This window comes from Methanosarcina sp. DH1 (assembly GCF_020804205.1).
In the GTDB taxonomy this organism is placed as follows: domain Archaea; phylum Halobacteriota; class Methanosarcinia; order Methanosarcinales; family Methanosarcinaceae; genus Methanosarcina; species Methanosarcina vacuolata.
In genome coordinates, this window is sequence record NZ_WJBJ01000005.1 from 377,127 (window position 1) to 417,670 (window position 40,544).

Genomic DNA, 40,544 nt, shown 5'->3' on the forward strand with positions numbered 1-40,544 from the left:
TGCTTCGAATTCTTTCAGATAACAATCAAGGAAGTAAAGCGCCTCTGTCATTGCCAAACCTCTTTTCTTAAACTTAATTAAAGGAGATAAAAACTGTTAGAGTACATAAACTATGCAGTTTTGAGTAAAAATCCAGCCATACCAACCTGATTCTCCAGGAGTGCATAAGTCAGTAACAATGGAAAAACCTGTTTCAACCACTTATAATTATTGAAAACTCAACTCAAGCGAAACGGACTCGTCCTTCCGATACGGAACTCTGGCTTGTCAACGTGATAATACAGTTTGAGATAAATACTTTATAACTGTATAGATAATTGAATTATTAAACAATTAAGAAAATAGAACATAAAAAGAGATGAGAGTTTGGGACGCTATTCAATAGAGGATTTCATTCAAAGTACAGAAGAAAAGGACCTTAATCAGGGAATTTTTGAATTGGAACGAGACCGACTTCTTGAAGTTAACCTTGAAGGAATTGTCTGGACAAAAAGAGGTTCAATGGTCGCATACACAGGAGATATCGTTTTTACGAGGGAAGGAGTTTTCGAACACGGAATCGGCACCTTTGTGAAGAAGGCGCTTACCGGTGAGGGAGTCAGCCTCACAAAAGCCGAAGGCAAAGGAAAGCTCTACCTCGCAGATGAAGGAAAAAAGGTATCAGTCCTGAAACTTGATAACGATTCCATTTTTGTAAATGGCAACGATCTACTTGCCTTTGAGACCTCGCTAAACTGGAACATAAAAATGATGAAAAGTGTGTCAGGAATGATGGCAGGAGGGCTTTTCAACATAAAACTGGAAGGAACCGGTATGGCTGCCATTACAACTCACCAGGATCCCCTGACTCTCCAGGTAAGCCCAGGTCACCCGGTCTTTACCGACCCCAATGCTACAGTTGCCTGGTCAGGAAACCTGGAACCTGAAATAAAAACTGACATTTCCCTGAAAACCCTGGTTGGAAGAAGCAGTGGGGAGTCATTCCAGATGGCTTTCAAAGGAGAGGGATTTGTAGTGGTCCAGCCTTACGAGGAAGTTTATTTCCAGACGCAGACCTGAAAACGCAGTTTTGGATGTAAATGTCTGCATTTACCCAATTACTATCCGACAATCCAGGACAGGACAACAGCCATGGGAAAGTTGTAGTTCATAAAATTGTCCCTGTGGGCTCAGTAACTTCACCCTATGCGCCTTCGGTTATATTTCCCGATGGTGAGACTACGGGATGAACGACGATTGGTGGATTCAGTAACTTCACCCTATGCGTCTTCGGTTAGGTGAGAAATCATGAAAAAGTGAGTTAATTTCCTCAACACCTATCAAATATTTTAATAAATTAAAAGCTGGAAAAAGGTATCTTTCATGTAAATAGTCCAAATTTAAGGCCGGTTTCTAGTGAAAAAGATAGCTTTCAGGCAAGAAAATTCCTTAACCGATGCCAAATGAACTTCAATCTAATTCCTCCTATACGCTCACGATCGTCATTATAATTCAGCCTTCCTGAGCGCAACCGTTGACCCGAAATGCGCCGGCTGATCACAAACCGTTGCGCCGGTTGATCACGCCGATAGGGTTTGGGGATAAGATTCTCAAACTCAAACTTTTATCGGGTTTTCGGTCAAGCCTTTATTAAAGAGAGTTGTGATAACGCCTATATGATTTGGGGCTAAGTTCATCAAATTCAAACGTTTGCTGGGTTTTCGGTCAAGCCTTTTTTGAAAAGGGTTGTGATCATCCCATTTGAGAACCAAAACTGAAATAAGGAAATCAGCCGCCCGAGTGAGTTGAAAATATGGCCTTTCCTACCCCTAATTCAGCCCTCTTGAGCGAGCGAAGTGAGCGAAAAGGGCACCGTCCTCCCGAGACGGAACTCGGGAGTTGCAACCTTGCCTTAACTGAGTTCATGCCGTTATCCCGAAACAGGACTCGGGAAGGTCACATGCAAATCGCTATTGATTAAACTGAGACTGGAAAGAAGGTTTTTCTTTTGGTGTTCCAGCTCTTCCTTTAAAGCAGCCAGCTTCTTTTCAGAATCCACAATGTCCTCTTCAAGCGAGCGAGTCCTGCTCAGAAGTTCAGCTTCCTTATGTTCGAGTTCAACCAGCTTTCCGGTATCCGAGCTTTCGAGTTCAGCTTTCTTTGCCTCAAACTCTTTCAGGGCTTCAAGATACTCTTTTTTCCGCTCTGGAAAGTTTGAGATTGCAGCTTTGACCTGTAACAGAGCTTTTTCTTTTTTCTGGGCCTGCATATCCAGTGCATTATCCTCGAATATTTTTTGGAGTTCCGGGAAAAAAGAAGGATTTACGTGTACAGGAGCTTCAAGGCAAATATCGAGCTGTTTCTTTACTTCTGGCTTTAAGGTATACCTGCCACTTTCATGAAGTTTCTTAATCCTTGAGAAATGTCCTGAAAGCGGGAGAACAAGAGAACTCAAGCCTGTTTCGGCTTTCCTGAGTTTTTCCCTGGCGGCAATGGATTCTGCCTGAAGGTTCTGTAAACTCTGCCAGACGGAGCCATTTCTGAAGTCTTCGAGAGCCTGGCTGGCTTCGGAAGTTTCAGCCTTTAAAGCCTGAATTTTTTGGTTTCTGGATTCAAATTCCAGCTCTTCGGCAGATATTGAAGCAAAAAGTTCCTGTATTTTATTGATGTCCGAGTGAGCTGCTTCTATAGTGTCCATTTCCTTCTTATTTACCTGAATTACCTCTCCGAGCTCGTTGAAAATCTTACCCAGACTGGCAAGGTTGTCACTAACTTCTTTAGATTCTTCAGGAAAAACGCCTCTTGTATACCTGAAACTCTGATTCATATGCTCCAGACAGGTATTGATGCTCTGCGTAGCTGCCCCATAGAAACTTTCAAGAGCCCTGAAATCCTTATTTTCCTTCACTCTGATTTTATCTATCAACATTGTGACCTGCTTTGTCACATTTTCTCTGTTGCTCTTCGCTCGCTTTACAGCCCTAATATCAAAGTCTCCTTCAACTTTAGCCTCCGCAAGCATTGAGTTACTTTCCTTGAGTGCCAGAAGCGAAGCTTCAAGTTCTCTCAAAAGGTTGGATACATCCTTTTCCACCCTGGAAGAGATTTTTTGAGATCTTGTATCCAGCCATGCTGGAAGGTCTTCAAAATTAATCTCCTTGAGATCAGTCTCCACACTGGAACCTTCTTTTTTTCCAAAGAGCTTTTTAATCCACTTCAACCTTGACATTCCCTGAGTTTGATAAAATTATTTAACTTATTTCTTTAGTTCTGTATATTTTTGAAACTTGTTATGTGAAATAATTATTCTGTAAAAGACGTTTTTGGACTAAAAAGACAGAATAAAAGAAAGATAGAATCTATGACATATAGAGATTAAATGCTTTTTAAACTGATAGCCAGAGGATTAGTATAATCCTGCACTTTACTTCAGAAGTTTACTCTTTATAAGTCCTACTTTTCATAAATTACTTTTCATAAGTTCTACTTTTCATAGATCCTACTTTTCATAAGTTCTACTTTTCATAAGTCCTACTTATCATAAGTCCTACTTTTTAGAAGTCCTACTCTTCATAAGTTCTATTCTTTATAAGTTCTACTTTTCATAAGTCCTACTTTTTAGAAGTCCTACTCTTCATAAGTTCTATTCTTTATAAGTTATACTTTTCATAAGTCCTATTTTTCGTAAGTTCTACTTTTAATAGAGAATATTTTTAATAAGTTGTACTGTTAATAAGTTATACCGGATAAGCTACATGAAAATCTTTTGCTTCTCCACGAAGAGAAGAAAGAAGGCAGGTAAAAATGAGCTTTGAGACAGTAATGAAGCAGGTAATTCCATATACGGACATCACGATATCCAGGCTGATTTTTGCAGCAATGGTGCTGGTTATGGGATTCATTTTATCAAAGTATATTATTCGTGTTTTCAGAAGAGGAATACAGAAAACAAAGATTCCGGACCTTACCGTTCAATTTCTCACTCGTTTTTTAAGTATCCTCCTTTATGTAATTATTATTCTTATTTTCTTGAAGAGTCTCAATTTTGACGTGGATAGTTATATAGTAGGAGTTTCTGCAGCAATAGGCATTGTTCTCGGACTTGGCCTGCAGGATACCTTTACAAACCTGACTGCCGGAGTATGTGTTGCCGCAATCAGGCCTATTGACACGGGAGAAATTGTAACCGTGAACGAACAGACCGGAAAAGTGAAATCTGTAGGGATTATGTCAACCGAACTCCTGACTCTTGACAACCAGCTCATAACAATCCCGAATAAGCTTGTCTGGGGAAGCTCTATTGTTAATATGACACGGATGCCTACAAGAAGAGTGTCGGTTGATGTAGGAATAAGTTACTCCTCAAACCTCGAAAAAGCTACAGAGATAGCACTCAATCTAATGAAAACACACCCTCTTGTCCTTAAAGAACCCGAACCCGCAGTAGTAACCACTGAGCTTGCCAATTCCTCAATAAATTTGCAGCTACGGGCCTGGGCAAAAACCGGAGAAATGGGAATCGTAAAGAATGACCTTGTTGCAGGAATATTTGACGCTTATACGAAAGAAGGAATTGAGATTCCGTTCCCCCAGATGGATATAAATATAAAAAAAATGGAACCAAAAGAAGGTGGAAAACACACCACAGGACAGAATATAACGGTACAGGAAGAAAGAATTATACTTGAAGAGGGACACAACGTGGAAGGACTATATTAAGCAAAACCAGTCTTTCTTTTGAAAACCGGTCTATACTTCCCTGGCCTTCATATCTCTTGGCATGAAAATTCTTTCAAGTACTTTCATTTCTTTGTGCCTGTAATTAGAAGAATTTCATGCGCGTTTTTTACACTTGACAAGTTATATGGACTTAACATAGTACATGGACTTATAGTCACGAAGCTAAATAATGCAACTGCCCAATAAGGTACAATGAAGTTTTTTGTTGCAACAATTACAGGCGTGACTATAGTTTATGGACTTAATTTATGGACTTAACATGTTATATGGAACATGGCAGTGATCTTTCCTTCAAGCTCGTTCCAGCGTTCAATTGCCCACGGTGTCGGAAAAAGTTCTACTCCACACTTTTTTTCTGTGAAAAAATATTCAGCTTCCTCAGACAGTTTAACGAAACCTGTCTGCCCGGTTCCGATAAGGATTTTTTCTGTCCCTTCCTCATAAATGTGCTTTGCTTCCTCAAGCGAGATTTTATGGGAAGTTCCGTAGAGTTCCTTTGACAATCCTTTTTCTCTTTTTTCGACCTGTCCATTAAGGCGAATAAGTATGTCATATTTAAAGGTCTCTCCGTTTACAGTAATAGAACCAAAACTCGTGGACTCAATCTTTGGCTTCATGGTTCACCTCTTAAATTGAAACTGAAAACAAGATTTTCTATTTTATAATAGTTGTACATGCTTCATATAATTAACAGATATGCCCTGAATATTAAATTTTCAAGCCATAAGCATATCTGAATATAACCATTCATATGCTTCTGACTCTTAAAGGGCGATCTGATAAAATAATATACCTGAGAAGGGCTCTACGGATTTGAAGAATGAAATCAGGTACATTAGGCACTATGATCAAAATCTGCCATAAGCAGTTAAAGATTATCCTGCCAACTTTTAAGTTCAATGGTAAGCAGGTAGACGAGTTATCAGATAACAAAAATGTAACCCTATATGCATCATTTTGTAAGGACGAATAAGTGCGGAATTTTGGAATTCAAAAAAGTTCCGGATAGAAAAGTGAGACAGTACGAACAAATAACATATCTTAATTACGAATAACAGGCCTGATTTTAAATAAATAGAATAAATCCGCTATTTTAGAAGCATAAAAGACTCCAATATCCTGTTTTTAAAGAAAAAAAATTGTATTCATTAGTATTTTTCCACATGAAGACTTAACAATAGAAATTATATGACACAAACTCATCAAGAGCTTTATATTTTTATTCTAATCTTTAATAAGTGCAGTTACAGACATTAATAGTATGATGATCTTCTGATCTTTAAGATAAAGTATTATCAAGTTTTAAATTCATTTTTCTATTTTTATTCACAGATAAAAAAATAAGTATGTTTATATGATAATATTTCCCAGTGGGTTTCGATAATAGGTGTTCTCGGATCAAAGGAGATCGCCTCCGAGAAAATAAAATATAATAGGATAATACGGAGGAAAAGTAATGCGAAAAATTATGCTTAAAACAATCTGTATTTTCACATTAGTCTTTTTTGTCCTGTCAATGACAGGAGCAGCAGCATGCAATAACAATTGTAAAACAGATGCAATAAATGATTCTTATAGTATTACCCTTAAATCATGTCCAAATACTGTTTATTGCTTTAAATATACTACTTTACTTAATAATGATAAAGGGTGCAACCTGAAAGTTACAACCACCGGTACTTACAAGACCACACTGGGCGGAAAAGTGACAGTTTATAGTGATGGCAAATTCTGCTATAAAGCATCAGCAGCATGTTGCTCCAAAAAATGTTGTACTTGCACTGACACCTTCACATACAAGATAAAAGGTAAGGATGGAAAAACCGATTGTGCAAAGGTTACCCTGAATCTCAAATGCCCCACCTGCTAAAGTACTTTTTAGGTACTTGCTCCAGTAGGTGCATTTATTTGAACTAAACGCATAAAGGGATAAGGAAGTTTTAACTTCCAGGGATTTAACCCCAAATCCCTTAATGCTTGTCAGTTTTTTGTTTCGGCCTTAATTTTGCCAAAACACGAAGTTTATGCTTATTTTTTTGTTAGGTTCAGATTAATGAATTTTGGTTTTTAAATATTAGGTTTTTTAAATTTTGGTTTTTTAAATTTTGGTTTTTTGAATTTTAGGTTTTTAATTATTGGTATTTAATAAAAATATTATTAGGAAGCTTTTCAGATAGCACTTTTCAGAAGCTCGAACTTGAGATTTCATCCCCACAAACTGCGGACAATCGGGCTTTTTCCTTTTTTGCACATTCCATTGCGTCTTCAACAGCCTCCCTGATGATATACCCGGCCTTGTGAAGGATAGTATCCCCAAGCTGAGGATCTTTGTCCATGCTGGCAGTACAGGGATAGGAATGATGAGCACCTGAGATGGTTTCCTTATATTCAACCGTATCAGTCCAGCCGAGCTTTTTTGCCACAAACCATGTGGAACCACAGGGGGCATCCCTGAGAACGCCTGCTCCGATAAACATCTTCCCATCAGGGCTCATTTCAATTCTGAGCACAGGCTTCCCGAAACCAAGATCAACAAAAGCATCTATTACAGTTTTTCCGGTTTTTTCAAGGGCGCAGAAAGGCTTTGGACCTTCAAACTCAACTCCAATAGCTTCAAGCTCTTTTTTAAGCTGTTCAAGAACTCCTGCAGGAGTTTTCTTTGAGTCCTCGGAAGGAGCGATTACGGCTTTTGCTTTTGTTTTCTTCACAACGTCCGGAAGGGCTATAAGAAGGTCTGGGTGGATGCCAATAGCAAGTATCAGATCGCATTCCGGAAGTTTTTGAGGCATATACTGCTCGGGATCTTCTATAAACGTGGGCAGGTCTTGAGGAAATTCATGAATTCCTACAATCAGGTTAGCATACGATTTCCTGGCCTGCCTGCAGTGGTTGCAGAGTTCTCCGCAGGACACGCAGAAATTTCCAGGATTGATGAGGTTCTGGATAACTTTTTTACCAAGTTCGCCTGAGTATAGTACGAGGATCTTCATAATTTACCCCTATTTTTAAAGACTATAAAAATTATTTTTGTATCTTTTCATTTCATTTCATTGTAGATAGAAATCAGAATTACTTTTCCCCTGGAAAAGAAATAATAGGGAAACGAAATCAACGAGTAGACTTTTGGAAAATTGGATGAGAAGCTGTTAATGTTCAGCTCTGTTACCTTCTCCTTTAATGTCTATCCGATTTTCTATGTAATTTTTGTATGATATATTATTATTTGTTTCAATGTATAAATAGCAGGAGTTTCGAAATAGAAATCAGTATCCATATCTAAATCTCGATATACAGTTACAGGGAAAGAAAAAGGGAAAGAAAAAGGGAAAAAAAGGAAAGAAAAAAGGAAAGGAAAGGAAAGAAAAAGAGAAAGAAAAAGAGAAAGAGAAAGAGAAAGAAAAAAGGAAAAAAAAGGGAAAGAAAAAGGGAAAGAAAAAGGGAAAGAAAAAGGGAAAGAAGAAAGAGAAATAAACAGATTGCCAAGGAAAGGGCCGTGATTCGGTCTTCCCTTTCTTCATTCTCCCAGTTTCAAAGCCCCATGCGGACACATCTTAATGCACACGCCGCACTGGATGCACTTCTTTTCATCTACCAGGACGTTCCAGGAGTCGTCAAAAGAATACACATTCATTGGGCAGACTGAAATACAGGCTCCACACTCAATGCATTCTTCCTCGTCCCTGTGAATAGGCCTATCCAGGATGGAAACGATAGCTCCTCTCGATTCCAGGGCATTTTTGATTCTATCGAACTTGAGATCGTTCACGTCGGCTATCAATTCCCCATAGGTTGAATCGATATTTGCAACCATTATATTAATCAGGATTCCGGTTTCGACTATGGACTCGGAAATAATGGGGTTATGGATCCTTTCGGTAGGAATGGTGATCTTGATTTTCATGTTCAGTACCTCCTGGCAAGAAGTTTGCTGATATTGTCACTTGTTATTATTCCGAGAACCCGTCTCTGAGCATCGATCACCGGCATTGCAGATACCCCGTAACGGTCCAGCCGTCTGGCTGCAAGATCTACAGGCTCATTCGGAGCGCAGGTAAGCACCTTTTTCGTCATAACGCTCTCTACCGAATCAAAGCAATTCTCTGCAACGGCTTTTGAGATATCCCAGGCAGTCAGGATCCCAACCAGTTCCCCTGCATCTGAAATCACAGTCAGATGATTGAAAGAATTCTCCCAGATTTTCTTTGCAGCGTCCTGGACAGTTTGATCTCTTTTGATGGTCACAATAAAACTGGACATCACATCTTTTACAAGAGGCACTGCCTGAGTTTCTTTCATGGGTTTAGCAGACCCTTCAGCACATAGTCTTTCCACAGGCATGCTGACAAAGAATTTCCCGTGCTTAACCCACTGCTTTAACTCATTTGCAATCTTTCTCGCATTCTTGAAACTGGAAAGGGAAGATGTGGGCACGTCTTTTCCGTCAATCTGCACCGAGCCTGACCTGAGCTCAGCATAATTTACCTCTCTGACAATCGGTTTGTCCCGGCTTCCCACAGCATAGTCCTGGATGGTGGTAACAATATCTTCATCACGAACTGCAGTAGCAGCAGCAAGTTTTTCGTTAAGGATAGGGATGGGAATTCCGATTCCCATGTAAAGAGTGGCACCGTATCCGGTAAAGGAAGCAGCCCTCAAATAATCAGGGTTCATCTCTTTCAGGTTACCTTTAAGCATAAGAGTTCCAAAACCTGAAGAAGGAGAATGCTGAGTTCCATTCCCTATAACATAGCCCTGGGCTCCTCCCATGAAAATCCTTGTTCCCATGCCTATAGTTTCATAGCTTGGGTCATTTGAGAGAGGAGAGAGTACGCCTGCCCCCGAATAAGTTACATTTCCAAAATTAGGCAGAAGCTCACCCATATAAGTATTTAGAATCCTTTTGGAACTGTTGGTTGCTGCTGCATATTTCTGATAAGCGTTCCTGGGGTTAAGAAGAATGGCTTCATTAAGGTCTTCAAGAGAGACTATCGTATCAAGCACTTTCCTTGGATAACAGTCCGTCCCATATGAAGTCGCATGAACATCTATCTCTTTGCCCCTGAGGAGGTCTTCAATAACATGAGCTCCACCATACTGAATTCCTCGTGTATCTGATATCTGGGCAGCCCCCAGGTAAGCGTCTACAGCTGCCAGTCCGCTGTATGCTTCCACATTGTTGAACCAGATCTTCTGGATTTTTATGGGAGGCTCGGAATGACCCAGGTTAAGCATTAAGCCGGATGAACACATAGCTCCGAATGTGCCTGTAGTAACTACATCTACTTCTTTTGCAGCCCCTTCAGCGCCAAGCTCCTCAACAATTGTGACCATTTCCTCAGCTGTCACTACATTGACGCTTCCATCTTCAATTTTTCTATTAATCTCATGAACCGATTTTTTAACCATTGGGGGTCTCCTCTTTTTGCAGATTTATATGAATTGTAATATTTATTATAATTATATATTACTTATGATAATGTAAAGGTAACAGCCCTGTCGGAAGACGTAAAAAGCTGTGCCTGAATTTGATTTATTATCAGGTTTTCAAGTTAATATCCTGAGCTCAATAAATAATATTCATAATTATGAGCCATATATATTACTTGCGATAATTTGGAAATTCTCTTACTATAAAGTCAAACTATAAATGATATAACAGTTCATGTGGCAAACAGTTTGAACAATCAGTAGTTCTTCTCATACTCCATGAAGGTTAATTTCAGTAAGTTTCTTATGCTTAAAGGATATACCCGAGGCCAGGTGATCTGTTGACACGTATACTTGCTACCGGGACTTTTGACCTTCTCCATCCCGGACATATTTATTTTCTGACCCAGGCCCGAGCTCTTGGAGATGAGCTTTTCGTTATTGTTGCGAGAGACTCAAATGTAACTCACAAGCCAAAACCAATTGTGCCCGAGGAGCAGCGGCTGGAGATGGTAAGTGCATTAGGAATAGTAGATAAAGCGCTTCTTGGAAGCGAAAAAGATATGTTTGAACCCCTGAAGCAGATCAGACCGGATATAATTGCCCTGGGTTACGACCAGCGTTTTGACGCCGAACTTCTGGAAAAAGAACTTGCTAAAAGAGGGCTTCCTGCAAATGTGGTAAGAATTCCACTTTCAAAAGAATGCCCACTTTGCAGTACAGGTGCAATCATAAAAGAGGTGCTTAAACGGCATGGGTAAATTTGCACCCTACCGTTTCTCGATTTGATTGCACCTGTTATCCTTTACTCATACCTTTTTTCAGAAAGATAATTTACTGGATTTAATTCAGGAAAATACCTTTTCAAGTCTTTCAAGAGCTTCCCTGATTCGGTCAATCGATGTTGCATAGGAAATCCTGACGAAATCCTCACCAGACGAACCAAACGCAATTCCAGGAGTAACTGCAACCTGAGCTTCTTTCAGGAGACGTTCTGCAACCTGAGTCCCGTTTCCATACTCGCTGACATTAGCAAAAGCATAGAAAGCTCCATCGGGCTTTTTACATTCAAACCCCATCTTATTCAGGCCGTCGATAAGGACATCGCGGCGTACCTTAAAACGGTCAACCATTGCTTTAACGCTGTCCTGAGGGCCCTGAAGGGCTTCAAGCCCACCGTACTGAACAAACGTAGTCGCACTGCTTACCGAATGAGACTGAATTTTAAGTAGAAGTTTGAGAATTTCAGGAGGAGCAGTCAGGTAGCCGAGTCTCCAGCCTGTCATGGCATATGCCTTGGAAAAACCATTTACGGTGATAGTTCTTTCCTGCATTCCATCAAGGCTACCAATGCTGATATGCTCCCTGTCATAGATAATTTTCTCATAAATCTCATCTGAAACGACTATGAGGTCATGGTCAATTGCAAGATCCGCGATACATTGCAAAGTCTTTTTCCCGAAAACTCCACCTGTTGGATTTCCCGGACTATTTACAACAATGAGCTTGGTTTTATCAGTGATGTATTCTTCAAAACTGTCAGGGATGAAACCTTTTTCAGGGACTGTCGGAACCCAGACTGTTTCCGCCCCTGCAAAACGTATGCATGCATCATAAGTTACCCATGAAGGATTAAACAATAGAGCCTGGTCCCCATCATCGAGAACGCCCATCATTACCTCAAAAATTCCCTGTTTTGCTCCGGGGGTGACAAGTACACCTGCTTCGGTTACATCGAGGTTATTTTCCGTTCTCAATTTTTCGGCAATGGCGGCCCTTAATTCAGGAATACCTCCAGAAGGGGCATAGTGGGTTTTTCCCTCATACATAGCCTTTGCCGCAGCATCGCAGATATTCTTAGGGGTATTGAAATCAGGTTCACCAAGGCTGAAATTGATTACGTCTGTACCCTCTTTAATCATTCTGGTTGCAATATTGGAGATCCTTATCGTTGCGGATTCTTCTACACGCTTGAGCCTTGCGGATGACATAGGGATGGTCCTGGTTTATTACATTTGCTAGTTTATTTAGATAATATAACATTCACAGCCGCCGCACCAGCTTTACTGCAGCTTCAACGGCCCTCTTTGCATAGTCCACACGTTCATGAGCCGCCATGCGGGTCATACCTGGGCCAGGAATTCCAAGAGTTACAGGCTTATTGAACTCAAGAGAAAGATCCATGATCTTCCTTGCAGCGTGCTGCATAACCACCTGGTCATGGTCGGTATCACCTTCGATTACGGATCCTATAGTAACCACGGCATCGATGTCTTCCCTCTGGCAAAGCTTCTTGATCGCAAGGGGCATGTCAAAGACTCCTGGGACAAGAATAGTCTCTTTAACTGTTGCCCCCAGGAACTCCGCATGTTCTCTTCCAAGCAGTTCCATCTGATAGGTCAGATCCCTGTTAAATTCAGCTACAACAAATCCTAGGCTGATAGTCATCTGATAAGGTCTCCAGTCTTGTTTTTACATAAATTGATTCACGTTCATAATGGGCCTGCGTCCTCAAAGCCTTGCCTTTGGCCGGTACCGGCTTCTCGAATTAGCTTTTCAGGCTTGAAGAGCAGTTTGATTACATTTAAAGCGTGCTCTCGGGTCCTTCTGTCCATAAGGAAAGCAAGTTCCTTTTCATCCTTTCCTTCATTTTCATGGACAAAGACCTCGATAATATGGGTATTGGTCATGAGCTGGGCCATAATAATGCCCTGAGAAGCTTCATGAGCACAGATTTTGTCCTGTTCCTTAGCTCCAGGCATACCAAGAGCCATAACGATATCGCACCCTTCTTCTTCAATAAGTTTTTTGGCTGCGACCGGAAGGTCCTTTATCCCTGGCACAGTAACTCTTTTGATTTTTACAGACACATTTTTTTGTATCTCATCAATTGCCGCACGTCCCATATTATAGCGTGCGAATGTGGTATCTGCAATTCCTATTGTGGGCATGTAAATCCGATCGGAATTTCGGTTAAAATCTTATAAGGGTTTTCCTGAAAAGAGCTGGCAGATATTGTTCTACCTGTATCAAATCCATAATTATCCTTTTCAGGCTCTGTCAAGAACCCTGGTTGCAGCTTTTATACCTGCTCCCAGGAGATCAATGTAACCACGCTTATTCAGCACGATCTCCAGCTGCGGGGTGGTCGAAAGCACATCTCTTCCGGTTGCATTACCCATGCAGCCTATTCTGAAAATCTTGTTTTTAAGACGTTCCTTCCCGCCTGCAATAATTACTCTTCTTGCCTTCATATCCCTCTTTATATCCTCACCATTAACACTTGTGGGAGCCTTTATAGAATACAACTGGGACAACGTCCGCATAAATAGCTACAATATCTTTAAAACGCTCTCCGAACTTTCCGTTTTCTATGGCAATAACTTTGTCTCCGCTCCCATCCAGAGAACCGACAGCATATTCCAGTCCCGCCGTTCCCGAATCGCTTAACACGAAAATATCATTATTTGTCTGGAAAACGCTGGAAAGAATTTCCCTGCAATCTGTACAGATTCCGGCAAACTCCGCACTTCGATGGTTGCTCATCGGTTTTGACACAGCTCTAAGGACTCTCGGTGTAACAGTTACGGAACCAGGCATCATGAGAAGGTTATCTTCCAGATCCATATATCATGCTCCACATTTTTTAAAAATTTACTTTAATTTAATATATAATTAAATTTTAATATTTGATTTAATTAATCTGAGTTTATTTTTTTATTTAATCCAAGTTTATTTTTTTATTTAATCCAAGTTTATTTTTTGATTAAATTAATCCGAGTTTATTTTTTAATAGAATTTAATATTTGTCCTTAAATCTAATTCAAATTATTTTTGAGTTAATATAATATTAGATTGTAGTTATAAAGTGTTTTAATATTTCCGTTTATATCTGTTTAAAGAGTTTGTATTACACTTACAGTAATAAAATACTGCAAATTTGAAATAATTCAGAGTAATATCGTTGTGATACGGTATACTTAAAAGGCCCTGCAGCATCTTATTCAAGGAGTTTGTCACAGGACTATATCAGTTAAGTTATTTTGCATGGTTAAGCATTATTCCGAGTTAGAGATCAGGTTTAATTGGATTCTAGTATATAATTATGTGCTTTTCAAACCCTGATCCCGAATACCGCTCTATAAGGAGAACGGATTTTGCGAATCAGCCCTGGAGAAGCGTCATTACATCATGTTTCGTCACAACGCCGATAACTGCCCCTTTTTCTACGACCAGTACGGCAGGATTTCCTTCCAGCATGTGCGACACGACTGAGATAGAGATACCTGGAGACACTGTTGGGAAGGCCTCTCCCATTATCTCAGAGACTTTCATCTGGGAAATTGATTTTTTCTTACTTTCGGCCATCAATTTCACTATCATGTCTTCGGAAACACTTCCAACCGGAATGCCACCATCAAGTACAGGGACCTGTGAAAAACCATGCTTCTGCATCAAGTTTACTACTTCTTCCACAGAATCGCCTGGAGAAACATGAATTACAGGGGAATGCATAAGATCTATTATAATAATCTGCTGTTCCTTTTCAACTTCCTCAAAAGCGTCAAGGATTTTCCTGACAGTCGAAAGCCTGGGATCTACGTCTCCCGATTCTATACGAGCTATAAGGGGCTGACTTACTCCTGCCCTTTTAGCCAGATCGCTCTGGGTAAGCCCGAGTTCATTTCTTCTTTTTTTAAGATCTTCGGGTGTTGGAAGCTGCATGTATATTACCGATAGTAATTATTATATTTAATATCATTGGTTAACATAATTTGTGAAGTTAAAAAATAGTTGATATTAAATTCAGAGAATTATTCTCGGAAAAAATCCACAACATAACAGGTGATATTAAATTAAGAGGAGTTTTCTCGAAAAAACTCTATGAAATAACTGGGTAAAAAATGGAAGTTAAAAATATTCAGTTAAAAAACAGATAAGGCAAACATAGTATTTAGAAAATTAAATAAGTTGTGACTGAAGATCCAGTTTCTTTTATTGCTTTAAGGAAGTGTTTCTGCTTAACATTTTTTGTGTGAAGATCCTCACGCAGAACAAGCCTTCAGAACAAACCTTCTTGCTTTTTTACATAAGGCTGCAATGTCTGCACCTGTATACTGATTGGTCATAGAAACGAGCTTTTCGATATCAATATCCTCTACAGGCTCCATTTTTCGGTATGGACTTTGAAGATCTCCCTGCAAGCTCCTTTATAAGGGATCGGAAAAAAGATCAGTTCATCAAAACGTCCTGGCAGGATAAGTGCAGGATCAATAACGTCAGGGCGATTGGCTGCACCAATTACTACTTAGCCCCGAGCTCTTCAAACCCATCTATTTCTGAGAGATGCTGATTAAGGACTCTTGCCGTAACCTGAAGCTCATTATAGAAACCCTGCGAGTGGGTGCAAGTGAGTCAAGTTCCTCCAAAAAATTATTTAAAGAGCGCCCTGCCTTGCCCGTGTAAAAGACCTCAGCTATCGCCTATTCGGTTAATGCCTTTTCCAACATCCCATTGATCGGCTTCTGCAACTTTCAATTTTATCGTCGTTTTATCGCTATCGACCAAATAATACCCCCATCTAGCAGTAAAAGTGTTCAGGACTTTGTGAAAAGATCAAACGCCCTCAGATAGGTCAGCATCAGTCGCTTACCTTTTTTGCCTCCTCATCAAGTTTCTTTAAATTGGTAGGGATAGGGTTTTCTTTGAGCAGCTTTGCAAAATATGCCAGATTGTGTACCATATATCTGGCTGTCCGATTTGTATAGAGATGCTTATCTCCCCCGGCTTCTATGTAACTTGGACCCGGCCCGGCATCACCAACCCAATAACAGTCTGCATTTGGAGGGACAGTGCAGCCCAGATGGGTAAGGCTAAAGAGTATAGTTGAACAGACATCGTGTGCCCCATCCTCGTTTCCTGTAACTATTACTCCTGCAGCCTTTCCATAAAGAGGATACTGACCGGTTTTGGGATCTCCTTCCATATAAGTTCCATCCAGCCTCTCAATTACCATCTTTGCCACAGATGAGAGAACTCCAAACCAGATGGGAGTTGCTATAACAAGAATATTACAGGCTTTTATCTTCTCAAGGATCAAGGGCCATTCATCGCCTCCTCCTTCATCTGAGGAAATCCCAAAAGCCACGTTATGATCCACAACCCTTATCACTTCACTTTCAACACCAAGTTCATCGAAGATAGCTACTGCCTTGTCAACAAGAGCGCGAGTATTTGATACCCGGGGCGATTTTTTCAGAGTGCAATTTAAAAAAAGTGCCTTAATCACCATAGTATATATGTTTCCAAACTGCTTTTATTTATATGAGGGCGCATTATAATTTAGAAATGCTATTTCGAATTACTCACCAGGCGCTTATCCTCACCTGATCTTTGGGCTGAGTCAAATAAGAGTAACTCAAGAAAAAAGATGGACACGGAAAAAGTCGATTTCAAGTGTAATTTTAAGATAGTAAAAATGAAAAATTGAAAATAAGAAAAAGATGGGAAAATTTAATAGAAAGTAAAAAGATAAAAATCTTTTAGAGCTTGAGTTCCTTAGCCATTTCCTGAAAGACTTTTCCTTTGTCAGTAGTGATGAAAAGCCCATTTTCATGTCTGATAAGCTCTTTTTCTTTCAACATTTCAAGGTATTTCTGGGCGATATTGAAGTTCAGATTTACCTCATATACAATATGAGTTTTCTTGGCCCCGTTCATTGCGACTCTTAAAATATCTACTGCGATATCAGTCCTGCTCCTTCTCTTAATACTGACTCCCCCACGGTAGTTTATAAATAATCTTTGCAAGTAGTTACACTTTAAAAATATTAAAGCATATCTTTTTGTAGGTAACAAAGATTCTAAATCTTTATCGTTCTCCTTTCTATATAACAATTTCAGTTCTATATATAATGTCAAGTTATAAAGAAAAAAGATTTGAACGGACAAGTTCTCTTTTACGGCTAGAGAAAAAAAAGAAATTGCCAGAAATAAATTGGAAACAGCCCTCAGGGAATCTTTTTAAATAAAATTAGAATTAACAAAGAGTACATATTAGACACTAAAATCGTAGAAAACAAAATAAGAAGTTGCGTAAAAAGATGCACTCATACCCTTCAAAATACTGAAGCGATTAGTGAATAATTTAGCTAAAGGAAGTTGTCCTGAGATTATAACTTTGCTTCATGCGTCTTCAATTAAGTTAAGAATCGTGACAAATTGCGTCAATTTTTTCAACATTTTTTAAATATGTTACTAAATTATGAGCTGGAACAAAATATTGATTTCATGTAAAGAAGCAAAAATTTAAGGCCGGCTTCTAATGCAAAATCGACAGTTATCAGGCGCAAAATCGACAGCTATCGGGCAAGAAAATTCTTTAACCCATGACCAATGGAGATCAAATATATTAAGAAATAGTTGTAGTGTTCCAAAATCAATTGTATAAGAGTAAAAGTTCCTTAACCGATGACCAATGAGAAAAAATTCAATACGGAGGTACCCAGAAGCTATGGCATTCCCACATACCACAGTTCTGGTACATTTTTAATGCATTTGCTGGAGTTTGGAGTAAAGAAAATTTCGGTTAAGCCTGAAATTTTCTTTTTTAGTTTTCTAGAAGTACCGTGAGTTTCAGCCAGATATTCACAGAGATTCGGCATGAATCCAGCAGTACTCTGTAATTTCATCTCAAAAGGATGAAACAATTTCTAGCGTTTTTTAATGTTTGTACTTTTAATCCGTTTTTAATGTGCCATTTTTAGTTCATTTTTATGTCGTTTTTTATTTCACCGTTTTTATTATTGGTGGTAATTTTATCCCGTTTTTTCGTATAATTTTTTAATTATTTTAGTGGTCACTTTATCCGATTTTTCTTGCCATATTTGGTTATTACGTGATCACTTATCCCGTTTTTAACGCCATTTTTAATTTATTACTTGCCCTTTCGGAAGTATTCATTGTTCTTTCAGGCAATTCTTTTTTGTTGGATTTGTTCTTGTTAACTGGCAAGTGACTTATCTATGGTTTCAATAATATATAGCCCGATCCGCGTTGCTCTTGCAAAAGTTTCGGGAAAAAGAAAGAGCTACATGCAGGTCCTAAGGTAGAGTGATTTTTTAATGACATTAAAATTTTCAACCGAATTTATCAAGACTCATGAATCCTTTTAGAACCTCTTTCAAAATTTTATTCAGAATGTGTTCAAACTCAAAAATTTTTAAATATAAATTGGATATAACATAATCTTTTAATAAAAGTACTTTCTATAAATATGAATTAACAATGAGCTCATCTTTGTGTGATACTATCTGGCTTTCTGAAAAAAGAAAAAATCTCCTTCTACTGCTTATGGAAGGTCCCAGGGACATTGAGCAAATAAAAACCTCTCTCAATGTGACCTCAAAGGCGATGATGCCTCAGATTAAAATCCTTAAAAAACAGGGCCTGGTCCTTCAGAACGAGAACACCTATATGCTCTCGGAGATTGGAAAACTTGTCGTAGGAAACATGCTCCCTCTCCTGAATACACTTGAAGTCCTCGAAGAAAACAAGGAATACTGGACAAGCCGAGACACAAGTGTCATACCCCAGGAGCAATTTATGCGGCTTGGAGAACTGGGGGAGTGCATGGTAATCGAACCCGATCTTAACCATCTTTTTGACCTTCCAAGGGAATTTACTGAAAATCTTATAAAATCCAGATGCATCATGAGTTCGCTTTCTTATTATCATCCTCTTTATTCGTCGCTTTATTCCAGGCTTGCAAAAAGCGGAGCCGAAATGGAAATCGTGCTTACAAAATCCGTATTTGATAGGCTAAAAAATGACTGTAGAGACGAGCTGGAAACCCTGCTCGACTCCGAGAATACGGTTGTTAAAGTCTGCGAGGAAAACCTGAAGCTTCCGACAATTGCTGTTACTGAAAAATTCATGTATATCTGCCTCTTCGACAAGCAGGGAAAATACGACCACAGAAAAGTGATGAGTTTCGATGCAAGCGCTCTTCGCTGGGGAAGGGAGCTTTTCATGCATTATAATGAATTGTCTCAAAAAGTAATCGAAATCTGAAGCATGCCTGGTCTTTACAGGCAAGACAGAAACAGGCCTTTCACCTTTCTTTAATAACTGGCTGGAGTTTTGACTATGAGATTTAATAATTTCCCCCTGAAATCAAAGCTAGTTATCTATATTGTTGTCGGGGTTTTTCTTGTTCTTGCAGTCTCTACGGCTGTAATCATCAGCACGGTCACTTCTCAGGAAGAAAAGCTGGCTTATCAGAAATCAATCGAAATGGCAAGCAGTTATGCAAACCAGTTCGACGCCGACATGAAAGCTAACAGCGCAGTTGCAAATACGGTTGCCCTTACAATGGAAAATTACAAGGCTTCCAACAGGACTGAGGTAATTGACATCCTTAAGAATATCCTTGAAAAAAATCCGAATCTGATTGGGGTTTATGTGGGATACGAGCCAAACGCTTTTGATGGCAAAGATGCAGAATATATTAACGCCCCAAGACACGATGCAACAGGCAGGTTTGTCCCCTATTGTAACAAGATTAACGGCAATCTTACGGTAGTGCCTCTTCTTCATTATGATTCTTCTGATTATTACCAACTTCCCAAAGCCAGAGGAGAAGATGTCCTGACAGAACCTTACTTTTATGAAGGCATATTCATGGTCAGCCATGTTTCCCCGATTTTCAAGGATGGAAAGTTCGTGGGGATAGCGGGAGCGGATGTCCCTCTGAAATATATGGACGAGGTGGTGAGTAAGGTCAAGGCATTTGATACGGGATATGCCTTCATGGTAAGTAACACAGGTGTCCTGCTCTCTTACCCTACACACAAGGAATGGATCGGGAAAAAGAGTCTTTATGATTTTAATTCGAAAGAAATAGCCAGAGCCGCATATGACATAAAAAATGGAACTGGCGGATATATTGAGACCGTGGACTCTACTACAGGCAAACCTGTTGTAATGTTCTACGAGCCTGTGCGAACCGGTGATCTCGCCTTTGTGCTTGTAATTCCAAAAGAAGAAATGCTTGCAGGTGTTGTTGATCTTCGGAACAGGCTTCTGGTTATTTCTGCGATTTCAATTCTCTTCATGGCTGCCCTTTCTTATATGATTGCCCTTTCTATCACAAAGCCGATAGATGAAATTGTTCAGGATTTCAAGAGTATCGCACAGGACGCAGTTAAAGGAAAGCTTGATGTCAGGGCAGATACGGATGTGGAGAGAGACTTCAGGGAAATCCCTATGGGCCTGAATGAAATTCTTAAAGCTGTAATTGTTCCAGTCAGAGAAAGTATAAGAGTGACCAATGCTCTTGCAGAAGGAGAATTAAAAGAAAGAGTCAATTTAGATGTGCAGGGAGAGTTCAGAGAACTCGGAAATACACTTGATAAATTCTCCGAAACATTGAACAGTATTATCGATGATTCAAATGCAGTCCTTACTGCATTCCAGCAGAATGATTTTAAGCGACCCATCAGTATCCACGGGAAGGGAGATTTCAAGCTACTTACTGATGGGATCGAAGAAACCCGCCAGGCTCTTGATATGATTACAACCCAGAGAAGAGAAGCGGAAAAAGCCCTTCTGGACTATGCAAAAGAACTTGAGCGTTCCAACCAGCTTAAGGAAGAGCTGGAAAGAGTTGTCAATACAAGTCCTGTAATTGTGTTTCTGTGGAAGTATGAACCCATGTGGCCTGCAGAGTTTGTTTCGGAAAATATTACCAGGCTGGGTTATGAGGTGGAGGATTTTACCTCGAACAAGCTTCTTTATGGAGATATTGTGCATCCCGAAGACCTGGAAAAGATGGCTGCCGAACTTGAGATGAACGTTGAAGCCGGCTGCACGGACTATACCTCAGAATATCGGATTCTCACAAAATCCGGGGAGGTCCGCTGGGTTGACGAAAGGACAGTTATCCAGCGCAGCAAGGACGGCGAAGTCCATCTTCAGGGCATTATTCTGGACATAACCGAGCATAAAAAAGCCGAGGATGCACTTCTCCAGATGGAGGAAATTCGCAAAAAAGAAATCCATCACCGCATCAAGAATAATTTGCAGGTGATTTCCATGCTTTTATATCTTGAGTCCGGAAATTTTACGGACAGGGATGTGATCGAGGCTTTCAGGGACAGCCAGAACAGGGTCAAATCAATGGCTCTTGTCCACGAAAAACTGTACCAGTCCGAGGATATGGTAAGTGTGGACTTTGCGGATTATATTAAGAATCTTGTAGATTATCTGTTCCAGTCCTACTCCCTGGACAGCAGGAAAGTGAGTTTGAAGCTGGATGTCGAAAAGGTTTTTCTGGGAATGGATACGGCTGTTCCCCTGGGAATAATTGTCAATGAGCTGGTCTCGAATTCCCTGAAACATGCTTTTGCCGGAGAGAAAGAAGGAGAGATATATATTGAGTTGCACAGAAATAGAGAAAACTCTACCTTGCAGGAAAAGAATTATGATAACTCCGGAAATACAAAAGTCATGCCGCAGAATAATGAACAGACTGGCCTTAACGGCGCAACAGGGGACAGGGAGGAGAAGTTAACCCTTATAGTTAGAGATAACGGCAGGGGATTCCCTGAGAAACTGGACTTCCGGAATACAACGTCCCTGGGACTGCAACTGGTAACAACGCTTGTAGATCAGATTGAAGGGGATATTAGACTCGACCGGAGCAGGGGAACAGGTTTCGAAATTAGTTTTTTTAAGGAGATGAATTCTAAATAGTGTGATTGTCGGAAGGAAGAAAAATGGCAGAAGAAAGAAAAAAGGCGGAAGGAAGAATCCTAATCGTTGAGGACGAGCATATCGTTGCAATGGGAATAAAAAAAATGGTAAAGAGTTTGGGGTACACGGTTACCGGTGTAGCCTCATCCGGAGAGGATGCCATTAGCAAAGCTGAGAGCACTTTCCCTGATGTCGTGCTCATGGATATCATGTTAAAAGGTAATATGGACGGCGTAGAAGCTGCAAGTGAAATCAGGGAAAGGTTTGATGTACCGGTTGTTTACCTGACTGCTTATTCTGATAATAAGATTCTTGAAAGGGCTAAGAAAACTGAACCTTTCGGTTATATAGTAAAACCTTTTGATGAGAAAGATCTGCACAGCAGCATTGAGATAGCCCTGCACAGGCACAGGAAGGAAAAAGAAAAAACGGAATAATTCAGGACGAGATAGAGCAGAACGAAAGATATTCCGGGAAAGAGAATACAGAATGAAAAAACAGCTTGAATGGCCAACAGCAAAGAAATAAGAAAGCCAGATGCCCAGGAAAAAACTCGTATCTGGCAGAAAACTGTTTTCCCGGGTTATTTAAGAAATCCTGAAATCTTCCGGACCGCCAAAGTTTACTTCTTTTTCTTTAAAGACGAAGGCGCCCTCATATTCTTCCGGCACCTTTTTCCCGAGATCTCTTTGAATTTTGCCAGACAGTACTATTGAAATTTTTAATTGGATCAAAATATCCCTTGCCCCCGGACAAAGTTCTTCCCCTTCGACATGGACAGGGCCAGCTTAAAGTTCCTATTCTTTTGTAAGTACCATACGGGGTGGGTTATATACCTTAATTTATATAGGATTCAATGCAGGAAGCAATAGAGAAGTTTGCCTTCTTTCCCAGGTTTGTGAATAATTATTGAAATCGTAATTATTAAAATCGTAATTATTAAAATTGTAATTAGTAAAATTGTGATTAGTAAAATTGTAATTAGTAAAATCGTAATTAGTAAAATCACAATTATTGAAATCATAATTATTAAAATCATAATTAGTAAAATCACAATTACTAAAATTATAAGTATTGAAATCGTAATTATTGCAATCACAATTATTGAAATTTTTGAATTGCTTTCATAACTTAGAGATCGAATGTGTTTGAATGCTTCTGTTCCGGCCTATAATTTCATTGACAGATTGGAGGATTTAAGCCTTAAATAGTTAGGAGACCTGTTTCAAACCCAGTTCTCCGAAGCTGAATAAAGGTGTAACAGTAATATGGTAGAAGGAAGAATTCTGGTTGTTGAGGACGATCATATCGTTGCAATGGGAATACGGATAATGCTGAAGAATCTGGGACATATTGTTACGGGTGTAGTTTCATCCGGAGAGGAAGCTATTAGCAAAGCTGAAAGCACCCGACCTGATCTTGTGCTTATGGATATTATGTTAAAAGGTAACCTGAATGGTATAGAAGCATCAAAGGAGATAATTACCAGGTTCGGTATTCCAGTTGTTTACCTTACTGCCTGTTCGGACCGCCAGCTTCTCGAACAGATCTGGAATGTGGGGTCTGGATGTATTGTGAAACCTTTTGATGAAAAAGATCTGGAAAAAAGCATTGATATCGTTCTTTCGCGGTGCAGGTTAGAGGAAAAGGATGTGAAAGAAAACTCGCAAAAGCCTCAAAATGATTCAGAAAAATTCAGGAATGCTTCGGGTTACCTGCCCGTTCTCAAATGTTTAAAGTAAACTTTCAGGCAATGTGCCGAGTTATGTAAAATTACAAATTGTATGAGAGTTAAATATAAAATTCCACATGTTTTAAGGGTGGATACAGCACTATCTCAGCATCATCTGTACCAATTTTCGTTATCTGTAAATTTAGTTATCTCATCCCACCATGCCATTCAACCACTATTATATATACCATACTGTCAATGCAAGGCGATTAGAGAACCAGGAAAGCTGCTCCAGAACAGTGTAAGGAATACCCAAATGGATTGGGAACGTTAAGCCAGGGAAAGCCGGAAGCGTAATAGCTCTCAAATATATCCCGCTTATAGATTTTATATTGTTTTCTTACACCTGCGGAACGCGGGGAAGGGTCTGGGGACTTGTTCTCAAAAGAGAAAGGAATGAACCAGGAAAGCTGCTCCCTTAAAACTGACCCAAAAGGCGAAGAATTAAGGGAGAGGTAGTTCACAAGATTGGAGAACTTAGAATTAAACCAGTACCTGTAATTCTGGAATATAGTGTCAATTTTATAATAATTAAAAACAGGTTAAATTAAATAATACCTCAGGTTACATTAAATCTTTTTTAAAGTCTCATACATTTTCCTGCTTATATTTCTTAGACCCGTACTTTTAATTTGCGAAAACTTCCCACTGAAAATCCATTGGTTGCAGGACTCAAGGCGTTAAGTTCATTTGCAGTCTCGCTTAGAGAAAGCATAAAGTCAGTCCTTATCCTGAAAATGAGCTCTTCAGGCTCTACGCAGCAAAAAAGTGTTGGTTCACCCTCGATTATCCGGACATACCCCTTCTTCTCCATTCCTCTGAGCGTTCCATAAACTTTAGATCTGGGGACTCCGGAACTTTCTGCAATTTCACTGGCTCGCGCTTGCTTAAGGCAGACAAGTACTGCGTAGATTTTAGCTTCATTTCTGGTAAAACCCAGCTTTTGAAGATTTTCTATAATTTTACGAGTCACTACCTCCTCCTCCTTTCATCGACCTTATAATTAGATTTATTTAATTTGTTGACTAACCGCCTTTCTTAAAATCCTCACCATTATCTCGAGACTCAGAACATAGTCCTCTATATCCTTTTCATCTACAAGCTTAAGCAGCTCATCGACGATCTGGTTAGAATAATTATAACACTCTAATCCCTTTTCAGTCAGAGAAACAAGCACTTTCCTTCGGTCTTCAGGGTCAGTTTTTCGAAATACCAACCCTTTTTTCTCCAGATCATCAACCATTCGAGTGAGGCTACTTTTATCCATACCTGTATACCTTCCTATGGTTGAGGGCATGATTTCACCTTCCATACCTATGATCTTGATTACCACGGGCTGATTCTTGCTTAGATTTTTGAATTTGCTAATGATTTTCTTCTGAAAAGTTTGTTCAAAAATAAAATTGTCAAGAGCATCTCTTTCCATCATCAGAAGAATTATTTTCTTCAGGGTTGCTTCATCCATTTTATTCACTGTTCCTTTTTACACCTGATTTTGCAATCAAAAGCATATTCTCAGGGAGTAATTTCCGAATATAATGAATTATAATAATATTGATTTTTCAATTATACAAAATTAAATAATTGAAAAATCAATAGTTGATAAATCAACAATATCGTGAACATATTTAAGCTTCACGGTTTACATACACACAAAAAATGTATAAGGTACAAAACTGATTCTTTGTTTTGTGAAAAATCTAATTTTATGTTCCTCTGAACTCAAAAAACTCGTTAAGAAAGAGTCAATTGGAAGAAAAAGATGCAGAAATCTTTTAAAACACAAAATAAGAAGTTATATTTCTAGAAACTAATTTTTCAGAAGGCCAAATACAATTAAAAGGTTTAAAATAGAATCAGACTAAAGACTTAAAACCTGGCTGCAAATTGATTTTATCCTGATCTACCCCAATATCATCCTTTACCTGGAGGTCTGGCCCTGAAAGAAAAGCTTATTGAGATCAAATCCGCATTTATGGCCTATTTTAAAGAACGAGAAACCGAGATCAATGGCTCTCTTCTTGCTGTGCTGTCCGGGGAAAACCTCCTTTTTCTCGGGCCGCCTGGAACGGCAAAAACCCAGCTTGCAAAAAATATCTGCCAGTCAATCGAAAACGGAAATTTCTTCAATTATCTCCTGACGAGTTTTTCCACCCCTGAAGAGCTATTTGGCCCACTCTCCTTAAAAGCCCTGGAAGAAGACGAGTTCCGCCGGAAAATCGATGGCTGCCTCCCAACTGCGCATATTGCCTTGCTGGACGAGATTTTCAAAGCAAGCAGTGCGATCCTTAACAGCCTCCTGACAATCCTCAATGAGCACAAATACCATAACGGTAGAGAACTTGTAGACGTGCCTCTGCTTTCGGTTTTTGGGGCATCCAATGAGCTTCCTGACGAAAATGAGAGCCTTGAAGCCCTTTATGACCGCTTTTTATTCAGGTACAGGCTCTCCTACATTCAGGACGATGAGAATTTCCGGGACCTCCTTTTCAGGAGCCCTGACGAATTCGAACCTGCTGCAAGCCTCAGGGTTTCCGCAATATACGAACTCCGAGCACGTGCAAAGGATATGCCTGTTGACCCTGACGTTGAGGTCATTATAACTGAACTTAGAAAGAGCCTTCAGCTCCAGGAAATTGAAATCTCGGACCGGCGCTGGAAAAAAGTTATTCAGGTCTTGAAGGTTGCAGCCTGCAGCAGCGGATGTCCGACCGTGGACAGGACAATGGTGCTCCTGCTTCAGCATATGCTCTGGAATTTGCCCGAAGAGCGGGAAACCATAAGAAAAATCGTCTTTGAATTCGTAATTTCAGGTGGAATTAGCACGGAAAAACTTCGCCAGGAAGCCGAAGACCTTCAGGCTGCGGTAAGCATCGCCCTGAAAAACGAACTTCCGGTAAAAATCATCTGCGACAGTTGCGGAGAAGAATTCCGGCTGAGACAGGAAATCGAAACCCACCATATTTCCCACCCGAATCACAGCTATACTCTTAAAATGGAAGGGCCTTCAAGGATCTATCCCTATGACAATCTTGTGAAAGAAATTGATTCGCTCCAGGAAGCCGCTGGAAAAACGAACACACTGCCCCAGGCCCAGAAAGAAGTTTTTGAAACTGAATTGAAAGCTCTGTCCGATCGTGTGGAACGTGTAAAACACAGGCTTGAAGCAGAGCGGGAACTTCTCAAAAACCTGATGGATGCAAATATCTGGCTCTCGACGCTTGATAGAAACGAATCTCTGCTCCTTCATGATACCCGAAGTACTGAACTATCCGAGCTCAATGATCTTATCTCAAAAAGCCGGTTAATGCTCGGAATTCATAGCAAGCAAGCACAACCTGAACCCCAATCTGAACTTCAGCCTGCAAAAGAAGCAGGAAAAAGAGAAATGGAAAAAATTTCCGTGCCTGATTCGGGCAGCGGTGTCAATAGTTTTATGAAAGGGATTGGCTCCCGGTTCAAATTCAGATAAAAAACCCGGACCAGATAGCTTAAAAACAGGTATCTTTAAACAAGAAAACCTAAAATCAGACAATCTAAATGAGGTTTTGATATGGAAGGCTCTAAGGATTTCCCAAATAATCCAGTTGCAGCCTCATATGAAACTTACTCCTTTTCAGAAAATAAAGCCTCAGGAAACAAAGGCTTGCGGGATTTGCTTCTGCTCCAGAATCAGACTGTGACCGTGCTGGAACGGGATCTTAGGAGCACAATAGCCTTTCCTCGAACTATCCCCCGCCCAATGCGAGAAAAAATAGCTGAAATCATAACCCTTGAGGTCCTCTTTGGCCAGCCTTATGAGATAAAGGATCCTGAAAGGTTTATTGAGACTTTCGGAGCTTTTTACCCAATCCTTCTTACTCTGAGAAACTCAAAACCCTGGCCTAAACTCCGAAAAATTGCAAAAAAAAGCAGAGGAGCCGGAATTGCAGGCTTGAAAATCCTCCTGCCTCTTATTTATGAAATCCTGGAACGCTTTTCAGAATCAAACAGTATTTCAGGTGCAGGATATCTTAAGGAACTTGATGCCGGAATGGCTGAGATCCTGAGGCAATTTGAAGAAATCCTTAAAGAAACCCTCCTCATGTGGGGGAATTCGGGATCTACAGAGTTTTCAGGCAGGAAAGACTGGGCAATTAGAAATTCCGGAGAATTTGCCCTTGTCGATGCTGTTCTGGCATTCATGCAGAAAGGCGGGTACCAGGAGTTTCTGGAAAGAGTTATGGAAGGACTATACCGGAGAATGAACGAATTCGTTACGGAAATGGAAGAAAACCTGGAGCTATTTGATACTCTTGCCCTGCTTTTTCCCCAGCGTAACTGGAGTTATTCCGTAAAAGAGCTTAAAAAAGAGCCATTCTATGTGCAGCTTAAAATGCTTAAAAACTATTCGGCTTTCTTTGAAAAAAGCCCTGACCTGAAAAAAATCATAGATTTCATAGGCAGGCGGGAATTTGACCCGCCCTCGGACCGCATACGCCTTTCACCTTTTGGAAAAAATCGGATTCAGACCGTGCGCTTTTCCGACTCTATCAATAACCTGCTGCCCATGGAAGCCGCAAAACTCCTGAATCCCTCCCTGAAAAAGAAGTTCTATGCGGACATGCTTGAAGGAAAACTCCTGAGCTACCAGCTCCTCGGAAAGCACTACACAGGCCCTCCCCGCATAAAACCCAGAGGCCCGATGATCGTGCTTGTGGATACCTCCGGGTCGATGCACGGAGCTCCCCAAACTTTAGCTAAGTCTGCTGTGCTGGCAATGGCAAAAAGGATGCTTTCTCAGCAGAGGGACATGAAAGTTATCCTTTTTGCCTCGACAAGCCAGCACCTGGAAATCGAACTCAGCAGCAGGAAAAAAATGTCAGAAAAGTTCCTGAATTTCCTTCTTTATACTTTCGGCGGAGGAACTGACTTCAATACCGCCCTTGCTTCAGGCCTTAAGTCCCTGAAAGAAAAGGATTTTCAGGGTGCAGACCTGCTCTTTATAACCGATGGCAAGTCCGAAGTTTCTGACGAACTGGTCCTGGCCCGCTGGGAAGAAGCAAAAAAGAAGTATAACGCAAAGGTCTATTCGCTGATCGTAGGCAGTAGCGGAGCAGGAGGGCTATCTGAAATCTCGGATTATATTTATTTTGTAGAAATGGAAATGGATTCTGAGGGCAGCAGTGAGTTTGTGAGACTAATCAAATTTACAGAAGAGAAAAACACGAAAGCTACAGATTCCAATAAAGCATGAAGTTAAGAAAAGATTACGAAGAAATAATTACGAAGAAAAGGTTACGAAGAAATAATTACGAAGAAATAATTACGAAGAAAAGGTTACGAAGAAAAAGTTACGAAGAAAAAGTTACGAAGAAAAGGTTACGAAGAAAAGGTCAAGAGGAAAAGGTTAATTAAGAAAGGGTTGAGAACTCTTTCTTTCTTTTCGATTTAATTTCCAACCTTAGTTCCGCAATGAAATATCAGATAGGTGACATTTTATCTGCAGTTTCTGACCCTGCGCCTTTTTTTGAAGAATATTTACTTTCTTTGAAGATCCTGTATCCCTTTAGAAGCAGAAACCCGGACAGCATAAATGCCAGAAAGTCCGACACCGGAAAAGCCGCCCAGACTCCCTCCAGCTGATATAAACGGGGGAGGAGAACAACAGCAGGGATTAGAAAGAGGAGCTGTCGGCTAATGGAAAGAAGGAAAGCGGGTTTTGCTTTTCCCAGGGCCTGATAAAGGGTTGAAGTAATTACATTCATACCTATCAAAGGCGTTCCGAGCAACATAACCATTATAGCGTTTTTCCCAAGCTCCAGATATTCCGGATCTGTACTGAATAACCCGAGAAGTTGTTCTTTTAAGAAGTAAATAATAACTAATCCAAGAAGCCCAATGGTCGTTGTCGCTGCGAGCGATAATTTCACAGCTTCGACTATTCTTTCATATTTTTTTGCTCCGTAATTGAACCCAACAACCGGTTGCAGCCCAAAAGCCATACCCAGAAGGGTCATGAAAATGAAAGAATTAATCTTCATTACCACACCATAAACGGCAATTGCAACGTCTCCTCCGTAAGTTGCAAGTGCATTATACACGAAAATCATCATGATGCTGTTCGCGCTTTCCATCACAAAAGACCCGGTACCAATGGCTCCAATTTCCTTAATAATTTCCAAATCGGGTTTCAAGGTTTCTGACCTGAAATGAACAGCCCCTTTTCCTTTAATATAGTATAGCAGGAGCCAGATCGAAGCTACGGTCTGTGAAATTACGGTTGCAATTGCAGCGCCTTCAACACCCATCCCGAAACCAAACATGAAAACGGGGTCAAGGAAAATATTGAGGCCGCCTCCTACAAGCATAGCATTCATTGCAAGACGGGCATTTCCTTCAGACCGGACAATATTCTGAGTAGCCACTCCAAAGACAAAGACAGTTCCTCCCAGTATTATATATTTAAGATATTCTCTGGCATAAGGAAGAACTCCAGGAGTTGCTCCAAAAACCTTCAAAATCGGATCAAGATAATAAAGGCAGGGAACGGCTATAAGCACACTTAATATTAAACTCAGGGAAAAAACATTTCCAAGAACTCTTTCGGCTTTTTCATTTTCCTGGGCTCCAAGGGCACGCGAGATTATGGAAGAACCACCTGTCCCGAGCACAATCCCAAAAGCCATAATTATCATCTGAATTGGAAAAGCTATAGAAAGCCCGCCTATAGCCTGGACACTGTCTGCTCCATAGACCATTCCTACATAAAAAGTGTCCACAACATTATAGATAGCCTGCACAAGCAATCCGATGACTATAGGAATTGAAAGCTTAAACAGAAGCTTTCTTATGTTATCTTTACCAAGAAACTCGCTTTTTTCATCCATATTTTTCATCTCTACCGTTTTTTATTTCATGCCATCAGGTCTGTCCGATGGAGGCTCGACCCCAGGCTCAAAAAGTTTAATCACAGATTTATGAATGAGTAGCCTGAAAATTTTTTTTTCTTCAAAGGTAAAATCCGAAAAGAGAAGATCCATAAAAGAAGCCTGCTTTTTAAAAATTATAGATCTCATTTCCTTGCCTTTATCAGTCAGGTAAACCTTGTAAGCTCGAAGGTCTTTTTCGTCCCTTTCTCTGTAAACATAACCTTCTTTTTCCAGATTATGGATCGCTCTGGCAATTGTTGCTTTGCTCAATTTCAGGGTTTTTGCAATGGTTTCCTGTGAGACTCCATCTTTGTGGTACAAAAACAGTAAAAACTCAAACTGTCCGCTTCCGACCCTGTAAGCTTCGAGTTCCTTTGCCATGTATGCCAGATTGCTCCGGTAGGTGTGGGCAATTGGACCTAATATGTCTCTAGGGTCTATTTCCTTTAAGTTAATTTCTCTAAAATTTTCCATAAATTTATCCTTCACATTTTAGGAACTGAGTGATTGGTGTCGAAATTGAAGATATTGAAGTGATAGTTGCATATAAAACAGATTTATTGCCTGGAAGAGTTTATTTTTTGATCTTGTATAGCCCGTATTTCACTTTTTATGAGTCTGGACGTTTTGTACGAATATCAAATATATGCGTTAAATCGTTCCATATGACACTATCAGAGGCTTAATAGGTTTATGAGTATATAATAGTTTCGTATGAGACGAAATTAAAACGATAAATAATTACTTTTTAGATAAAATATCTAAACAAGAATAAACAATAAAGCTAGTATTTTTGAAGAGTTTGCAGTAATTTAGACTAATTGTAAACGATATAAAAAGAACATGAAAAACAATATCTTTAGCCTTAGATAATGGTGGTTTAAGTGATATTGTCTCACAAAAAACAATGAATAAAATCAATAAAATTTTACATTTGTGCATATAGCATAATATAGAAATTAATCCAATTTTCATAGATTACAAAAACATATTTCAGTTGCTTAAGAAACCAAATTAAAGATATCAATTTACAAATTTATCAACCAGTTAAAGCAATCTTCCGGAATTAGTACAATGCTAAATGATGAAATTATAGTAAAAAACACACGATACTAAAAACACACGATACTAAAAACACACGATACTAAAAACACACGATACTAAAAAACACACAAAGCCTGCTTTACCCGTAAAAATTAACTATATGTCCAGGGTTACTCAAGATTTCATTCAATCTTTACCTCCTGGATTTAGAGGATCTATTCTGAAAAGCAAAATCACGAATAATGCAGTTACAGTCCAGGTACCCCAAAAAAACGGATTTATGGCAATTTTTAGGAGTGCACCTATGATCACTAATATAACTCCCAATAACAGCAAAATTTGGGTCCTTTTACTCAACTGCTTTCTCTCCAGTTATCCATTTTTAAAATAAGCCAGTTTTCAAATAGGGTCAAGGCAGTAAAATTAGTTTTCACAAAATCTCGATACCAAAAAATAGGGAATTAAGAAAGGAAATTGACCCTCTTTTCCATTTCCTTTTTATTCCATTTCCTTTCTATTCCATTTAATTTATTTTCCGTTTATTCATATCTCAGTGCATCTACTGGTTTTAACTTTGAAGCCCTGTATGCAGGGACTACTCCTGAGATCACACCGATTAAAACTGCCAGGACAAGCCCCATAGCCATTAGGTCAGGAGCAAAGTATATGCTTGAACTCCCTCCTCCTCCCATCATCTGCAAACCCAGCATAGGGAAGAGAGTTGAGACACAAGCTCCAAGAATATCTCCAAGGATACCGCCAACAAGACCCACCATTGCGGAATTAAAGAGGAAAATCATGAGGATATCCCTGTTTTTTGCCCCAATGGCTTTCATAGTCCCTATTTCCTTTGTCTTTTCAAGGACAGAGGTAAACATGGTATTGGCAATCCCGACAGCTCCCACAAGCAGTGACACAGCTGCAATGGCACTAAGGAAAAGCGTCATTGAACTCGTCATTTCAGTTACAGACTCTGCCATAGATTTAGAAGCTGAAACCGAAAAGTCTCTATCATCATCACTGACAATGTGCCTTGAGATCATGAGCTTATCCACAATATCTTCTGTCAGGCTGTCTACTGCATCTTCGTTCTTAGCTTTTATAGAAATGGAATCATAAACACCATTTTCTGCATCATCGATCAGGGTTACTGCTCCATCGATAGGCATGTAGATACTTCTGTCACCTTCACCTTCTTCTGACAGAATCCCAACAACACGCACTGCTTTACCATTTATAGTTATTACCTGGTTAACTCCGACGTCCTGATCATAAATTCCACTTGCAACGCCACTTCCGATGACTGCGACATACTTGTCAGATGGCTCAAGCAATCTTCCGGACTGTGTCGTTAAAGTGGTCATATATTGCCAGACCTGTGGGTCTACACCTGTGATTGAAAGGGTTGCGTTTTGCGCTGCATATATCACTGGCACACTGCCGCTAATCTCACCTTCTATATATGATATATTATTCAACCCTTGAAGTGCCGCAATATCAGTATCAGTTAATTCAACATCTGTTGTCGTACCTCCCATTCCTCCGGGCCCAGGCATATTCGAGGATGCTTTGGTATAACCAGGGCTTATTGTAATTTTTGTCAGATCCATCTCGGAAAGCCTGCTCTGAACCTGCTCTTGCATAGCGTCCCCGAGGGAGAGGATGCCGACAACAGATCCGATCCCTATAACTATCCCGATAATGGTCAGCCAACTTCGGAGCTTACTGTGTACTAGCATGTTCAGACCCATTTTCAGGTAGGTTGATTGTCTCATCTTGCATCCTTCCATTTGCTAGTGATACTTTTTTTTAGATCTTCTGGTCTTCAGGCTTTTTGTACCCGGCTTTTTTTGCTTTCATTGCCTGTATCTTTTCGTGTATCTTCCTGCGATAAACGAATACTCCACCTGCAAGGACAAGCAGGCCAATGTATGGCAGGTACGAACTAATTCCACCGCTACTACCTGGGCCTCCCGGACCTCCTGCTGCAGTCATATTTCCTGATGTTGTAGTTTCGAGATTAACTTCTTTAGTAACAGTTTCCCTTTCCCCTTTTGCATCCGTATACTCAATCTGGACCTTCAGTGGATCGGAGGAACTCATAGAGGTTGAGCTTGCACCGCTAGCACTATCTTGTGAAGAATCTGGAGGCGTTCCTGGGCTATTTTCGGTTGTATTTCCTCCTGCACCACTCTGTGAATTCGAAACATCAAATGAAGCAATTGTGTAATCTCCTTTCTCCAGATTTCCTACAATTGTTGACGAACTTCCTGAAACTTTGTACCCATCTTGATCTGGAATGGATACTTTCACAGCATATGCTATGTTATTACCTACATTTGCAACTGAAAAGGAAGTCTCTCCTGCACTAGTTTCCGAGAATGAAACATCGAAATCCGTTGCTCCTCCTACAAAAAGTCCTGCTGTGGTCTGAATATTTTTCGAATTAGAGTCAGCATCTTCATACGAAAGATTCACATTCAAGGTATAAAGTCCCGGATCTGCATTCACATCGGCCATTACCGAGTAAGAAACGGTTACTGATTGACCTGCTTCCAGAGATTTGATGTGTTTTGTGTTATCAGAGTATACAGGCAAAACCACGCCTTTAGGATCAGTCCAGGAGAAAACCAGGTTTTTCAAAGATGAAGTCCCTGTGTTCGTAACAATAAACTCTAGAGGTTCTTCCTTTGCTATATCAATATCAGCCTTGCTTACGGTCACAACCTGAGCATATTCTTTACCCTGAACCTCTAACTGAACTGTTTTTGTAGTAGTGTAAGTCTTTTCATCAGACCCTGATCCACTCGTATAAGTGGTGACTATATCAAGATCATACGTGCCTTCAGATGCGTTGGAATCGGTCATGAGTTTGAATTTAAGAACTCCAGCATCATCATCTTCCTGTCTTGCATTTAGATAAGAGATACTTTTTTCAAGGTCTTCTCCGGAAAGTTTACTGAAAGGATATTCCGGATTGAGTGTAACCTTAATGTCTTTGAGGTTATTGTTTCCTATATTCTGCACGCTGAGAGTAAGTTCAACAGGCTCTCCAGGCCTGGCAGTATCAGGGTTTTGATTAGTTACATTTACCTGCACAGCGGCAGAGTTTATGTTACCGTTTGATGCTCCCAGCGCTGTGCCTGCTCCCAGGCATAGGAACGTTGAAAGCAGTAGTAAAAATGTTAGCAAAGAAAATTTTCTCATTTTTATTCCTCACTCCAGATCTGATTCTTTTTTTATACTTGGTTCATTTTCTGTATTTAGTTCGTTTTTCGTATCGGGTTCGTTTTTCGTATCGGGTTCGTTTTTCGTATCGGGTTCGTTTTTCGTATCAAGTTCGTTTTTCGTATCGGGTTCGTTTTTCGTATCAGGTTTATTTTTCATATAAGGTTCATTTTCTATACTTGGCTCGTTTTTCATATAAGGTTCATTTTCTATACTTGATTCGTTTTTTATACTTGGTTCGTTTTTTATACTTGGTTCGTTTTCTATACTTGGTTCATTTTTCTTATCAGGCTCGTTTTTCGTATCAGGCTCGTTTTTCGTATCAGACTCGTTTTTCGTATCAGACTCGTTTTTCGTATCAGGTTCGTTTTTAGAACGGGTCTCGATTTTTTCAATCTCACCGTCTCTTATGTACACAACCCTTGTTGCATATCTTACAAGTTCGACGTCATGAGTAACAATAATAATCGTCTTACCTTCTCTTTGGTKAAGCCCATCCAGAAAATCCAGAATATAATCACCAGTCTTGCTGTCCAGGTTTCCTGTRGGCTCATCTGCCAGGATTATAGGCGGGTTTACAGCCAGGGAACGRGCTATTGCAACTCTCTGCCTCTGTCCRCCTGAAAGCTGGGAAGGAAGGTTTCCTTTCTTATTTGAGAGTCCGACAATGTCAAGCAGGTATGAGGCTTTTTGTCGGGCCATTTGTCCATCATCTTCCTGAAATTCCATAGGTAAGAGCACGTTTTCTTCTGTACTGAGTGTGGAGAGGAGGTTAAAGCTCTGGAATATGAAACCAATCATCTGTCCTCGGATAATGGCGAGTTCGGATTCGTCAAGTTCTGAGATATCTTTAGAATTCAGGCAAACAGTGCCTTTTGATGGTATATCCAGGCAGCCCAGCAGATTCATCATYGTACTTTTTCCACTTCCACTGGGACCAAGAATGATCAGAAATTCACCTTCGTAAATTTCAAGATTTATTCCTTTAAGGGCTGCAAACTCAACYTCCCCCATCTGATAAATTTTCCACACATTGGTCAGTTTGATAAGAGGTTCATCTTTGTTTTGAGAGATCCTTGCCGCTTTGGAACTGCTAGTAGCACCGTTTCCGGAATCAAAGTAAGGATTGATTTTTAGATCCTCTTCGGAATCACTCTCAGATGAACCAGTGAAACTCGCTGCTTCTTCAAGCGAGTTTATAATTTTTGAGGGATTCAATATCGTTTTAAGAGAATCTATTATTCCAGTGAGTGTCATACAAAACCTCTAAAAGTTAGTCATATTTGAGCTTGACCTTTTCAAAGTAGCTTGAGTTTTTATTTTTCTGATGCATGATTTCCATCGTTTCCGTGACTGATTTTATGATGCAGTCGAAAGGTTTTTTGGTAAATTTTAAAGACTGAAATTCTATTTTCAGGTTGATATTAAATGTCCATTTTAGGAGTTATTTTTATGAGTTATGCTACTGCCTATCTGCCTAGTGGGTATAATCGGGTCTAATCAGATCACCTATATGATCCAATTAGACCTGTGGCTTGATTCGTTTTTGAGGCACCATCGAAATGCATAGTACCTCATTTTCTGGAGTGTAGTCTTTTTGCTGGCTGCCTCCTTTCGTTATTACAATGGAGAACACCTGGTTTTCAAGTGATAGACTTGATGTCCCTTGTGGCGAGGTCCTGTTTTTGGGTGTTCCGTTTCAGTTTTTTCTTTTCCACTGTAATTAACTAAATTGAGCAACTCTTACATGGGGTTGAAAACCTATCTGAGATAGGTGTTTGAGATGGGCAAAACACCTGTCTTATATAGGACATTTTATTTTCCAGCCGCTCAACAGGATTGGAGGCAACCGATCCCCTCATTGGCGTTTAATAATATAAGCATACTTAGCTAAAAACAGGGAAATCTAGAGAATTAATTTATCAATGAAGCTTTTCTAAGAGGTATTTTGTTAATTTAATCTTTAATTATTCTATAAACGTCAAATAAAATCTCAATAAAGTATTATTCGTGGGAAAATTTTTTTCAAAAGGAGCTTAAGGCCTAAAATAAGAGACATTTCCTTTGCCCCTGACAAATATTCCGAATGGCTGCTCAAAAACAAAGAAAAATGACCCTGCAATTAGAATTTCAGGACCCATTCCAGTGTCGCGTCAAGTCTCAATTGCTGGATAAAGAGGTCTTATACATGAGTCACGGATCAATTATGAAAAACGAGCACCTTTGCCTGTTTTTTAAAAAAATATAAAAGAACTTCCAAAGGTTATGACTTTTAACAACTTAGACCATAACCTTTTTTCCTTGCCAGCAGAAATCCACTGATTCCAGCAAAGCAGATAATAAGAAAGGGAATCAGCCCTTCCTTTTCTGGTTAGTCCTTCCTTTTCTGTTTATTCCTTCCGTTTCCATTTACTCGTACCTTAATGCATCCACAGGCTTTAATTTCGAGGCCCTGTACGCTGGCACTACTCCAGAGATCACTCCTATCAAAACTGCAAGAGTAAGGCCTTCAAGCATCAAAGAAAAGCTTACTCCACTACCCCCTCCAGTCATATCGCCTCCCATCATCATCTGGAGCCCAGATGAAACAAAGGATCCCAGAACAACTCCAAGGATACCACCAACAAGGCCTACCATTGCGGAATTAAAAAGGAAAATCATAAGGATATCCCTGTTTTTTGCCCCAATGGCTTTCATAGTCCCTATTTCCTTTGTTTTTTCAAGGACAGAGGTAAACATGGTATTGGCAATGCCTACGGCTCCCACAAGCAGGGAAACAGCTGCAATGGCCCCCAGGAAAAGCGTCATTGAACTCATCATTTCGGTAACAGATTCAGCCATGGACTTTGAAGCTGTCACGGAAAAGTCCTGATCATCTTTCTGGATAATGTGCCTTGAGACCATGAGCTTTTTTTCAATATCATCCGTTAGTTCGTCCACAAGATCTTCATTCTTGGCTTTTACCGTGATGCTATCATAAACATCGTCTTCGGCATCCTCAATAAGATCTACTGCTCCATCAATTGGCATGTAGATCCTTGAGTCATCTCCCATGCCTTCTTCTTCCAGGATTCCGACAACTCGCACGGATTTGTTGTTCACTGTTATTACCTGGTTGACTCCAATGTCGTGATCATAAGTTTCACTGGCAACACTGCTTCCTATGACTGCAACATACTTATCAGCCGGTTCAAGCAATCTTCCGGATTGTGTTTTCAGAGTAGTCGTATACTTCCAGACCTGAGGGTCAACACCTTTAATCGGTAGGGTTGCAGTTTCTCCTGCATATTTCACCCCCTCACTGCCGGAAATTTCTCCGGATATATACTGTATACTATCCAGACCCTGGAGTGCATCAATGTCATCGTCCGTCAATTCGGAATCTGTCGATGAAACACTTCTCATACCAGGAGGACCACTATTTACATTGGATGATGCCTTGGTATACCCCGGGCTTATTGTAATTTTTGTCAGATCCATCTCGGCAAGCCTGCTCTGAACCTGCTCTTGCATGGCGTCCCCTAAAGAGACAATGCCAACAACAGATCCGACTCCTATAACTATCCCGATAATGGTCAACCAACTTCGGAGCTTGCTATGCACAAGCATGTTCAGACCCATTTTCAGGTAGGTTGAGTTTCTCATTCTGCATTCTTCCTTTGTTTTGCTCTCAACCGTTGCGCCGGTTGATCACGCCGATAGGATTTGGGGATAAGTTCATAAAACTCAAATGGTCCTTGGGGTTTTCGGTCAAGCCTTTTCTGAAAAGGGTTGCGGGCAAGCCATTTTTCAAAAGGGTTGTAGTCATCTCCTTTTAGAGAAGGCTTGTGTTTCTAATCCCATGTGTTTCTAATCCCATGTGTTTCTAATCCCATGTGTTTCTAATCCCATGTGTTTCTAATCCCATGCCTGTATTTGTTAATGATGATCTCTTCTGTGATGCTGCTTATTCAGACTTTAGGAGTCTAAGGGGTTTTTTCCGGATTACTTATTTTTTCTGCCCTGCAGTTTTTCCTTGATTTTCTTCCTGTATACGAATGCTCCTCCTGCAAGAGCTATTATCACAATATAGGATAGGTATGACCCAAATCCACTACTCTTATTGCCTGACCCTCCTGATCCCTGTGCAGTCATGTTCCCAGAGTCCATTTCGAGCTTTACTTCTTTATCAACCTTTATTCGTTCTCCTTTTGCATCCGTATATTCAATCTGGACTTTTAGAGGATTAGAATCCATGGAAGTAGAAGTTATATTTTCGCTTTCATCGCTGGACTTTATATTGTCGGATGAGGATTCCGCATTCATAGCATCCTGCTGTGTGTTTGCAATGTTAAAAGATGCAATTGTATAGTCTCCTTTCTCAAGGTTTCCTACAATTGTTGAGGAACTTCCTGAAATCCTGTACCCATCCTGGTCAGGGATCGAGACTTTCACGGAATATGCCATGTTGTTTCCTACATTTGCAACTGAAAGAGAAATTTCTCCCTGGTCACTTTCCGAAAAAGAAACATCAAAGTCGGTTTCTCCACCAACGAAAAGCCCTGCTGTAGTCCGTATATTTTTTTCATTTGAATTATAGTCTTCAAAACTGAGGTTTACGTCCAGAGTATAAAGTCCAGGGTCTGCATTTACATCTGCCATTACCGAGTAAGCAACGGTTACGGAGTCTCCTGCAGCCAGATATTTGATGTACTTTGTGTTATCCGAATATACTGGCAAAATTATCCCTTTTGGGTCTTTCCAGGAAACCACCATGTTTTTCAAAGGTGAATTTCCGGTATTTGTTATTATGAATTCCAGAGGCTCTTCTTTTGCAATGTCAATACTTGCCTTATTTATGGTAACAATCTGAGCGTATTCCTTGCCCCTTACCTCGAGATGGATGGTTTTTGTAGTGGTAATCGTGTTTGACGAGGAGCCACTTTCTTTAGCAGTAGTGGTAATATCGATATCATATGTGCCTTCTGAAGCATTGGCATCTGTAATAAGCTTGAACTTAAGGACTGCTGCATCGTCATCATCCTGCCGTGCATTCAGGTAAGAGACCTTTTTTGTGAGATCTTCTCCGGAAACCTTACTGAAAGGATATTCAGGGTTAACCGTGACAGCAATATCTTTCAGGTCAGCGTTTCCTACGTTTTGCACGCTGACAGTGAGCTCAACAGGTTCTCCCGGACGGGCAGCATCAGGGTTCTGATTTGTCAGGTTTACCTCCAAATATGCAGATTTTATATCACCATTAGAAGCAAGTGCTGTTCCAGATCCGAGGCATATGAATACTGAAAACAATAGTATTATTTTTAGCAAGGAGAACTTTTTCATTTTAATTCCTCAACTCAGATTTTCTTCATTTTTTGTACCTCGTTCGTTTTTCATACCTGGTTCGTTTTTAGGACGGGTCTCGATTTTTTCAATCTCACCGTCTCGTATGTACACAACCCTTGTTGCATATCTTACAAGTTCGACGTCATGAGTAACAATAATAATCGTCTTACCTTCTCTTTGGTTAAGCCCATCCAGAAAATCCAGAATATAATCACCAGTCTTGCTGTCCAGTTTTCCTGTGGGCTCATCTGCCAGGATTATAGGCGGGTTTACAGCCAGGGAACGGGCTATTGCAACTCTCTGCCTCTGTCCGCCTGACAGCTGGGAAGGAAGGATTCCGTTCTTATTTGAGAGTCCGACAATGTCAAGCAGATATGAGGCTAATTCTCGGGCTATATTTCTATC

Annotated in this window: 39 protein-coding genes and 1 pseudogene (1 of these 40 only partly in view); 12 read left to right on the top strand and 28 right to left on the bottom strand. The window is 40.1% G+C overall.

Features of this window, described 5'->3' with window-relative positions; translation table 11 throughout:
• Window positions 1–51: the 5' portion of an alanyl-tRNA editing protein AlaXM gene (gene alaXM / locus FXW07_RS03315; protein ID WP_229393743.1), read on the bottom strand. Its footprint begins 681 nt before the window's first position; 51 of the gene's 732 nt are visible here — the first part of the coding sequence; the start codon lies at window positions 49–51; its stop codon lies beyond the left edge, outside the window.
• A 315-nt stretch (window positions 52–366) separates the two neighbouring features.
• On the opposite strand from alaXM, the gene FXW07_RS03320 reads away from it, so the two are divergent.
• Together FXW07_RS03320 and FXW07_RS03325 are read left to right on the top strand one after the other, a co-directional pair.
• Window positions 367–1,059: an AIM24 family protein gene (locus FXW07_RS03320; protein WP_048119206.1), complete on the top strand. Its 693-nt coding sequence runs from the start codon at window positions 367–369 to the stop codon at window positions 1,057–1,059.
• 20 nt (window positions 1,060–1,079) lie between these two features.
• Window positions 1,080–1,229 carry a hypothetical protein gene (locus FXW07_RS03325; protein ID WP_229393744.1) on the top strand — a complete coding sequence of 50 codons (150 nt, stop codon included), beginning with the start codon at window positions 1,080–1,082 and terminating at the stop codon, window positions 1,227–1,229.
• A gap of 680 nt (window positions 1,230–1,909) precedes the next feature.
• Here the strand turns inward: FXW07_RS03325 and FXW07_RS03330 are convergent.
• Complete coding sequence (locus FXW07_RS03330; RefSeq protein WP_229393745.1) at window positions 1,910–3,208, bottom strand: cell surface protein; 1,299 nt, start codon at window positions 3,206–3,208, stop codon at window positions 1,910–1,912.
• Between the two features lie 575 nt (window positions 3,209–3,783).
• Here FXW07_RS03330 and FXW07_RS03335 point away from each other — a divergent pair.
• Window positions 3,784–4,698 carry a mechanosensitive ion channel family protein gene (locus FXW07_RS03335; protein WP_229393746.1) on the top strand — a complete coding sequence of 305 codons (915 nt, stop codon included), beginning with the start codon at window positions 3,784–3,786 and terminating at the stop codon, window positions 4,696–4,698.
• Between the two features lie 275 nt (window positions 4,699–4,973).
• On the opposite strand, the gene FXW07_RS03340 is transcribed toward FXW07_RS03335, so the two are convergent.
• Window positions 4,974–5,336: an Mth938-like domain-containing protein gene (locus FXW07_RS03340; protein ID WP_229393747.1), complete on the bottom strand. Its 363-nt coding sequence runs from the start codon at window positions 5,334–5,336 to the stop codon at window positions 4,974–4,976.
• A gap of 203 nt (window positions 5,337–5,539) precedes the next feature.
• Between FXW07_RS03340 and FXW07_RS03345 the strand changes: the two genes are divergently transcribed.
• Together FXW07_RS03345 and FXW07_RS03350 are read left to right on the top strand one after the other, a co-directional pair.
• Window positions 5,540–5,692: a hypothetical protein gene (locus FXW07_RS03345; protein ID WP_157206027.1), complete on the top strand. Its 153-nt coding sequence runs from the start codon at window positions 5,540–5,542 to the stop codon at window positions 5,690–5,692.
• Between the two features lie 483 nt (window positions 5,693–6,175).
• Window positions 6,176–6,589 (top strand): hypothetical protein, encoded by a 414-nt coding sequence (locus FXW07_RS03350; RefSeq protein ID WP_229393748.1) that lies wholly within the window; start codon window positions 6,176–6,178, stop codon window positions 6,587–6,589.
• A gap of 313 nt (window positions 6,590–6,902) precedes the next feature.
• On the opposite strand, the gene FXW07_RS03355 is transcribed toward FXW07_RS03350, so the two are convergent.
• From FXW07_RS03355 to FXW07_RS03365, 3 genes are all read right to left on the bottom strand, one after another.
• A complete protein-coding gene (locus tag FXW07_RS03355) occupies window positions 6,903–7,709 on the bottom strand; it encodes a DUF166 domain-containing protein (RefSeq protein WP_229393749.1) in 807 nt (268 codons plus the stop codon).
• A gap of 524 nt (window positions 7,710–8,233) precedes the next feature.
• Window positions 8,234–8,620 carry a 4Fe-4S binding protein gene (locus FXW07_RS03360; RefSeq protein WP_229393750.1) on the bottom strand — a complete coding sequence of 129 codons (387 nt, stop codon included), beginning with the start codon at window positions 8,618–8,620 and terminating at the stop codon, window positions 8,234–8,236.
• Between the two features lie 2 nt (window positions 8,621–8,622).
• The gene (locus FXW07_RS03365) at window positions 8,623–10,125 is read right to left on the bottom strand and encodes an L-aspartate semialdehyde sulfurtransferase (RefSeq protein WP_229393751.1); all 1,503 of its coding nucleotides are present in this window, start codon (window positions 10,123–10,125) and stop codon (window positions 8,623–8,625) included.
• A 338-nt stretch (window positions 10,126–10,463) separates the two neighbouring features.
• Here FXW07_RS03365 and FXW07_RS03370 point away from each other — a divergent pair, with 338 nt between their 5' ends.
• On the top strand, window positions 10,464–10,907 hold the full coding sequence (locus tag FXW07_RS03370) for an FAD synthase (protein ID WP_229393793.1): 444 nt from the start codon (window positions 10,464–10,466) through the stop codon (window positions 10,905–10,907).
• A gap of 87 nt (window positions 10,908–10,994) precedes the next feature.
• Here FXW07_RS03370 and FXW07_RS03375 read toward each other — a convergent pair whose 3' ends face one another.
• From FXW07_RS03375 to FXW07_RS03415, 10 genes are all read right to left on the bottom strand, one after another.
• A complete protein-coding gene (locus tag FXW07_RS03375; protein ID WP_229393752.1) occupies window positions 10,995–12,137 on the bottom strand; it encodes a pyridoxal phosphate-dependent aminotransferase in 1,143 nt (380 codons plus the stop codon).
• A gap of 52 nt (window positions 12,138–12,189) precedes the next feature.
• Window positions 12,190–12,594: a 6,7-dimethyl-8-ribityllumazine synthase gene (ribH, locus tag FXW07_RS03380; RefSeq protein ID WP_048119176.1), complete on the bottom strand. Its 405-nt coding sequence runs from the start codon at window positions 12,592–12,594 to the stop codon at window positions 12,190–12,192.
• A 44-nt stretch (window positions 12,595–12,638) separates the two neighbouring features.
• Window positions 12,639–13,097, bottom strand: a complete 459-nt coding sequence (ribC, locus tag FXW07_RS03385; protein ID WP_048119173.1) for a riboflavin synthase — start codon at window positions 13,095–13,097, stop codon at window positions 12,639–12,641.
• Between the two features lie 99 nt (window positions 13,098–13,196).
• Window positions 13,197–13,400, bottom strand: coding sequence for a hypothetical protein (locus FXW07_RS19480; RefSeq protein ID WP_346655616.1), 204 nt, complete (start codon window positions 13,398–13,400; stop codon window positions 13,197–13,199).
• Window positions 13,401–13,422: 22 nt separating this feature from the next.
• Window positions 13,423–13,773 carry a hypothetical protein gene (locus FXW07_RS19485; protein WP_346655617.1) on the bottom strand — a complete coding sequence of 117 codons (351 nt, stop codon included), beginning with the start codon at window positions 13,771–13,773 and terminating at the stop codon, window positions 13,423–13,425.
• A gap of 537 nt (window positions 13,774–14,310) precedes the next feature.
• Entirely contained in the window at window positions 14,311–14,871 is a 561-nt protein-coding gene (locus FXW07_RS03395) for a CBS domain-containing protein (protein WP_048119163.1), read from the bottom strand.
• 320 nt (window positions 14,872–15,191) lie between these two features.
• Window positions 15,192–15,350: a hypothetical protein gene (locus tag FXW07_RS03400; RefSeq protein WP_229393795.1), complete on the bottom strand. Its 159-nt coding sequence runs from the start codon at window positions 15,348–15,350 to the stop codon at window positions 15,192–15,194.
• Window positions 15,305–15,448 (bottom strand): hypothetical protein, encoded by a 144-nt coding sequence (locus FXW07_RS19445; RefSeq protein ID WP_346655622.1) that lies wholly within the window; start codon window positions 15,446–15,448, stop codon window positions 15,305–15,307. Before FXW07_RS19445 ends, FXW07_RS03400 begins: the two co-directional genes overlap by 46 nt.
• A gap of 339 nt (window positions 15,449–15,787) precedes the next feature.
• Window positions 15,788–16,438, bottom strand: a complete 651-nt coding sequence (locus FXW07_RS03410; RefSeq protein ID WP_048119157.1) for a flavodoxin family protein — start codon at window positions 16,436–16,438, stop codon at window positions 15,788–15,790.
• 250 nt (window positions 16,439–16,688) lie between these two features.
• Window positions 16,689–16,955 carry a winged helix-turn-helix domain-containing protein gene (locus FXW07_RS03415; RefSeq protein WP_229393753.1) on the bottom strand — a complete coding sequence of 89 codons (267 nt, stop codon included), beginning with the start codon at window positions 16,953–16,955 and terminating at the stop codon, window positions 16,689–16,691.
• 1,476 nt (window positions 16,956–18,431) lie between these two features.
• Between FXW07_RS03415 and FXW07_RS03420 the strand changes: the two genes are divergently transcribed.
• From FXW07_RS03420 to FXW07_RS03430, 3 genes are all read left to right on the top strand, one after another.
• A complete protein-coding gene (locus FXW07_RS03420; protein WP_229393754.1) occupies window positions 18,432–19,217 on the top strand; it encodes a winged helix-turn-helix domain-containing protein in 786 nt (261 codons plus the stop codon).
• A 75-nt stretch (window positions 19,218–19,292) separates the two neighbouring features.
• On the top strand, window positions 19,293–21,899 hold the full coding sequence (locus FXW07_RS03425) for a histidine kinase dimerization/phosphoacceptor domain -containing protein (RefSeq protein WP_229393755.1): 2,607 nt from the start codon (window positions 19,293–19,295) through the stop codon (window positions 21,897–21,899).
• A 23-nt stretch (window positions 21,900–21,922) separates the two neighbouring features.
• Entirely contained in the window at window positions 21,923–22,336 is a 414-nt protein-coding gene (locus FXW07_RS03430; protein ID WP_229393756.1) for a response regulator, read from the top strand.
• 150 nt (window positions 22,337–22,486) lie between these two features.
• Here FXW07_RS03430 and FXW07_RS03435 read toward each other — a convergent pair whose 3' ends face one another.
• Window positions 22,487–22,633 (bottom strand): hypothetical protein, encoded by a 147-nt coding sequence (locus FXW07_RS03435; RefSeq protein ID WP_229393757.1) that lies wholly within the window; start codon window positions 22,631–22,633, stop codon window positions 22,487–22,489.
• Between the two features lie 534 nt (window positions 22,634–23,167).
• Here FXW07_RS03435 and FXW07_RS03440 point away from each other — a divergent pair.
• Entirely contained in the window at window positions 23,168–23,641 is a 474-nt protein-coding gene (locus tag FXW07_RS03440) for a response regulator (protein WP_229393758.1), read from the top strand.
• 199 nt (window positions 23,642–23,840) lie between these two features.
• Here the strand turns inward: FXW07_RS03440 and FXW07_RS03445 are convergent, their stop codons facing one another.
• The 3 genes from FXW07_RS03445 to FXW07_RS03455 all read right to left on the bottom strand — a co-directional run bounded on the left by FXW07_RS03445 (window position 23,841) and on the right by FXW07_RS03455 (window position 25,096).
• On the bottom strand, window positions 23,841–24,095 hold the full coding sequence (locus FXW07_RS03445; protein WP_229393759.1) for a hypothetical protein: 255 nt from the start codon (window positions 24,093–24,095) through the stop codon (window positions 23,841–23,843).
• 149 nt (window positions 24,096–24,244) lie between these two features.
• Entirely contained in the window at window positions 24,245–24,604 is a 360-nt protein-coding gene (locus tag FXW07_RS03450; RefSeq protein ID WP_048119140.1) for a helix-turn-helix domain-containing protein, read from the bottom strand.
• A gap of 36 nt (window positions 24,605–24,640) precedes the next feature.
• Complete coding sequence (locus FXW07_RS03455) at window positions 24,641–25,096, bottom strand: MarR family transcriptional regulator (protein WP_229393794.1); 456 nt, start codon at window positions 25,094–25,096, stop codon at window positions 24,641–24,643.
• 495 nt (window positions 25,097–25,591) lie between these two features.
• Between FXW07_RS03455 and FXW07_RS03460 the strand changes: the two genes are divergently transcribed.
• Window positions 25,592–27,103 (top strand): AAA family ATPase, encoded by a 1,512-nt coding sequence (locus tag FXW07_RS03460; protein WP_346655623.1) that lies wholly within the window; start codon window positions 25,592–25,594, stop codon window positions 27,101–27,103.
• Between the two features lie 81 nt (window positions 27,104–27,184).
• Window positions 27,185–28,867 carry a VWA domain-containing protein gene (locus tag FXW07_RS03465; protein WP_229393761.1) on the top strand — a complete coding sequence of 561 codons (1,683 nt, stop codon included), beginning with the start codon at window positions 27,185–27,187 and terminating at the stop codon, window positions 28,865–28,867.
• 226 nt (window positions 28,868–29,093) lie between these two features.
• Here FXW07_RS03465 and FXW07_RS03470 read toward each other — a convergent pair whose 3' ends face one another.
• The 8 genes and pseudogenes from FXW07_RS03470 to FXW07_RS03505 form a co-directional block, all read right to left on the bottom strand.
• The gene (locus tag FXW07_RS03470) at window positions 29,094–30,500 is read right to left on the bottom strand and encodes an MATE family efflux transporter (protein ID WP_229393762.1); all 1,407 of its coding nucleotides are present in this window, start codon (window positions 30,498–30,500) and stop codon (window positions 29,094–29,096) included.
• Between the two features lie 21 nt (window positions 30,501–30,521).
• Window positions 30,522–31,016, bottom strand: a complete 495-nt coding sequence (locus FXW07_RS03475) for a MarR family transcriptional regulator (RefSeq protein WP_229393763.1) — start codon at window positions 31,014–31,016, stop codon at window positions 30,522–30,524.
• Between the two features lie 1,109 nt (window positions 31,017–32,125).
• Window positions 32,126–33,361, bottom strand: a complete 1,236-nt coding sequence (locus FXW07_RS03480) for an ABC transporter permease (protein WP_229393764.1) — start codon at window positions 33,359–33,361, stop codon at window positions 32,126–32,128.
• Window positions 33,362–33,395: 34 nt separating this feature from the next.
• Entirely contained in the window at window positions 33,396–34,793 is a 1,398-nt protein-coding gene (locus FXW07_RS03485) for a COG1361 S-layer family protein (RefSeq protein WP_229393765.1), read from the bottom strand.
• Between the two features lie 387 nt (window positions 34,794–35,180).
• Window positions 35,181–36,071: pseudogene (locus FXW07_RS03490) on the bottom strand (ABC transporter ATP-binding protein); the annotation flags it as partial.
• A gap of 1,152 nt (window positions 36,072–37,223) precedes the next feature.
• Window positions 37,224–38,459, bottom strand: coding sequence for an ABC transporter permease (locus tag FXW07_RS03495; protein WP_229393766.1), 1,236 nt, complete (start codon window positions 38,457–38,459; stop codon window positions 37,224–37,226).
• A 339-nt stretch (window positions 38,460–38,798) separates the two neighbouring features.
• The gene (locus FXW07_RS03500; protein WP_229393767.1) at window positions 38,799–40,136 is read right to left on the bottom strand and encodes a COG1361 S-layer family protein; all 1,338 of its coding nucleotides are present in this window, start codon (window positions 40,134–40,136) and stop codon (window positions 38,799–38,801) included.
• A 9-nt stretch (window positions 40,137–40,145) separates the two neighbouring features.
• On the bottom strand, window positions 40,146–40,544 hold a 399-nt coding region (locus tag FXW07_RS03505; RefSeq protein ID WP_229393768.1), incomplete at its 5' end, for an ATP-binding cassette domain-containing protein.

Coding starts and splice junctions, on each gene's coding strand:
- FXW07_RS03430 (WP_229393756.1), top strand. CDS start 21,923: ATGGCAGAAGAAAGAAAAAAGGCGGAAGGAAGAATCCTAATCGTTGAG.
- FXW07_RS03375 (WP_229393752.1), bottom strand. CDS start 12,137: ATGTCATCCGCAAGGCTCAAGCGTGTAGAAGAATCCGCAACGATAAGG.
- FXW07_RS19480 (WP_346655616.1), bottom strand. CDS start 13,400: ATGAAGGCAAGAAGAGTAATTATTGCAGGCGGGAAGGAACGTCTTAAA.
- FXW07_RS19485 (WP_346655617.1), bottom strand. CDS start 13,773: ATGGATCTGGAAGATAACCTTCTCATGATGCCTGGTTCCGTAACTGTT.
- FXW07_RS03345 (WP_157206027.1), top strand. CDS start 5,540: ATGAAATCAGGTACATTAGGCACTATGATCAAAATCTGCCATAAGCAG.
- FXW07_RS03335 (WP_229393746.1), top strand. CDS start 3,784: ATGAGCTTTGAGACAGTAATGAAGCAGGTAATTCCATATACGGACATC.
- FXW07_RS03485 (WP_229393765.1), bottom strand. CDS start 34,793: ATGAGAAAATTTTCTTTGCTAACATTTTTACTACTGCTTTCAACGTTC.
- FXW07_RS03330 (WP_229393745.1), bottom strand. CDS start 3,208: ATGTCAAGGTTGAAGTGGATTAAAAAGCTCTTTGGAAAAAAAGAAGGT.
- FXW07_RS03480 (WP_229393764.1), bottom strand. CDS start 33,361: ATGAGACAATCAACCTACCTGAAAATGGGTCTGAACATGCTAGTACAC.
- FXW07_RS03455 (WP_229393794.1), bottom strand. CDS start 25,096: ATGGATGAAGCAACCCTGAAGAAAATAATTCTTCTGATGATGGAAAGA.
- FXW07_RS03440 (WP_229393758.1), top strand. CDS start 23,168: ATGGTAGAAGGAAGAATTCTGGTTGTTGAGGACGATCATATCGTTGCA.
- FXW07_RS03350 (WP_229393748.1), top strand. CDS start 6,176: ATGCGAAAAATTATGCTTAAAACAATCTGTATTTTCACATTAGTCTTT.
- FXW07_RS03465 (WP_229393761.1), top strand. CDS start 27,185: ATGGAAGGCTCTAAGGATTTCCCAAATAATCCAGTTGCAGCCTCATAT.
- FXW07_RS03425 (WP_229393755.1), top strand. CDS start 19,293: ATGAGATTTAATAATTTCCCCCTGAAATCAAAGCTAGTTATCTATATT.
- FXW07_RS03325 (WP_229393744.1), top strand. CDS start 1,080: ATGTCTGCATTTACCCAATTACTATCCGACAATCCAGGACAGGACAAC.
- FXW07_RS03420 (WP_229393754.1), top strand. CDS start 18,432: ATGAGCTCATCTTTGTGTGATACTATCTGGCTTTCTGAAAAAAGAAAA.
- FXW07_RS03495 (WP_229393766.1), bottom strand. CDS start 38,459: ATGAGAAACTCAACCTACCTGAAAATGGGTCTGAACATGCTTGTGCAT.
- FXW07_RS03340 (WP_229393747.1), bottom strand. CDS start 5,336: ATGAAGCCAAAGATTGAGTCCACGAGTTTTGGTTCTATTACTGTAAAC.
- FXW07_RS03355 (WP_229393749.1), bottom strand. CDS start 7,709: ATGAAGATCCTCGTACTATACTCAGGCGAACTTGGTAAAAAAGTTATC.
- FXW07_RS03360 (WP_229393750.1), bottom strand. CDS start 8,620: ATGAAAATCAAGATCACCATTCCTACCGAAAGGATCCATAACCCCATT.
- FXW07_RS03410 (WP_048119157.1), bottom strand. CDS start 16,438: ATGGTGATTAAGGCACTTTTTTTAAATTGCACTCTGAAAAAATCGCCC.
- FXW07_RS03395 (WP_048119163.1), bottom strand. CDS start 14,871: ATGCAGCTTCCAACACCCGAAGATCTTAAAAAAAGAAGAAATGAACTC.
- FXW07_RS03470 (WP_229393762.1), bottom strand. CDS start 30,500: ATGGATGAAAAAAGCGAGTTTCTTGGTAAAGATAACATAAGAAAGCTT.
- FXW07_RS03475 (WP_229393763.1), bottom strand. CDS start 31,016: ATGGAAAATTTTAGAGAAATTAACTTAAAGGAAATAGACCCTAGAGAC.
- FXW07_RS03365 (WP_229393751.1), bottom strand. CDS start 10,125: ATGGTTAAAAAATCGGTTCATGAGATTAATAGAAAAATTGAAGATGGA.
- ribC (WP_048119173.1), bottom strand. CDS start 13,097: ATGCCCACAATAGGAATTGCAGATACCACATTCGCACGCTATAATATG.
- ribH (WP_048119176.1), bottom strand. CDS start 12,594: ATGACTATCAGCCTAGGATTTGTTGTAGCTGAATTTAACAGGGATCTG.
- FXW07_RS03500 (WP_229393767.1), bottom strand. CDS start 40,136: ATGAAAAAGTTCTCCTTGCTAAAAATAATACTATTGTTTTCAGTATTC.